The sequence below is a fragment of the Pseudoalteromonas luteoviolacea DSM 6061 genome, from assembly GCF_001625655.1.
In the GTDB taxonomy this organism is placed as follows: Bacteria; Pseudomonadota; Gammaproteobacteria; order Enterobacterales; family Alteromonadaceae; genus Pseudoalteromonas; species Pseudoalteromonas luteoviolacea.
Genome location: NZ_AUYB01000104.1, coordinates 57,672 through 115,342, shown reverse-complemented (window position 1 = coordinate 115,342; position 57,671 = coordinate 57,672). Strand labels below are relative to the sequence as shown.

The window sequence follows — 57,671 nt, the reverse complement described above, 5'->3', positions numbered from 1 at the left end:
TTGAAGGGCTCACTGGTGCACTAAGTATTAAAGAAGCCAATCAAATTCACAGAAAGCTTATTTGGGCGCAATATCATAAAAATAAAATTCGCCTAGTTAGCCTAGATGAGCGTCCACCGACGCCGTTATTTATGCAAAATACGGAGTAAGAATACAAACTAATGTAAGCGTAGTGCAATAGACAAGGACACTCAGATGTTAAAAGGATTTTTTAGTAATACGCGAGAAAAAGGACAGCACTTTGAAGTAATTGCGGAACAATATTTGGTTAAACAGGGTCTTAAGCCTGTAACTCGCAATTACTTATGCCGTTTTGGTGAAATTGATCTGATAATGAAAGATCTCAATACATGGGTATTTGTAGAGGTTAAATACCGTAAAGCAACAACTTATGGTGGTGCAATCAATGCACTGTCAGTTAAAAAGCAACAATGTCTAAGGCGTAGTATTTATCAATATACGCAAGATTTTGCCTTGCATAATCCCGCGCTACGCGTAGACTTTGTTGCAATACAGGGGAGTAGTCCCCACGCTATACAATGGATAAAGAACGTTTTTTAATATGCAAGAATCTATCAAAGCCATCTTTACCGAGAGTATACAGGCACAAATCGCTGCCGGAGAAGCCGTTGCAGAGCAATTAGAAGCTGCGGCCTATGTCATATCGCAAACACTCATTAATGGAAATAAATTAATTTGTTGCGGTGTGCCCAGCAGTCATATGCTTGCTGAGCATTTTGCCAGTTTACTTATCAACTTCTATGAAACAGAACGACCTTGCTTGCCAGCTTTGACGCTAAGCCAGTCTAATGTCAATTTAAGTGGTCAGGCACCTGGTACGCACCATGAGCTGTTTGCAAGACAAATTAGAGCTGTGGCGCAAGAGGGTGACTTACTATTTGCTATTGCGGTCAACGGCAACGAGAAAGAGGTTATAAGTGCGGTTGAGTCAGCCCTAACCAAAGACCTAAAGGTCATAGCCTTAACAGGCAATGATGGTGGAGAGTTAACCGGTTTGTTAGGCCCAAATGACGTTGAGATCCGTATGCCAAGTAAGCGTGCGAGTCGAATACTTGAGTCTCACCTATTTACAATACACTGCCTTAGTCAGCTTATTGATAATATTCTTTTCCCTCAGGATGATTAGTATGTACTTTAGAGCCATCTTGTTACTTTCAGCTATCTTATTTCTTCAAGGGTGTGCTGTTGCTGTAGTAGCTGGCACTGCCAGTGCTGTCTCTGCTGCAAATGATAGACGCTCCATCGGTTCTCAAATTGACGATAACAGCATAGAGATAAAAGCGACACTTGCGTTGAAACAGATTCCACGCCTCGCTAAACACGCAAACATTAATGTTGTCAGTGTCAACGGCACGGTGTTGCTTACAGGCCAAGTTGCCAATGCAGAAATGCGCTCAGAAGCGACCAGTGCAGTCAATAAAGTAATGGGTGTTAAGCGTTTACTCAATCAAATACGGATTGGAAGCAATATTGGTCTTTCGACACAAACTCACGATACTTGGCTAACATCAAAAGTGAAAACCCAGTTACTTGCCAACGATAATGTCAATGGCAGTAATATCAAAGTAATAACCGAAAACTCTGAAGTATTTCTAATGGGTATGGTCGACAAAGACGAGGCTGATAAAGCCGTTAATATTGCGCGTAACATTCATGGTGTTGAAAAGGTAATTAAAGCCTTTGAATACCTTTAAGAAAAAATAGCCAAAAAAGAAAAACCTGCATTTGCAGGTTTTTTATTACTTGATTACGCGTAAGTGAGCACCCTTTTTGGGCTTATCTTCACTTGAGCTCGGCTCTTGCTGCTGAGACGGTGACGTCTCTTCTTCAACAGTGGATTGAGCCTCAGACTCTTCAATGTCTTGAGTATACTCTTCTTCTATATTGGATTCAGAGAAGATTGTACCTTCGCCATTTTCCCTTGCATAAATAGCAAGTACAGCACCAACAGGTACAAATACCTGCATTGGTTGACCTGAAAAGCGAGCGTGAAAGCTTAATGCGTCGTTATCCATTGTGAAGTTATTAGCTGCACTAGGACTCACATTCAGTACAATTTGCCCATCTTGAACAAATTGTACTGGTACTTGGACCTGCGGATAATTTGCATTGACCACAATATGTGGCGTGCATTGATTATCCACAATCCAATCGTAAAACGCCCTAAGTAAATAAGGTCGGTTAGATGTCATTAGCTACGAATCTCGCGCTCAACATCAGTCAATGACGCTTGGAAAGATTCACGTTCAAATAAACGTAACATGTAATCTTTCAATTCGCTTGCACCACTGCCGTTTAGCTCAATACCAAGTTGAGGTAAACGCCATAATAGAGGCGCCATGAAACAATCAACCAAGCTGAACTCTTCACTCATGAAGTAAGGCGCTTCACCAAAGATAGGCGCTACAGCAAGCAATGCTTCAGTAAGCTCTTTTCGAGCACCCTCTGCATCATTTCCAGTCATAATTCTGTCTGCGAGGCTGTACCAGTCGCTTTCAATGCGGTGCATCATTAAGCGGCTACGGCCACGCATTACTGGGTATACTGGCATTAACGGTGGATGCGGGAAACGCTCATCCAAATACTCCATAATGATATTTGCCTGATACAAGCCTAATTCGCGGTCGATTAGGGTTGGTACAGTACCATATGGGTTAATTTCGTGCAGCGCTTCTGGCAAGTTGTCCTTTTCAGCCAGATGAATATCAACACTTACACCTTTTTCTGCTAAAACGATACGTACCTGATGGCTATACATACAGTTTGCACCAGAAAAAAGAGTCATAACTGGGCGCTTGTTGGCAGCTACGGCCATGCCTACCTCCATAAAATAATCACAAAGTAATCAAATCACTTTAAACAGCAATAGGGGCCTACGCCCCTATTGCCTATAATCACCATTGAGTGTTCAAATTAATGAACGTCTCTCCAGTACTCTTTCTTCAATAAGAAAGCTAAGATGAAGAAGATTACCAAGAATCCGAGCACTTTGATACCTATTGCCTCAGATTCTAACCGCGAAGGTTCACCCACATACGCTAAAAAGTTAGTGAGATCTCTTGCTGCTTGGTCATATTCGTCGTCACTCATCTCACCGGAGCCGTCAGTTTCGACACCCACAATTTTGGTTACAGTTTCACCATTTTCAACCACTTCTTCAGTGATCGGAGTCGGTAACCCCTGTAGTTCCTGAAGAACATGAGGCATCCCCACCAGTGGGAATACAACATTGTTTACGCCAAAAGGCCGAGACTCATCTTTATAAAATGACTTTAAGTAGGTGTAGATATAATCAGGTGACTTAACACGTGATATCAATGTAAGGTCAGGTGGCGCAGCACCAAACCACTTCGCAGCATCCTCTTCAGACATAGCATTAAGAATGTGCGAACCCACTTTAGAGTCATCAAAAATTAACGTTTCTTTGCCTATTTCAACAGGTATACCAATGTCACGAAAAGTACGCTCGTAACGCTGATACTGCATCTGGTGGCAGCCCAAGCAGTAATTCATAAACAACTTGGCGCCACGTTGCAAAGACGCATTATCCCTCAGGTCAATGTTAGCATCCATCAAAGGAACTGTTGGACCTGCTGCCATTGTTAAGGTTGGCAACAATGCGAATAAACCGATCAATAGCTTTTTCATCATTTCGTCAACCTCGTTGGTAGTGGCTTAGTTACTTCGTTCTTGGAGTATACATATAGCAATACGAAGAACATGAAATACGTCACAGTACAGATTTGAGACAGAATCGTCGAAAACACCGTTTGTGGTGTCGCACCTGCCCAACCCAAGATTAAGAAGGTCACAACAAACTGAGCAATGTTCAATTTGTGCCAAATACTGCGATAACGGATTGAGCGAACTTTACCTCTGTCTAGCCACGGTAACAGTGCCAGCACAACAATCGATGCGCCCATCGCCACTACACCAGCTAGTTTATCAGGAATAGCACGTAAAATCGCATAGAAAGGCGTAAAATACCACACAGGGAAAATATGCTCTGGCGTTTTAAGTGGATTTGCAGCTTCAAAGTTCGGTGCTTCTAAGAAGAAACCATTCATTTCGGGCATAAAGAACACAACCCAACAGAACAAAATTAAAAACCCAGCAACTCCCAAAATATCTTTAACCGTGTAATACGGGTGGAATGGGATTGCATCAACCACATCTTTCTTGTTGGTGTAATACTCATGGAATTTAAATTTAGGCTTATCTTCTTCTGCTACGGAGCCTTTCTTACGTTTAATCTCAATCCCATCAGGGTTATTTGAGCCCACTTCGTGTAGGGCAACAATGTGTAAGAAAACGAGAATAACCAACACTAAAGGAAGCGCAATCACGTGCAGCGCGAAAAATCGGTTTAACGTTGCACCAGAGATAACATAATCACCTCGGATCCAAAGCGTTAAGTCCTCACCAATAACAGGAATAGCACCAAACAATGAGATGATAACCTGTGCGCCCCAGAATGACATTTGCCCCCAAGGTAATAAGTAACCCATAAATGCTTCAGCCATCAACGCAAGGAAGATAAGCATTCCAAATAGCCACAGTAGCTCTCTGGGCTTTTGGTAGGAACCATAAATCATTCCGCGGAACATATGCAGATACACGACAACGAAAAAGGCCGATGCTCCTGTGGAGTGGAGATACCGCAGTAACCAGCCATATTCAACATCACGCATGATATACTCTACCGAGGCAAACGCACCTTCAGCAGAGGGCACAAAGTTCATCGTTAACCAAATACCCGTCACAATTTGATTAACTAACACCAAGATGGCCAAAGAACCAAATAGATACCAAAAATTAAAATTCTTAGGTGCAGGGTACTGTGCAATATGCATATTCCAGACGCGAGTCATTGGAATACGATCATCAATCCAATTAACCACTGAACTCACAATGCCACCTGATTTTGCAGCTGTATCTACAGCAACTGTTTGTTCTTCGATTTTATCAGCCATTACGCAACCTCCTCTTCTTCACCCACTAAAATAGTGGTGTCATCTAGGAAGGTGTATGGCGGTATTTCTAGATTCAAAGGTGCTGGCACGTTTTGGAAAACTCGACCAGCCATATCGAACTTAGAACCATGACACGGACAGAAGAAACCATCTGTAGTGCCCTCGACTTTTTCGCCAAATCCACCGTTCATAAATGTTGGAGAACAACCCAAGTGGGTACAGATCCCAACCGCAACGAATATCTCTTCTCGTTGAGAACGATAACTGTTCTTTGCCGAGTCAAGCTGTTGAGCTTCATCGGAATTTGGGTCACGAAGTTGACCTTCGTGTTGTTTCATTTGTTCTAGCATTTTTGGTGTGCGATAGATCACCCATACAGGTTTACCTCGCCACTCAACACGAATTAATTGTCCAGGCTCAAGTTTGCTAATGTCCACTTCTACAGGAGCCCCTGCAGATTTAGCACGCTCACTTGGATTCCAAGACGCAATAAAAGGAACAGCAGCTCCAGCCGCACCAACGCCACCTACGACAGAGGTAGCGATAGTTAAAAAGCGACGTCGGCTGTTGTCTACAGGCGCATTGCTCATCCACTTATCTCCACTATGATCCTCAACACTTGCTATATTGAGAACATCAGTTACAGCAGGTTAATTTTAAGATATTTCAAAATAGACGCGATCATAAGTAAAATCCCTATATGTAACAGGGTTATTACTATTCCACTTTAGGTGCTATTAAAGTGATAATTACTTCAAATAACAGCCAAAATTAGAAACGACAGGTTATGATATGACGTCTTGCTCTACGATTCTCTGACCAAGATCAACCTCTGCCTAAATCAACAGAAAATTAATTGGTTCAAATCGCGAATAATTTACTTGCCATGCAAGTGTAGCAAAAAATTTGATGGTTAAACGTTCAACAATATTAATTTTTAGAGTTTTTTGAAAGTTTATTAAGTAGCGGAGTGGAAATTAGCCATTGGTGTGGACAGCTCAAATGCAATCATAACCTTTCGGAAAACAAAAAACCCAGCACAAGGCTGGGTTTTTGCAAATTCTGAAACGTAATAAATTAACGTTTTGAGAACTGTGTCTTCTTACGTGCTTTCTTAAGACCAACTTTCTTACGTTCAACGCGACGAGCGTCACGAGTAACAAAGCCAGCTTTACGTAGAGTTGGACGTAGTGACTCGTCAAACTCCATTAGTGCACGAGTGATACCGTGGCGGATTGCGCCAGCTTGACCAGTCATACCACCACCTTCAACAGTGATGTAAAGGTCAAACTTCTCTGTCAGTTCAACTAGCTCAAGTGGCTGACGAACAACCATGCGAGAAGTTTCACGACCGAAGTACTCTTCGATAGAACGCTGATTAATTACGATGTTGCCAGTGCCTGGGCGTAAGAATACGCGAGCACTTGAACTTTTACGACGACCTGTACCGTAGTATTGATTTGCCATGATAGTGCTCCTTAAATGTCTAGAACCTGAGGCTGTTGTGCCGCATGGTTGTGCTCGTTACCAGCGTAAACTTTAAGTTTACGGAACATTTCACGACCTAGAGGACCGCGAGGTAACATGCCTTTAACTGCTTTTTCGATGATCATTTCAGGCTTTTTAGCTTGAAGTTTTTCAAAGTTAACAGACTTAAGACCACCTGGGTAACCAGAGTGAGCGTAATACATTTTGTCCTGAGCTTTGTTACCAGTTACAGTAACTTTCTCAGCGTTGATAACGATGATGTAATCACCAGTGTCAACATGTGGAGTGTACTCAGCCTTGTGCTTACCGCGAAGGCGAGAAGCGATTTCAGTAGCAATACGACCTAAAGTTTTACCTTCAGCGTCAACTACGTACCAGTCACGTTTTACAGTTTCTGGTTTAGCAACAAACGTTTTCATTTATAAAATCCAAAGTTTTCAGTTAAAACCACAGGTAGTCAGAGGACTACCGCTCTACTAATGGTGCTTCAACCCCTTCGAGTTTAAGACTTTTTTGCCGCTCAAGTCGGTGGCTAAGCCGACGAGGGCTATAGAACGCAACGTGGCAGGCCGCGGATTATAGCAAGGGTAGTTAGGAAAAACCAGCACGTGGCTGATTTTTCCGCCAGAAATATTAAGTGATTATGCCAGGTGTTCTCTGGAAAGGTATTCTAATGACTGCATCTCTTGTAATCGACTGATACAACGCTTAAATTCGAAGTTCAAAGTGCCCTCAGTATAAATCTCATCAATAGGTGCCTGTGAGGATATAATCAAGGTTACATTGCGCTCATAAAACTCATCCACTAGCGCAATAAAACGCCTTGCAGCATCATCATTCGACTGGCCCATCTGTTTCACATTAGAAAGGATAACAGTATTGTATAAGCGGCTTATCTCCATATAGTCTACCTGTGAGCGCGCCGTTTCACATAGCTGGGTAAAATCAAACATCGCAATGCAATCTGACACTTTACGGGTTTTAATCATCCGCCCTTCAATCTCTATTTCCGCATCAAGCACACCAGGCTCAGGTGACAATTTATCAAAATACTCAAATAAATTACTGTCAGCTTGTTCGTCCAATGGGCTGTGAAATATTTCTGCAGACTCCAACGTTCGCAAACGATAATCGATACCGGAGTCTACATTCACCACTTCTGTGTTTGCTTTCACTAAAGCAATGGCAGGCAGGAATCGAGCTCTTTGCAAGCCATTACGGTACAACTCGTCAGGTACAATATTTGACGTTGCAACTAGCACAATGCCACGCTCGAACAGTGCTTCCATGAGCCCACCTAACAACATGGCGTCCGTAATATCTTGCACAAAAAACTCATCAAAACAGATGATGTCTGTTTCAGATTTAAAAATATCTGCCACCACATTCAGTGGGTTTTTCACTTCATTTAGTTTTTTCAACTCATCATGGACTCGATGCATAAAGCGGTGAAAATGCACTCTCATCTTCCTATCGCTTGGTAATGCCTCGTAAAAAGTATCCACTAAATACGTCTTGCCTCGGCCTACTCCTCCCCAAAAATACAGGCCCTTTACCGGCTCAACATGCTTTTTACCAAATAATTTTGCAAAAAAGCCCGTTGGCTGCTCTGGCTGAGCAATCAAGTCTTCATACAATCTTTGCAAATGCTTTACCGCATTCTCTTGCGCACTGTCGTATTGAAAGTCATCTCTTTTAAGGTCTTGTTGGTATTTTTCCCAAGGCGTCATCATATTTTTTATTGAACTGAGCAGTTTTCTTTGTCGAGTATATTAACACGCATCCATTCTCAGCGTATATTTAAGCTATCGATAGATGTGGTATTTTTAGCAAAGAACATAGGTGGCTTTCACCTTATACAGGAGTATGTATGACAACAATCGCATGGTTGGGTTTATTGATCATCGTAGCGATCTGCGCATTTTTCTTAGGTTCACAGTTCACTAAGAAACAGTTTAAACACGAAGAAATAGAGCAACAAGCCAAACAGGCAGAACAGAATTTGGAGCAGTATCGCCAAGATGTTGCGGATCATTTAGCCAATACCAAAAAGCTGGTTGGCAAAATGCAAGACAACTACAGTCAATTGCTTCAGCATGTAGAAGAGACAAATCAGTTGTTGATCGAAGAAAAGCGAAAAGCGCCAAGCGAACCATTTTTCTCAAAAGAAACAACGGAACAGCTACAAGCATCACTGCGTGCAAGACCCGAGAAACGCCGCAGTGAAGAGTATGCTCAAAATAATCCACCGATGGATTATGCAGAAGGCGAAAGTGGTTTATTTACCGGAGATCGTTCAAAAACCGAGCAAATAAATACGCCTTGATGAACTTTTTTTTGACCCCATAGTCTGTAGAAATAATTACCGAAAAAATTGAGCAGGGTTCACCCTGCTCATGGACTTAATCAGCTTAGTGCGCTCCAGAGAAGGCTATAGCTATACATTTTATGGCTAATTTGTGCATTAAAGTTGAACCATCGCTGTAATATAGGAGAATTTCCAGACTATGAAATTAAAATTAACTTTATTATCCGCAGCGCTTTTATCTTCTAGCTTGCTTTTAATCCCCACTTCCTCTGAAGCAAAGCTACCCGTTGCGGTTGATGGACAACAACTTCCGACCTTAGCACCAATGTTAGAACGCGTAACACCCGGTGTTGTAAGTATTCAAGTTTCAGGCGCAAAAGAAGTACGCCGTCGTGTAGACCCCTTCGATTTCTTTTTCGGCAACCCGGCACCAAGAACACAAAAGCGCCCATTTAGCGGATTGGGTTCTGGTGTAATTATTGACGCAGATGAAGGGTATGTAGTCACAAACAATCACGTTATTGACGAAGCCGACAACATCGTTGTGACTCTGAAAGATGGACGCGAGTTTAAAGCTAAATTAATAGGTGCAGATAAAGAGTCGGACGTTGCCTTGTTACAAATCGACAATGATGACTTAACTGAAGTTAAACTCGCCAATTCTGACAAACTGCGTGTGGGTGACTTTTCAGTAGCCATAGGTAACCCATTTGGTCTGAGCCATACTGTAACCTCCGGCATTGTCAGTGCATTAGGTCGAAGCGGGCTAAACATCGAGGGCTACGAAGACTTTATTCAAACCGATGCAGCCATAAATCAGGGTAACTCAGGTGGTGCACTGGTAAACCTAAACGGAGAGTTAATCGGTATTAATACCGCCATATTGGGCGCATCAGGTGGCAACGTAGGTATCGGTTTCGCTATCCCATCCAATATGATGAAAAACCTCGTTGACCAAATCATCGAATATGGACAAGTCCGCCGAGGTTCGCTTGGCATTGTTGGCCGTACCCTCAACGCTGGCCTCGCAGAGGCTCAGGGCTTTGATGTCAAACAAGGCGTTTTTGTACAAGAAGTCACGCCTGATTCAGCCGCTGCTGAAGCAGGTATCAAAGCAAACGATGTAATTACACGTATTGATGGTGACAAAATTGAAAGTTTCGAAGAGCTTCGTGGCAAAATAGCCACATTAGGTGAAGGGCGTGAAATTGAAATTAGCATTCACCGAGATGGCAGAAATCGTACTTTAGATGTCAAACTGCAGGGTCAAAATGAGCGTCAAGCGCAAGCCGACCGCATTCATCCAAGCTTAAGAGGCGCCGTTTTAGAAAGCAGCGAGCGCAATGGCAACCAAGGTATCGTGGTAGTCAGTGTTGAAGAACGCTCACCTGCTGCCCGAGTTGGCCTACAAGAAGGTGATGTGATCATGCAAGTGAATAGACAAAGAGTGACCACGGTTAGAGATATGAAGCGTCTTATTGATGATATTCAAGGTAACATCGTACTTGGGATCAAACGCGGTAGAGACTCTGTATTCTACTTAATTCAGTAATCCACCCAAAAAATTTTCAAGATTTTCGCAGCGGCACTTGTCGCTGCGTTGTTTTATGTCATCATATCTTTTATAGCAAACAAACGTGAATAATAATAAACCGTGCTTCAAATTATCAAAACTGTGTTGCCTCCAATTACGGCAGGACTGGGAATTGCCCTCCTCATCCTATGGTTGATCCCAGAGTTTAGAACCAAAGCGGGTAATCTCAATGTGCCTTACACTGTGCAGCAGATGAGCTTTGCCAATGGTGTAAGTAAAGCGGCGCCTGCCGTCGTCACAATTTTTTCAGAAAGCTTTAGCCAAGTACCTAGGTTTAAACGACAAAACCGCATACAAGAGTTGGGTTCTGGCGTCATTATGACCGCTGATGGCTACATTCTCACCAACTACCACGTAATTAATAATGCGGATCAAATTATGGTATTGTTGCCTGACGGCAGGCAATATTATGGGGTGCTTATTGGCTTCGATACCATTACTGATCTGGCTGTACTGAAAGTTAACGAAGAGCATTTACCTGTTATCCCTGTCAATGATAACGTCGCGCCTAGAGTTGGAGACGTCGTGCTTGCAATCGGTAACCCCCTTAACCTCGGTCAAACCATCACTCAAGGTATCATCAGTGCAACAGGTAAACAGTCTTTGACCGATAGCCAATACAACAGCTTGCTACAAACCGACGCTGCTGTAAATGTTGGTAATTCAGGCGGCGCATTGGTCAATTCCAATGGGGTCTTAGTTGGTATCACTTCTGCTCAGTTCACTACCCGTTATAATATCGATATTGAAGGCATTTCTTTCGCAGTCCCATACAGTTTGGCGAAAGACGTCATGACAAAAATTATTGAAGATGGAAGAGTTATTCGAGGTTATTTAGGCTTTGTAGGTTCAGCTGTTGGCAATGATGGACAGCTGATAACTGACGTGTATACACCGATAATGGGCCTTAGGATAAGCGAACTAGACCCACTAGGGCCAGCCTGGCAAGCAGGAATGAAAGATGGTGATATCGTCACCAAAGTAGCAGGCAAAGGGATCACAAACCCGCAACAGACCTTGCGCACGATTGGCAATACTGAACCGGGAACGGCTTTGGAGTTTGAAGTTAATCGCAATGGTGAAGTATTGATTTTCATGGTGGAAGTCGCTGAACTAGAAACTCCCCTCTATTAAAAAAAGCGAGCTTAGCTCGCTTTTTTTAATTATGTTTACGTTTAATATTAGCGCCCAAACGACTCAGCTTATCTTCAATTTTTTGATAGCCTCGATCCACGTGATAAATACGGTCAACGATCGTTTCACCCTCAGCCACAATACCTGTCAGGATAAGGCTCGCTGAAGCGCGCAGATCCGTAGCCATCACCTGAGCACCAGATAAGTGCTTAGTCTCATCACATATTGCAGTGTTGCCCTCTAAACGAATGTTTGCACCCATACGCTGTAATTCAGGTACGTGCATAAACCGATTCTCGAATATCGTTTCAGTGATAGTTGCACTGCCATTGGCAACAACATTCAATGCCGTAAATTGAGCTTGCATGTCTGTTGGGAAGCCAGGATGAGGCATAGTTTTGATGTTTACCGCTTTAAGCTCTCTGTCTTTCATGCTTACAAAGATGCTATCGTCACTCACTTCAACCATGGCATTGGCTTGGCGGAGCTTTTCCAAAACAGGCTCCAAGCTTGAGTGATCCGTGTTGCGACATAAAACCTCGCCCTTACTCATTGCAGCGGCAACTAAGAAAGTCCCAGTTTCAATACGGTCAGGGAGGATTTTATGCTCACACCCAGCAAGTGATTCAACCCCTTGAATCTCTATACGACTTGAACCTGCACCACTTATTTTTGCGCCCATAGCAATAAGGCACTCTGCCAAATTGATTATCTCTGGCTCTCGTGCCGCATTTTCTAGGACAGTCGTGCCATCTGCTAATGTAGCGGCCATTAACAAGTTTTCAGTTGCACCTACAGACACCGTCTCCATAATGATTTCGGCACCTTGTAACCTTCTTCCTGTTGGTGTTTGCGCATTAATATAACCATTTTCAACGCTAATTTGAGCACCCATTTTTTCTAGGCCAGAGATGTGCAGGTCAACTGGTCTTGCCCCTATTGCACAACCACCAGGTAACGATACTTGTGCCTGACCAAATCGGGCTAAAAGAGGTCCTAATGCAAGTACCGAAGCACGCATTTGCTTAACTAATTCATAAGGCGCTAAGACTTTATCTACAGTAGAGCCATCAACTTCTAACAGCTCTCCTCGCCATGAAACATCTGCGCCTAGAGTTCTTAATAGCGCTTCTGTTGTCACAATATCGCGAAGTTGTGGCACGTTGCTAAAAGTACTTTTGCCATCAGCAAGTAAAGCTGCAAATAAGATAGGTAGAGCCGCATTCTTGGCTCCAGAAATAGTGACTTCACCGTTTAAAGTGGTGCCACCTTGGATAACAAACTGATCCATTGTGGCTCCTACTTATTGTGGCAAAATGAATTTTTGTTCGCGCTGCCACTCGCTGGGAGTAAATGCTTTTATACTGACCGCATGCATGGTGCCGTCTTTGATAACTTCCATCAAAGGTGCGTAGACCATTTGCTCTCTTTTAACACGTCTTAATCCATCAAAACACGCTCCAACCGCAATCACTTCATAATGACTACCATTGGCTTTCACTTTTACCTCATCTAAGGTCAAAGATTGTTGTAATACCGTTTCGACTTGACTAGTTTCCATTGGACTCACTCAAATAAGTTCGTGACCTGCCCCAATTCCATTAAATTTTGTAATTGTTCAGGTCTGTTCTTTAACTCAAGGCGAACGCCTTGTCGTTTCAATTTGCCTAAAGAGTGAATTAACCAAGCTAAACCCGCGGTGTCAACCCTTGAGACCTCACAAAGGTCAAAATAGAGCTCTGACTGCGCATTTTCTAACAATTGATTAAGAAGTGATTCATTTACCAGCGTGTCACGGGTCAATTCACCCGTGACAGAAATCGTATCCTCAGTTACTTTTTTAAACTGCAGATTAGGCATTACCATCGTCCCCTCTAAACTGCACTGGCAACTTACTTTTCTTGTCTAAAAGCGTGATTACGTGTTCAATGCCTTGTTGGCGTAAAATACCATGAAGCTCGCTTTGTTTTGCATCCAGTAAACTGATCCCTTCAGCCATCATATCGAAAGCACGCCACTCACCATTTTTGTTTTTGCGCACTTTAAAATCAATTTTTATATCAGGCTTTCCGTCTTCCACAATCTTAGTTTTAACTGTAGCAACAGATTGAGAACCTATCGCACGTGGGGCCTCAAATTCAACTTTCTGATCTGTATATTGTGTAAATACTCCTGCATATGTCGCTACCAAGTATGCTTTAAACACCTCTATGAACGCTTTGATATTCTGAACGGCTTGTGCCTTTTCCTTTTTGTCTTTAATCGTGCGAACTTTTTGAATGTAGCTTCCGAGAACACGGTAAGCGGCATATTTATAATCAATGTACGGCAATAACTCTTGCTCGACGATCAATCTCAAATGCTCTTTGTCTTTTGTGATAATTGCTTGATCACGCGCTACGCGCTTAAACGTATTATCAGCGACTTGTTGAACCATTTTGTATGGGTCACTCAAATCAACGCTCTCAGCTTGTGCGGAGTGTGTCCAAATTGACAGCGTCAATAGCGAGAAAATAAAGAAAACATAGTTTTTTAACATGATGGTTTACTCGCTACCTTGATTAAACAAGAATTGTCCAATTAGCTCTTCCAAAACCAAAGCCGACTTTGTATCTGTAATTAAATCACCATTTTTCAGTGCTTTACTTTCTACACCAAACAGGTCATCTAAATCCATCTCATCTTGATTGACGACTTCATTGCCCAAACAAGATTGTTTGGCTGAGTCGGATGCGATGACGGGTGAAATACCCAAATATTGCTCACCGAGTATGCCTGACGTAAGGATAGAAACTGACGTTGTATCAGAAAACTGACATTCGTATGTTTTATCAATGCTCATACTCACTACTGGTACAAATTCTTCAGGGTGGATCTGTATGCCGTCAACTCTGCCTATTACTACACCACCCACTTTGATCGGAGCGCGAGTTTTCAACGAACCGATGTTGTCAAACTTAGCCTGTAGGGTATACGTTTCGCCATTTCCACTAATGCCCGCATTAGCAACCTTCATTGCAAGCATAACAAACGCTGCAACACCTAGAGCTACAAATAAGCCCACTAATATTTCTATTTTCCGTGTATTCATTTCCAAAAACCCTTAACTAGAAAACATCACTGCTGTTAGAACAAAGTCGAAACCTAAAACAGCCAGCGAAGAGTGCACAACGGTTTCCGTTGTTGCTTTGCTGATCCCTTCAGAAGTTGGAATACAGTCATACCCTTTGTAAAGTGCAATCCACGTCACAATCAACGCAAATACAAAACTTTTAATTAGACCATTCATTATATCTTGTTGCAGAGAGACCTGAGATTGCATGATCGACCAAAAGCTACCAGAGTCTACGCCCAACCAATCTACGCCGACCAAATGAGCACCTAAAATAGCAACCGCCGAGAAAATAAGCGCTAAAAGCGGCATACTGATAAAACCAGCCCAGAACCTTGGCGCGACAACTCGTTTAAGAGGATCAACAGCCATCATTTCAAGGCTCGAAAGCTGCTCGGTGGCTTTCATTAGTCCAATCTCCGCAGTTAAAGCACTACCAGCGCGGCCAGCAAAGAGCAATGCAGTTACCACAGGGCCTAGCTCTCTTAATAAACTCAAAGCAACCAAAGGACCTAAACTGTCTTCTGCACCATAACCGACAAGCACCGTATACCCTTGCAGAGCTAGCACCATACCGATGAACAGGCCAGACACCATGATAATCAGCAAAGACTGATGCCCTACCATATATAATTGCTTGATTAATAGCGGCGTGCCCTTGCGCAAATTTGGCACATTCAATAATGCACCCAATAACATTTGAGTTGCTCGACCAATAGAAGCAAAGCGACTTAGCGTCTTGTGACCTAGTTTTTGAAGCAAATCTATCACTGTGTGCCTCCGCTCAATAATTCTTCCTCGTAAGGTGCGGCATTGAAGTGGAAAGGCACAGGACCATCCGCGAGCCCCTGCAAAAATTGTTGCACAAGCGGGGAGCTATGAGCCAACATTTGTTCTGGCGTGCCGCTGCCTATCACGCCTTGTTCGGCAATGATCACCACGTGATCAGCGATACTCAGTACCTCTGTCACATCATGCGTAACAATCAGTGAAGATAGCCCAAGTACTTCATTCAATGATTTAATCATGCGCACGAGTACACCCATAGAAATTGGGTCTTGCCCAGCAAATGGCTCGTCATACATAATTAATTCTGGGTCCAAAGCAATTGCGCGTGCAAGCGCCGCTCGTCTGGCCATACCACCTGACAACTCAGATGGCATTAAATCACGAGCCCCTCTAAGGCCTACAGCCTGCAACTTCATAAGTACTACGAGTCGAATCAAGTCTTCACTCAATTGTGTATGTTCACGAAGAGGGAATGCGACATTATCAAACACTGACATATCGGTAAAAAGTGCACCACTTTGAAATAGCATACTCATTTGCTTACGCGCGTGATATAGATCTGCACGTGACATTGCAGGTACACTGGTACCTTGGAATGTGATATCTCCACTGTCGGGGCGTAGCTGCCCACCTATCAGACGCAACATGGTGGTTTTACCAATACCACTTGGTCCCATGATGGCTGTAATTTTACCTCTCGGTACGGAAAAGCTCATATTTTTATATATGACCCGATTACCCCGAGAAAAGGTTACGTCCTTGACTTCAACGATTGACTGCGACAAGTCGCTCTCCATATATCGATTTCACCAATTGATGAATGATACTTTTTTTTGTCACAAGATGGAAAATGCAAATTGGTAAAATTTTGTAATTGAATTTGTTAAAGCTCTTCACAAACCCGAACAACACACAGTTACATGAGTACTTACACGTTTCAGATACGAGATTATTTATACATTTGATATTGCATTTGATAATATTTGTCGCACTTTAATTAAGTTACTCGGCATAGGCTTCATGGTTTTATCTTTTGTCATTCTTATCTTGGGTTTTGTAGCGCTAGTTTGGAGCGCGGACCGATTCGTTTTTGGAGCAGCGGCATTGGCTAAAAATCTCGGTGTCCCCACCTTGATTGTAGGTCTTACAATCGTTGCTATGGGATCTTCTGCACCGGAAATGATGGTAGCCGCACAAGCTGCATTGTCAGATAAAACAGACACAGCTGTGGGTAATGCCATAGGTTCAAACATTGCGAATATTTTTTTAGTACTTGGTATCACCGCTCTACTACGCCCCTTGGCAGTGGGCTCAGGCATTTTGAGAAGAGAAATGCCATTATTGGTGATCGTATCTTTTGGGGCTTGGTACATTGTAAGCGACAATTACTTTAGCTTTGTAGAAGGTGCCGCTCTGCTAGTCGGCTTTGCCGCTTTCATATTAAGTCTGATTTACATTACAAAGAAAAGTAGCAGTGCCGCCGATGATGACCCACTGGTCGCGGAGGCTTGTGATGAAGTACCCAATGATGTCCCAACTGGAAAAGCTGTATTCTGGTTAATCGTTGGGATGATAATACTGCCTATTAGCGCAGATATCCTAGTAGACTCAGCTGTAGACATCGCCAAACTTTTTGGTATGAGCGATTTGCTGATCGGCTTGACCATCATCGCTATTGGTACGAGCTTGCCTGAACTGGCAGCTTGTATTGCAGGTGTGCTGAAAAATGAGGATGACCTTGCGTTAGGTAATATCATCGGTTCAAACATCTTTAATATTCTTGCAGTGCTATCTATTGCAGGCCTGTTAAACCCAGCACAACTAGACCTGAATATTTCAGGCCGAGATATATTTGTCATGTTAGGTGCTACTGCAGCGCTTATTTTAATGAGCCTCAATTTTAAGGGCAAAAGACAAATCAACCGCTTTGAAGGGGGCTTACTATTGGCAGCTTTCATTGGCTATATGTATGTGATCATTTAGGTGTAAAAAATGAATAAGCCGTCATTTGTCGAAACCGCAAAACGCGTATTAGAAATAGAACAACAAGCGTTGAAAGAACTTGAGCAATTTATCAATGATAATTTTGTTGCTGCGTGCAATTTAATGCTCAGCTGCGAAGGCAGAGTCATTGTTATTGGCATGGGTAAATCGGGGCATGTGGGCAATAAAATTGCGGCAACTCTCGCAAGTACAGGTACACCTTCTTTTTTTGTACACCCAGGTGAAGCCAGTCATGGCGATTTGGGAATGATTACGTCTGAAGACGTAGTACTGATGTTATCTAATTCAGGAGAAACAGGGGAAGTCGTCGGCATAATCCCAGTTATTAAGCGGATTGGCGCAAAGGTTATTAGTATGACTGGTAACGAACAGTCTACGATGGCTCAACTTGCAGATATTCACCTGTGTATCAAAGTGTCTCAAGAAGCCTGCCCTCTTGGCCTTGCACCAACGGCCAGTACTACCGCAACACTCGCTATGGGAGATGCGCTAGCTGTCGCCTTACTTGAAGCGAGAGGCTTCACCGCGGATGATTTTGCATTATCTCACCCCGGCGGCAGTTTAGGCAAAAAGCTATTGTTGACTCTAAACGACATTATGCATACAGACAAAGATGTGCCAATTACACTTGCCGGTAGCTCAATTAAAGACGCGTTGTTCGAAATGTCCGCAAAAGGGTTAGGCATGACTGCAATCGTTGACCAACAAGGCAAACTATGCGGTTTATTCACAGATGGCGATCTACGCCGTGTGATAGAGCAAAAAATCGACTTGCACAATGACACCATTGATTCAGTCATGACTATCTGCTGTACTACTGCTATGCCAGACATGTTAGCCGCAGAAGCGCTTAACATCATGGAAAAGAAAAGAATTAATGGCCTGATAGTGATAGATATAAACAACCACCCCATCGGTGCCCTAAATACTCAAGACTTACTACGCGCAGGGGTTTTATAACATGCACTTTAGTGAATTATATCAACCGATAACACAGCAAACGAGCGACAAATCAAAAAACATTAAATTGCTCATTTGTGATATTGATGGTGTTTTTTCAGATGGTCGTATTTATCTAGGTAATCAGGGTGAAGAGTTAAAGGCGTTTAACACCAAAGATGGCTTTGGCATTAAAGCGCTCATTGCCTCTGGTGTTGATGTGGCTGTTATTACTGGGCGACATTCAGAGATAGTTAAGCAACGCATGACTAGCTTAAATGTTAAACATATTTATCAAGGTCAAGAGAATAAAGTCGCCGCTTATGAGGAGCTCAAAGCAACACTAGGCTTAGAGGATGCACAAATTGCATACATCGGCGATGATGGTCCTGATATTCCAGTTATGAAGCTGGTTGGCTTTGCTGTTGCAGTAGCTGATGCTCACCCGCTGGTAAAACAATTGGCAGATTACACGACCATGTTACCCGGTGGATTTGGGGCAGTTAGAGAACTCACAGACTTGCTCATGCTTAGTCAGGGCAAAGAACTTATCACACAAGGCAGCAGCACATGACCAACTTGCGGGTCATTTTACTCATAGTATTTGGCGTCATCATGCTATGGCTATGGTACCCATATCTTACACAACAGGACAAACTCGCTACACCAAATGAAGAAGCAATAGCGAAGCCCGATTACGTTGCTGTCGATTTGAAACAAACGTCTTTTGCCGAAAATGGGCAATTGAGTTATCAAATCACAGCTCAAAGAATGGAGCTCTATCAAGAGCTTGGCTTCAGCCATTTTGAAGAGCCGATTTTTGTATTACATAATGGACAGCACAATTGGCAACTGGCAGCTAAAGAAGCCACGCTATATGAAAACGATACTCTCATATTAGAAGGCAGTGTAACCGCCACTAATCTTATGCCAGCGGCAATGATCACCCATATCAACGCAGATAATTTACGCCTTGAAATTGCCAACAGAATTATGCGTTCTGAGCAACCAGTGGTGATCACAGGACCTAATGTAACTATTACAGGCAAAGGCCTGATAGCCGACCTCAATACAGAGGTCATTGAATTAATTAACCATACTGAAACGATTTATGATAAGCAATAAACTGAGCGCCACACTATTATTTGCATGTTCTTTAGGCCTTCTGTCACAAGCAGTCGCTGCCAATACATCTCCTGAGCAGGTTATCATCAGTTCAGGCAAGCAACAGGCGCAACTACAAACCAACATTGGCGTTTTTGAAGACAACGTAGAAATTATTCACGGCAAGCGTAAAATCACCGCTGATAGATTAGAAGTACATCGCCGAGAAGAGTTAGGTGAGAATAAGCAACTGTTAGTTGCTACAGGTAACCCCGCAATATTTCAGGAACAACAAGCCGATGGCAGCATTCTCAAGGCCAGTGCTAAAGAAGTGCGCTACGATGTTGCGAACAGAATGCTAACCATCAAAGGAAGTGCGGAAATCAGCCAAGCAGGGCAAAAAATCTCGGCTCAAGAAATCCTCTATGATATGGATAAACAATTGATCAGCGCACAGCGTTCAGATCAAGAAGGCAAACGTGTAAGAACCGTTTTGTTACCTGTCGACGATAAAACTGAGTCAAATAAGGAACAACCGTGAGCACACTCAAAGCGATAGCCTTAGCAAAAAGCTACAAAGGTAGGCAAGTAGTAAAAAATGTCGAGCTGAGTGTCAAAGCTGGCAGTATTGTGGGTCTATTAGGCCCCAATGGAGCAGGGAAAACCACAACCTTTTACATGATAGTTGGTTTGGTTCCTAGCGATAAAGGCAGTATTCAGATAGATGACCAAGACATTACCTTACTGCCTATGCATAGCCGAGCAAGATTGGGAATCGGTTACCTTCCTCAAGAGTCATCTATTTTCAGAAAGCTCACTGTATATCAAAATCTAATGGCCATTTTAGAAACGCGCAAGGAACTGAATAAGGCCCAGCGAGAAGAAACATTAAATGAGCTTTTAGATGAATTTAATATTCAACATATACGCACTAGCCTAGGAATGGCTTTATCGGGTGGAGAGCGCAGACGAGTAGAAATTGCACGCGCTTTAGCCGCAAATCCAAAATTTATTCTATTAGATGAGCCTTTTGCTGGTGTTGATCCAATTTCAGTGATAGATATAAAGAAAATTATCGAGCATTTAAAAAATCGTGGCATTGGCGTACTGATAACTGACCACAATGTAAGAGAAACTTTGGATGTCTGTGAAAAGGCATATATTGTTTCACACGGTGAATTAATTGCATCAGGTAGCCCTGAACATGTTTTAGCGGATCAAACTGTCCGAGATGTCTACTTAGGCGAACAATTCAGGCTATAGTTAAGAATAAGCGTAACAACAAAAAGGATTGTTAGAGATACATGAGGCAATCGCTACAGCTGCGCATGGGGCAGCAATTAACAATGACACCACAACTGCAACAGGCCATTCGTCTGTTACAGTTGAGTACGCTAGATCTCCAACAAGAGATACAAGAAGCGTTGGACAGCAATCCTTTATTGGAAGTAGAAGAAAACGAAGCTGAGTCTTTTGAAAACAGTCTGAATAAAACAGCCGAACAACAAAGTACCGAAAAAACAGACTCGAACTCGGATGATAGCCTCGATACTCCATCGAGCGAATACGAACAAGATACTGACACAGCACTAAATAAAGAAACCTTAAGTGATGAAATGGCAATGGATGTCACTTGGGATGAATATATTAGCGCAGCACCTGTAAGCTCATCAGGGCCGATGCCTGAAGATGAAAGTGTATATCAAGGTAAAACAACGGAAAGTCTTCAAGAATACCTAATGTGGCAACTTGAATTGACTCCGTTTAGTGCCACAGACAGATTAATCGCACTTTCGATTGTTGAAGCAGTTGACGACTCTGGCATATTAACAGTTCCCTGTGAAGATATAGTTGAAAGCTTAAACGTAGACAATGATCAGGAACCAATTGAATTGGACGAAGTAGAAGCCGTCCTCAAGCGAATCCAGCTTTTCGATCCTGTTGGCATTGCGGCTCGTAGTCTACAAGAATGCCTACTAGTGCAATTGAATCAATTTAGTGCAGATACACCTTGGCTAACTGAAACCAAGCACGTCATAGAAGAATACATCGACCTCTTAGCAAATCGTGATTACCGTACTATCATGAAGAAGACTAAACTCAAAGAGCCAGAGCTCAAAGAGGTTATGACGCTTATTCATAGCTTAAATCCGAAACCTGCCGCGAGTATTGTGCAGGAAGAAGCAGACTATGTGATCCCAGATGTTTCTGTAAAAAAAGTAAAAGGTCGCTGGGTTGTGGAACTGAACCCAGACTCGATGCCCAAAATTCGCGTCAATGATCATTACGCTGCCATGTCTCGCTCAGTTAAATCGAGTAGCGACAGTCAATTTATACGGTCACATTTACAAGAAGCAAAATGGTTCATTAAAAGCTTAGAAAGTAGAAATGAAACATTATTGAAAGTAACTAATTGCATTGTGCAGCAACAACAGGCATTCTTTGAACATGGCCCTGAGGCGATGAGACCAATGGTTCTCAATGATGTTGCTGAAATGGTTGATATGCACGAATCGACAATCTCTCGTGTAACGACACAAAAATATATGCACACGCCTCGCGGCATATATGAATTGAAATACTTCTTCTCGAGCCACGTAAGTACTGAGAATGGTGGTGAATGCTCATCCACAGCGATAAGAGCACTCATCAAAAAGCTAATCGCTGCTGAAAACGCTGCTAAGCCTCTGAGTGACAGCAAAATAGCAGATGTATTAGCTGATCAAGGTATTAAGGTGGCAAGACGTACTATTGCCAAATACCGAGAGTCTTTGGCTATTCCACCGTCTAATCAACGTAAGAGCTTGATTTAGACGTAACAAAAGAAGGAAAAATGCTTATGCAACTAAATTTAACTGGTCGCCATGTAGAAATTACCGATTCATTAAGAGACTACGTAACGAGTAAGTTTGCGAAGCTAGAAAGGCATTTTGATCACATAAATAATGTACATGTTATTTTAGATGTCGAGAAACTCATACAAAAAGCAGAAGCGACACTTCACGTCAATGGTGGTGAGCTATTTGCCTCTACTGAGCATAAAGATATGTATGCTGCAATAGATGGCCTAATTGATAAGCTTGATCGCCAGGTTATCAAACACAAAGAGAAGCTAACTCGACACTAATCATGAAACTTAGCGCACTTATTTCCGAGGACTGCAGCAAAGCTGCAGTCCTTTTTAATAGCAAAAAAAGAATTCTCCAATATATTAGCGAATTGGCACATCAAAAAATCCCTGACTTCAACCAACATGATATTTTAGACGCGCTATTAAACCGCGAAAAATTAGGTAGCACAGGGATAGGTAAAGGCATCGCAATTCCACATGGCCGATTAGCCGGCCTTGAAAAAGTCCTAGCTATCATCCTCGTTAATCAACAAGCAATTCCATTTGATGCCTATGACGATAGAAACGTGGATATATTTGTCGCACTCATCGTACCAGATGGTGAAAATAAGCAACATTTAGAGACCTTAGCCACCATCGCTGATAAACTAAAAAACAAGGTATTTTGTAAACGTATTCGACAAGCAACAAATGATAAAGAGCTATATCAAGTCCTTGTTGAATTTGACAATTAATAGGAATTAATCGTGGAACTCATTATTATCAGTGGTCGCTCTGGTTCGGGTAAATCAGTTGCATTGAGAGTCTTGGAAGACTTAGGCTATTACTGTGCTGATAATATTCCTGTTAACCTACTTCCAGCTTTGGTTCGCAGTGTCTCTGATGGCTATGACAAAATTGCTGTCAGCATTGATGTGCGTAACCTTCCTAAGGAACAACAAGAATTTCACGATATTTTAGGGTACTTGCCAGGGTTTGCGAATCCAAGCGTATTTTACCTTGATTGTGACGACCAAACACTCATCAAACGATTTTCTGAGACTCGGCGTTTACACCCATTGTCACTCAACGATTTACCTCTGGACTTGGCAATTAAACAAGAACGTAATTTGCTGGATGTCGTTATTCGCCGTGCTGATGTGACCATAGATACTACAGAGCTTAGCGTTCACCAACTTGCAGAAAGTGTCAGAGAGAAAATTCTTGGCCAAAAAGACAAACAACTTATCATCACATTCGAGTCTTTTGGGTTCAAACATGGTATTCCTAAAGAAGCAGACTACGTGTTTGATGCGAGGTTTTTACCCAACCCGCATTGGGAGCCTGAGTTAAAGCCACTTACAGGCTTAGATCAACCCGTTAAAGATTACTTGTCTAGCCACAGCATTGTGCAAAAGTTTATATGGCAAATTCAGACATTTATGCAGACATGGTTGCCACATTTAGAGCGTAACAACCGTAGCTACCTCACTGTGGCAATTGGTTGTACTGGTGGCCAGCACCGCTCAGTTTATTTAGCTCAAACACTTGGTGAGCGTTTCAATCGCACTCATGCGAATGTAAAAATTCGCCATCGAGAGCAAGAATAATGGCTAAAAAATGGGAAGATACATTTCTTATCCGCAACAAACTGGGTCTGCATGCTCGTGCCGCCACTATCCTAGCGCAGTTATCGACCCAATTCGACGCTGATATTACTCTATATCAAGGAGATAAGAGCGCACCAGGTGACAGCGTGCTCGCTCTTTTACTATTGGAAAGTAGTCAGGGAAAAACAGTGCGAGTCGAGTGCACAGGACCCGATGCACAAGGTGCATTACATGCTATTGGCAATTTAATCGAAGAAAAATTTCATGAAGCTGAGTAAAGTGTATTTTGCTCTATAGTTCACTCATTCGTAAAACGACGCAAATAAGATAGAGCGTTAGTTTTCACTCGTATAGAATAAATGTTATTTAAACAGCTATAATCTCTGTATAAAATAAGTTATATGTAGCTTGGGGTTAAGTAACTTTGGTGCGATGTTAAATTGCGCAACCAGCGTAAACAGCAAAGTGTTCAGCAATACGCTTCTGCTTATGCGAACACTGCACGGCAAAATAAATGCGGCTGATACCAGAGCATCAGAGTTTAAAACTCATTTTAATAGCACACTGAAATATACTTTACTGTCCACCAATTGAATTTAGGAAGCCTATGCCAGACGTCGTTGAACAAGACTATACACTGGAGCAATTGCAACAAGTCACTAAAGCTATAAACAGTGGACAGTTTGTTCAAGTTAGGCAGACCCTAGCAGAGATCCCTCCTTGCGATACCGCATTACTCCTTGAATCTTCACCTCTTAAGATTAGATCTACACTTTGGAAGTTAGTTGATCCAGATATTCAAGGGGATGTTTTAGAAGAGCTCTCGGAGGATGTAAGACTTAGCATTATTGCTAAGATGGAGCCGGAGCTAATCGCTGCAGCGACTGAAGATATGGATGACGACGATTTAGGTGAAGTTTTAAGAAGCTTACCTGATCCAGTTTATCAAGATGTTATCAGCGCGATGGATAGCCAGGATAGAGCCCGTGCCACGTTAGCTCTTTCCTATGCAGAAGACTCTGCCGGGGCACTCATGAATGGTGATACTATCACCATCAGACCGGATGTTTCACTCGATGTGGTGCTGCGATACTTGCGTTTAAAAGAAGAGCTGCCACAAGGTACCGACGATTTGTACGTCGTTGACAAAGAGAATCGCTTTTTAGGCTCATTACCTTTGGGAGTTTTGCTTACCAATCCGCCCGATAGATTAGTAGAAGAGTTAATGAATGAGGAACGGGAGACCATTCCTGTTTCAATGAAAGAAAGCGACGTTGCACAACTTTTTGAACGTCATAATTGGATCTCTGCGCCTGTTGTTGATGATCAGAGCCAATTACTTGGCCGTATTACCATCGATGATATTGTTGATGTCATCCGGGAAGATGCAGAGCATAGCTTGCTAAGTATGGCCGGCTTAGAAGATGAAGAAGATACCTTTGCGCCCGTGTTAAAAAGTAGCCAAAGGCGTTCTATCTGGCTTGGAATCAATTTGCTTACAGCACTGCTTGCAGCCTTTGTGGCGAGCTTTTTCGAAAGTACACTAGATATCTTACCAATACTTGCAGTACTCAATGGCATTGTACCTAGTATGGGTGGAGTCGCTGGTAGTCAAACACTGACCCTCGTTATTCGTGGTATTGCTTTGGGGCATGTGAATCAAACCAACCAACGCTTTTTGCTTGGTAAAGAGTTCGCGATTGGCGCTTTGAATGGTATTTTGTGGTCTCTACTTATTGCCGGTGTTGTCGCATTATGGCAATGGGACTTTAAGCTCGGTGCAGTTATCGCCTTCGCAATGTTCATGAATTTAGTTGCGGCAGGTATCGCAGGAGCGAGTATCCCACTCATTCTGAAAAGAATGAAAATAGACCCTGCCTTAGCTGGCAGCGTGGTGCTTACTACTGTCACTGATATTGTTGGAATTTTTGCATTCCTGGGTACTGCAACTTGGTTTTTACTCTGAATATGAGCCAGAGTAAAAACCACTAACTAGCCTATTCTCCAGCTATTTGCATGCTTTCTATCAAAATAGAGCCGGTTTGCACTGCTCCTCGCAATTCTACATCAGCTCCGATAGCTTGAATATTGTGGAACATTTCTTTCAGGTTTCCTGCAATGGTGATCTCACTTACTGGATATTGAATTTCTCCATTTTCAACCCAAAAGCCTGCCGCACCACGCGAGTAATCACCAGTTACAGTATTTACGCCTTGTCCCATTAATTCCGTCACTAATAAGCCAGTCCCCATTTCTTTTAATATTGATTTCAAGTCTTCATGGGTGTGTTGAACTAACCAGTTGTGTATACCTCCAGCATGCCCAGTTGATTTCATCCCCAGCTTTCTCGCTGCGTAGCTGGCTAACAAATAGGTTTGTAGTTCGCCACCAGTGATGATCTCTCGGTCTTGTGTAAAAACACCTTCACTATCGAAAGGGCTAGAAGCGAGCCCTTGCAGCAAATGTGGGCGCTCTTGAATATTCACACATGAGTTAAAAATTTGTTTACCCAGTGAGTCTAGTAAAAAGCTTGATTTTCTATATAACGCACCGCCACCAATGGCAGAGACTAAATGGCCAAATAAGCTGTTCGCGATGTCAGCGCGAAAGACCACAGGGACTTTCATCGTTGAAAGCTTTTGGCTATTTAACTTGGCTAAAGTAGATTCAGCAGCCTCAACGCCAATTGTTGCTGCACTTTTTAACTGGGAGTGCTCTCGAGCTATACTAAACGCTGAATCGCGTTGCATCATATCGCCCTCTTGGCCAATCACCATCGTACTAACGGTATGACGCGTACGTGGAAACCCAGCAAGAAATCCGTGGCTATTTCCGTAGACTCTCAAGCCTTGGTGAGATGCAATACTCGCCCCGTCAGAATTTACAATTCGCGTATCAAACTCTAACGCGGCTTTCTCAGCTTCCACACACCGTTGGATAGCATCTTGGGGGTTTAAATCCCATGGGTGGTATAGGTCAAGTTCTGGAATATCTTGCGCCATCAACTCTTTATCAGCTAAACCGTTACAAGCATCATCAGCAGTATACTTAGCAATCTCAACGGCCTTTGCAACAACCGACTGCAATGCTTGCTCACTTAAATCAGCAGTTGAAGCAGAGCCTTTGTGGTTACCAACGTAAACACAGATCCCTAAACTGCCATCTTGATTGAATTCAATAGTATCAACTTCACCCATCCGTGTGCTGACAGATAACCCAGAGGTGCGACTCATGGCGGCTTCAGCTGAGGTTGCGCCAAGCTGCTTGGCTAAAGTGAGCACCTCAGAGACTGCACTCTTCACTTCATCGATTTGCTGGAAGATAGACCCAACTTGGTTGTCATTCATGCTGCTATTCCAAATACTTGTATTCACTACAATCCTAACACATGAGGCATGATTTCGCTGGGTAAGATGACAGTTCCTTACACGCAAACCGATATTTTTTTCTGCTTCTTGGTATAATCAATATAATTGTAATATTCAGTGTCTAAAAAGTTATGGCAAAAAAATCAGATAACCACATTGAAGATGAAGAAATCATCTATGTATCAAAAAGCGAGCTTAAAAGAGATGCTCAGCAATATCAACAACTTGGTATCGACATTGCGGAGCTAGGTAAGAAGCAAAGAGACAAATTACCTTTAAGCAACGAACTGCTTGAAGCCATGGCACTAGCCGACAAGATCCGTGGCAAACACGACGCCTATCGCCGCCATATGAACTATATTGCTAAAGTCTTACGTACAACGGACAATGTTGAAGACTTACAGCGCGCATTGGACACCTTATTAAATAAAAATAATCAAGCCGAGGTGGTGTTAAATCAAGTCGAGCGAGTTCGAGAAGAGGTCATTTCCCAAGGTGATAGTAAAATCAATGAGCTACTTGATGCGTACCCAAGTATGGAGCGACAAAAATTACGTCAATTAGTACGCCAAGCGAATAAAGAGTTAAAAGCTGAAAAGCCCGCAAAGGGATACAAAGAATTGTTTCAATATTTAAAAGACGCAATTTTAGATTAAAAAAGGAGGGATACCCTCCTTTTTTATTTATGCTGTACCGCCAACCGTTAGTTGATCTATCTTCAAACTTGGCTGCCCTACTCCAACAGGAACACTTTGTCCATCTTTACCACAAATACCAACACCTCTATCGAGGGCTAAGTCATTGCCAACCATAGAAATATATTGCATTGCTTCTGGACCATTTCCAATCAAAGTTGCGCCCTTGATAGGCTGCGTCACTTTACCATTTTCAATTAAATAAGCTTCGGATGCTGAAAAAACAAATTTACCAGACGTTATATCAACTTGGCCACCACCAAAGTTACTGGCAAATATGCCTTTTTTCACCGAACTAATAATCTCTTCTTGAGTGCTTTTACCTGGTAGCATGTAGGTATTCGTCATACGTGGCATTGGTAAATGGGCAAAAGACTCACGACGAGCATTACCCGTTGAATGAGTTCCCATCAGACGCGCATTGGTCTTATCTTGCATATAACCCTTCAACACACCATTTTCAATCAATACATTGTAACCTGCTGGCGTCCCTTCATCATCAATATTGAGAGAGCCTCGGCGATTGGCCAATGTACCATCATCGACTACGGTACAAAGCTCAGACGCCACTTGCTCACCAACGCGGCCACTAAATGCAGATGCCCCCTTACGATTGAAATCGCCCTCTAGGCCATGCCCTACAGCTTCGTGTAACAGTACGCCCGGCCAACCTGCACCGAGTACAACTGGCATTGTGCCGGCCGGTGCATCAATGGCTTCTAGATTAACTCTCGCCATTCTCACCGCTTCATGAACATAGCTCAGCCACCTCGGCTTGCCGTCCACAAGCTCTTTAAAATACCCGTAATCTAATCGAGCTCCGCCTCCTGCACTGCCTCTTTCTCGTCGTCCATTTTGCTCAAGCAACACTGAACAATTCAAACGCACGAGCGGCCTGATATCAGTAGCGAAAGTGCCGTCGCTTGCTGCAATGAGGACTTCTTCATACACCGCCGCAATAGAGCACACTACTTGCTGTGCATCCGGCGCAATATCGCGAATAGCGGCATCTGCCTCTCTGAGCAAAGCAATTTTTTCCTCATCACTCATACTCAGCAAGGGCTGCACTGGCGCAAATTGAATTGGTGCGGTCCGTTCAGTAAACACTTCTACAGTTTGTGACTCTCCACGCGAGGCAATTGAGCGCGCCGCCTCTGCTGCTTGATTCATTGCCTCTAAATTGATTGCATCAGAATAGCTAAAGCCAGTCTGCTCGCCACTCACAGCTCGCACACCAACGCCTCGTTCAATGTTGTAACTACCTTCTTTAACTTGCCCATCTTCAAGGACCCAAGTTTCATGGTAGCTTGATTGAAAATACAGATCGGCATAGTCCACTTGATGTTGATGTATATAATTAAGCGTCTGCTCTAGCTGCTCTCGTGTTAACTCACTGTTAGTCAGCAAGTTCTTTTCAACTTGATTCATAAATAATTGCTCTTAAATCGGTTATGCATTGAGACTGGCATAGCAGCTCTGATCTTATCAATTTCGTTTAAATCGATACGTCGCTGTATTGGCTGCAAAGATAATTCGCTGTTTTCCAAAACTTCGCCCCATGGCGATATTATGACACTGTGGCCATAAGTTTCTCGCCCATTTTCATGTTTGCCCACCTGTGCTGCTGCAATAACAAAACACTGATTTTCAATTGCTCTCGCTTGCAGTAAAGGTAACCAGTGTGCACGCCCCGTTACCGTCGTGAATGCGCTCGGAACCAGTATAATATCAGCGCCTAACTCCCGCTGCATTTGATAAAGGCCAGGAAAGCGCACGTCGTAGCATACACTTAAGCCTAGTCTACCAAATGGACTATCTACAACTTGGATCTCACTTCCCGCCTGCGTAAACTCAGATTCGCGATAGTGCTTTGATGAATCAGCCACATCAGCATCGAATAAATGTATTTTATTGTACGTGGTAACCAACTCCCCCTGAGCATTAAATAGACAGCTTGCAGCGAAATAGCGCCCTGTACCAGAATCAATGGGCATTGTTCCAGCAGCTATCCATACCTGTTTCGCTTGGCACAAGCTAGAAAGCTCTGATACCCAATGTTTTGCTTGTTTAGATACCTCATGGGACTCTTGTCCATCTCGGCAAAAAGCTAACCAAGCCTCCGGTAGACAAATTAATGTGGGCTCTGAAATCGAAAGTCGATCAAGCTGCATGGTCAGATACTCAAAATTTTCTTCAGGTTGTCTTTTGGAGCACATCGGCACAACAACAATATTGACGTTTTTACGCATCGCTTTATTCCAAATATCTTTTATTTGTTTCACATTTTTTGAACGGCCAAGACAACCCTATTTAAAATGCGCCCTCCGGCGGTCCCTGCTCTTGTTTTGTTTCGTTCTTTGCCTGCTCAGCCTCTTGCTTTGTCGCTGACTTTGTATCGTCATGACTAATCTCTGAATTGATATCCTGCGCTTCAACAACAACCTCAGCGGCGCTTTTTTTAAAAGACTCAGTATTGCTAACTGCTTGCTCAGAAACGCCACTGGGATAAGAACTGGTTGCCGTCTTTTGATTTAGCTCTGACGGAGCGGGGCTCTTTTCTTCGGGATTAGATGTTCCCTCGACAGGCGGCTTTTTAGCTCCCGGCAAAGTCACTTCTCGGCTCTTACGATCTACTTCAGTTACCACAGGTTCTTTCATAGTCCCAGTCACTTTGAAGTTGATCTCCGAAATAACACGGGCAGAGTGGATCACTTTATCAATAGCCAGTGCAGCCAAGCCCGTTACGGGGTTAACCATCCAGCCAACAATAACTGGCAAACTTGAGGTAACTTGAGGCGCGATGGCTAAATCGTAGTTAATTTCCTGCGTTTTTAAATTTGCATAGCCAGAAATGCTTAAATCCGCTGGCACACCATCCATTTTGGTATCTTGGGTGTAGGCAATACCATTTTCTAATTGCAGGCTGCCTTCCATTTGGTTGTAAAAAAAGCCTTTGGCAAATACATCTCGAAAATCTAGTTTTAATTTACGTACTAATGAATCTAGGCTCAGCAAAGAAAATACACGTGCGCCTTGGTCACTAATATCGGTTAAGTGTCCTTCACCTAAACGCCATTGTATTTCACCTCCAAGACTCGTCCATTGAAAGTCATAAGGAGCAGACTGCCATTGTAAATCAAAATCTATATTTGCTTGAGAATCCTTAACGGTGGATGTGACGTCAAACTCTTCCATTAAATCACCAAAGTCAGCACTACTTAGATTTCCAGTAAATTGAGATGTTCCATTTTGCCAGCTTCCTTTCGCTGTCAAAGTATGGGTGCCTTTATCAACACTTAAATTGGTAATATTTAGTCGAGTACCATCGCCAAATAATGCTAGGTTAACTCTATCTAACTGATAACGATTCAATCGACAGTCATCACAACCAAATTCAATGGCAGGAATAGCCGCTAACCAAGTTTGATCTGGCTGTTCTGTGCTAATGTCAGCTGGACTCTCTTCCTCATCTGCTTTTTTGGAATTCAAACGTAAGTAGTCTGCTTGAATTTGAATTGGTTTTTTGGCGTCATCTGTTGGGATCAGTACTTGTGCCCTAAGTTCCTTGCCAGCTAAGCGCATTTTTAACGCTTGCTGCTCAGGTGTCATGCGCATTTCAAAGTCATTGAAGAGCAAGCCCCCCACATCAAGCTGCCCAAGATTAGCGCGGATCTCATTTAATTCAGGTAAAATGTTTGCACCCTCGGAGCTCGATTGAGTGCTTTTCTCAATAATTCGATCAATAAAATTAAACCAAGGTTCAAGCTCTAGTTCTGGGTGCTCTATCGTCACCACAAAGCCCGATTTATCTAAACCGCGGTTTTGCTCACTCACAACCAAATGTGCTTTATCTAATTGCCCACTCTGATTGTCAAGGATCCCATTAAAGTAAAGAATATCACCATAATTTGCGGTAATGAGGTTAGAGATATCATCCCCCCTTACTTCCCCCGACAATAAACGAGTGTCTTCCTGTGCTTTTTGATAAGGGGCAGGTAATTCAATCGCAGTTCCGTTTAAGTTAGATTGGAAACTCGCCAAATAATTAAACCCAGCATCTTCAAAATTCAGCGTAACATTGGTATCTAGTTTGGTTTCACCTTCAATAAAATCATCCATAATGCCATGCCCATACGGGAGTAACTTCTCACTTGAAATCATCATGGATGTATCAACGCTAACCAAATACCCGTGTTGATCTCCATCTCCTTTTACCGAGAAAGACATAGGCATAGCTAACCACGATGCCACCCCCTCTGAAAAAGATATCTCATCATCATTAAATTGAAGTATTCCAGAAACCTTTTCTAATTGCATACCCGGCTGACTGAGGTGAATGGTGTTATCATCGAAAAGTACACGCCCGCGAGCTATAACATCCAAACTTTCTAAATCTATTTCTAGCCCGACAGCACCTGATACCTGCCCCTGCCCTTGCACTACGTCTAACACGTTCACCAAAGGATCTGCGATAGGCGTTTGTGCAAAAAATGGCAGTAATGAAGCTGCTTCTATCGTCTGATTAATATCCACCGTTAAGATATCTGCTTGCTCTAAATCGGCTAGCCGCACAGCCACATCACCTTGAATAGTTTGATTCGCCAGCTGCCCAGACTGTGTGGTAATGTCCATACGTTCATTGATGAAATGCAATAACACATCGGCGCTATGAATGCTTGGCCAATCTGGTGCAAATAGAAATTCGGCGCTTTGGATCTCCGCCAACACTTCAAATTGACCATGAGTACCGCGGTATGGAAAGTCTTTCAAAGGACCTGAAACAAGCACCTGTGTGCCTTTGTTTTGACCAGCTAAGATCCCTTTATTCAAATAACTGACAAGGTTAGTATGCATTAACTCCAGTGGGAAATAGCGCCCAGCAATCCGAGCGTCGCCACCATATGCTTCAGCATATAAGTCCAGTTCAGGCTCTTCAAACAAACGCGTATGAAACTCTAAAGCAACACTTAAATCTGAATTACTCACCCACATATTGTCAGATTGGACATGCCAGAACTGCTGCTCATCCGCCCAAAAATAAATGTCGCCATTTAGCTCATCAACTGCAATAGGCTCAATAAAACGAGGACCAGTGACAAGCTGCTGCCGATGTGCATTGACACTCACCACGCCACGGTCGGCTAACCAGTGAAATTCAACGCCTAAACCTGCAAACCCAGGAGCCAACTCAGTCTCTTGCCAGCTGAGTTCTTCCATAATTCCCCAGATATTTAAACCGCTAGACTTATCCCATGCTAACTTTGCCTGTGACACTTGGCCTTTAACATCACTTTTGACCAATTTATTAGCCCACTCGTACCGAGTTAATGACAAGGCATCAATCACCAGATCCACATTAAATTGTTTGAGCCAAAACTGACTTTTTTCATCGCGCCACTCACCTTGCAATAGCACAGGGTCGTATACATGCGCACCATGACTGAAGTAAATCTCAGAGCTGTTTAAACGCCAATTAGAACCTTCTCGATGCAATTTAATTTTGCCGCCATCAAGCCCTAACTTATTGTCCTGACTATCACCTTGCCATTTCAAATAACTTGGCTCAAATTGGAGCAAAATGTCATCCAATTGCCCCTGTTTAAGCTGTGCCCAAAGCTGCCCATTTATACTTGCGCTTATCACATCGTTTGATTTATCTAAATGTTCATCAATTAACTTCAGTACATCAAGCTCTCTTGCTTGAAGAAAGATCTCACCGCCAATTCCCTCCAGCGTTTTACCTTCTAAACGAACTAAAGTATCGAGACTCCCTTGAGATAAATTAGGTAAAACCAGACGCCCCTCACCATGATGCGCATCTTCACTGTTTTGCCAAACCATATCTTGGATGAGCACAGAATGCTGTTTTTGCGCTTTAGTGTAGAGGTGTATTTCGCTATTTTGAACAGAGAAGTGACCAGTATCTCCAAGAAACAAGCCTTCTATTAGAGCTTGCTGCTCAAACTCCCCAGAGTTGCTATCAAGCTTCAACTTGTCGAGATAAACATGGGCTTTGAAGCCATCGAGCACAAAGTAGTTGGAGATCAATTGCCACTGGCGAATTGATTCAACCATATTCACTTGTAAGTTTGTACTTTCAATTTGTACAGAGATAGGAGAAGCTTGATTGTCTTCAAAACTAACATCTTTAAGCAGTAAAGCTGGGCCTGTCCCTTGCCAACTTGCACTGATTGAACCAATGCTTAATTCAACATTGAGTTGTTCGTAGATAAGAGACTCAATGCTGCTTTTATAATCATTTGCATAGGGTAACGTTAGCTTCAACAGCGATACAAGCACAGCAAGTGTTACCAAGGTCACGGCGAACACCTGCCAAACTTTTCTCACACAAAAGAAGCATATCGTTTTGGCTTGCATATTGCCCTACATCATTACTACATCAAACTGCTCTTGACTGTACAAGTTCTCAGTTTGAATACTGACCTGCTTGCCTATGAATAGCTCCAACTCTGCTAAGTTGTGATACTCATCATTAACCAGTGCTTCACTGACGGCTGCAGACGCATAAACCATAAATTTATCAGCATCATAGGCTCGATTGACTCGTACAATTTCACGGAGAATCTCGTAGCAGACCGTTTCAACAGTCTTTAACGATCCCCTGCCTGAACAAGATGGGCAAACATCACACAGTATATGCTCTAAGCTTTCTCTGGTGCGTTTACGCGTCATTTCAACCAAACCAAGGGCTGATAAGCCATTAATGTTTGCCTTAGCTCTGTCTTTCGCTAGTGCTGCTTCGAGTGAGTGCAGTACCCGCCTTTTGTGCTCATCTGAAATCATATCAATAAAGTCTATGATGATAATACCGCCTAGGTTCCTTAACCTAAGCTGACGAGCGATAGCTGAGGTCGCTTCCACATTAGTATTGAAAATAGTTTCTTCTAGGTTTCTGTGACCAACAAATGCGCCTGTATTTACATCAACGGTCGTCATTGCTTCGGTTTGATCGATGATTAAATAGCCGCCAGATTTTAGTTCCACTTTGCGGTGCAATGCTTTTTGAATTTCAGCTTCGACATCGAACAAATCGAAAATTGGCCTTTCACCCGGGTAATACTCGAGCGTGTTAGACAGCTGTGGAACGAACTCCTCGGTAAATGACTTCAGTTGTTGATAGGTCAATTTAGAGTCAACACGAATCCGTTCCATGTCTTCACCCACATAGTCACGTAATGTGCGAAAGGCGAGGGTTAAATCTTCATGTAAAATGCTTGCTTTACTGGTTTTACGTCGCTTACTAACAATCTTTTGCCACAGTTTTTTTAGGAATTCAGCATCATGTTTTAATTCTGCCTCAGCGGCGCCTTCGGCAGCAGTTCTTACAATAAACCCGCCGTTTTCATCATTGTACTCAGCAACAATGCTCTTCAATCGACTGCGTTCTTCTTCTGTTTCGATTCTTTGACTAACACCTACATGGGTTGCGTCTGGCATAAAAACTAAATAACGCGAGGGAATTGTAATATCCGTTGTCAGGCGAGCCCCTTTGGTGCCAATAGGGTCTTTAACAACCTGCACCATAATAAACTGACCTTGCTTTACTAGCTCTCTAATATCCTGAACTTTTTTTACTGGTTGTTCATCAACATCTTCTTCGATAGAAGCACTGCTTACGATATCTGAAGCATGTAAAAAAGCGGCTTTTTCTAAGCCTATATCTACAAAAGCAGCCTGCATTCCAGGTAATACTCGACTCACTTTGCCAAGGTAGATGTTGCCAACGATACCGAGATTCCCGACACGTTCTACCTGAACTTCTTGTAAAACCCCATTTTCAATTAAGGCTACGCGACTTTCACTTGGCGTCACATTGATCAATAATTCGCTACTCATCTTGGCCTGCCATAAATGCTTGAATTAGTTCATCTGTTTCATATAAAGGTAGTCCGACTACTGCGAAATAACTACCTTTTAGCTGACTGACAAATCGTCCTCCTAAACCTTGGATACCATATCCACCGGCTTTATCATGGGGCTCTCCACTTTGCCAATATGCTGTTATTTCTTGTTCTGATAACGTTTTAAATGTTACCTCAGTGTTTACGGTAGTACTCATTACTCTCTCACCATCTGCTAACGCTACAGCAGTCATTACTTGGTGTGTATTGCCAGATAGTAGAGTCATCATCGCTTTGAAGTCCGCCAAATCTTTCGGCTTGCCAAGCGTTTGACCATCAGCTACAACAATTGTGTCACTGCCTAATACCGGCCTATCTTGATAGCCTAACTTCACACCACTTTGTGCTTTCAAGCGTGCTAAGCGCTCTACATAAGTACTTGGAGTTTCATTTGAAAATTTTGTTTCATCTGCATCGATAGAAAATTGTTCAAAATCGTAACCAAGTTGGGTGAGTAGTTCCTTACGACGTGGAGAAGCGGAAGCCAAATATAATTTTATAGTCATTAACGGATCCTAAAATGCCTTCGATACTTTCTTAGCAATAAGAAAATCCAAGGCCAACAACACATACCTATCAATGCCGGCCACAGGTAGGCTGGATCAAAGTAAATATCTAATAAAAAGTGATTCAACCAAAACTGCAGTAAATGATAAAGGGCTAGAAACAAACCAATTAACATAGCTTGTTGCCACAGTGAAAAGTTACGTAACTTTTGAAAGTTGCTCACTGTAATATAAATACATACAGAGTAAGTTAAAGAATTTATACCCAAAGGCGAGCCAACAGCCAAATCCATGATCAAACCTGTGCACCAAGCCCAACCGATATTGACTCGGTGTGGAATAGCAATAGACCAATACATTAGCACCAACAGAACCCAGTCAGGCCTAAATGGTTCCAATGAAAATGGCAAAGGCATGAGTGCCATAATCAAGGCTAAAAAAACACTGAATGCGACAAGGGAAAAGCTACGACTCATTGACTGCTCCTTGCTCACCTTCGCCTAAAATAACAAGCAGGCGAATGCGGTCCAGCTGTGCAATCGGTTCTGCATATACTTTAGCAAACGGCAGCCCCTCATCTCGATCAATTTCAGTGACAACTGCCACAGGATACCCTTCAGGGAATCTCCCACCTAAACCAGAAGTAACTAAGATATCGCCAATCCGAATATCCAGGCTATGAGATACATGCGCCAACTGTACTAAGTTAATTTTACCAATTCCTTCAATTACCATACTGACATCATTGCGCAAAATACGCACAGGCGTGGCATGGGTGGTATCTGTCATTAAAAGTACGCGTGATGTGGTTGTCCCAACTTGGGTAAGTTGGCCAACTAGTCCGAGCTCGTCAATAACAGCTTGTCCTTCTTCAACACCGTCTATCGTCCCCTTATTTATTACAACCTGATGGCTGTAACGATTTGAACGCACTGACAAGACTTGGGCAATTTGACGGGCATTAGATTGACGAGATGACGCACCTAATAACGCCCTCAGTTCGACATTTTCTTTCAGTAGAAATTGATATTGCTGCAGTTGCTCACTTTGTAGTAGCTGTTTAGAGCGCAATGCTTGGTTTTCTTGTAGTAGCTGCTCTCGAGTATTTAAGCTTTCAGCCCCTACATTGAAGAGCTCATAAGGTACATTGGCCGCATACAACACAGGGCTTACTAGCGTATTGAGCGTGGTGCGCACAAACGTACCGCCAGATGTGTACCGGTCCCCAATAATTAGCATGATACTAAGCACAACTGCGACGGTAAGTCGCAGTTGTAGAGATACACTTCGGCCAAACAGTAAATTCATCAGTCGTAACTAAAGACGTCGCCACCGTGCATATCTATCATCTCTAGGGCTTTACCACCACCTCGAGCTACACAGGTTAGCGGATCGTCAGCAACGACAACTGGAATACCAGTCTCTTCCATAAGTAGACGATCTAAATCTTTTAATAATGCACCACCACCTGTCAAAACCATACCATGAGCAGATATATCCGACGCGAGCTCAGGTGGAGACTGCTCAAGTGCAACCATAACTGCACTCACAATACCCATTAGTGGCTCTTGCAAAGCTTCTAAAATCTCATGAGAGTTTAATGTAAATGAACGTGGTACACCTTCCGCTAAGTTACGGCCACGCACCTCAATTTCAATCGGGGTTTCACTCTTAAATGCAGAACCAATTTCGTGTTTTATATGTTCAGCCGTTGCTTCACCGATCAAACTACCAAAGTTACGTCTAACGTAGTTGATAATAGCTTCGTCAAACTTGTCACCGCCAATGCGAACAGAAGATGAATATACAACACCATTTAGAGAGATAATTGCTACTTCTGTAGTACCACCACCAATATCAACGACCATAGAACCCGTCGCTTCTGATACTGGCAAACCTGCACCAATTGCCGCAGCCATAGGTTCTTCAATTAGATATACCCCGCGCGCACCAGCTCCCATAGCTGACTCACGAATTGCTCGCTTTTCAACCTGAGTTGCACCACAGGGAACACAGATCAACACTCGCGGACTCGGGCGCATGAAGTTGTTGTTATGAACCTGCTTAATAAAGTGCTGAAGCATTTTTTCTGTTACATAAAAGTCGGCAATAACCCCATCTTTCATAGGACGAATCGCTTTGATATTGCCGGGTGTTCTACCTAACATCTGCTTTGCAGCAGTACCAACAGAAGCAACACTCTTCGGCCCACCGGCCCTTTCTTGACGAATCGCGACCACTGAAGGTTCATTCAAAACAATACCTTCTTCTTTTACGTAAATTAGGGTATTCGCCGTGCCTAAATCAATAGACAGGTCATTAGAAAATAATCCGCGTAGCTTTTTAAACATGAGGCTGGGTAACCTTAAAGAATTCTTTTAACAAAGCCGTGTCGAATTGCGCCACGGCTGAAATATTTAAGTCTACAAAGTGCAAACTGCACTTTAACTGAATACACTCACTTCGAGTGTATTAATTTATCTTTCTCGAACCAATCTAAAACCAATATAATTAGCTCTAAAGTCTGGTGCTAAAGCCAAACGAGTTGAAACCCTCGCTAAGCTCGGAGCAAAGTTCCACGCTCCACCCCTAACTGTCACATCCTCTTGTGAAGCACGCTTTTGCGTCCATTCCCATACGTTACCAACGGTATCGTATAAACCATAATTATTCGGTGAAAACTCACCAACTGGTGCAGGGCTTTTATTCGACCAATCGCTACCACACCAGCCACAATTTGCTAGCCCGCGGCCAATTTCATTTCCCCATGGGTACTCTGAACTTGTACCTGCACGGGCAGCATATTCCCACTCAACTTCATTGGGAAGTCTGTATTGAATGCCTTTTTCACCAGATAGCCAATTGGCGTATGCTTTGGCATCTTCATACGTGACACATACAACGGGAAAGTTGTCAGCTTGTTCAAACCCTGGTTTGTCCCAGTTGTATTCACTTTCCCAAATAGGCTCACCATTTTTATAGTGTGCACAGCCAGCGCCTTTTTCAGCTTCTGTTTGATAACCTGTACTTAAAATAAACTGTCTAAACTCAGCAACGGTGACTTCTTTGCTTTGCATTGCATAAGAGTGGCTCAGCACTTTTTCTACAACAGGGCGCTCATTTGCCAGTCCATTTCCAGTTAAATCACCCATCTGGAAAGTGCCGGCTGGGATAATCACCACTTTGTTTTCAACAAGGTTTGGCGTGACTTTTTGCTTTGTCGCAATAGGAGTGCTCTGTTGCTCGCTTTTTGGCGTCGGTGCAGCAATCGACTCAGGCTTTTTTATCAGCTTAGCATTGATCGTTCGTGCTCTGCGCACGTCAATCTTCGCTTTGTATGACTCATAACCTAATTTACGGATCTCAATATCATAAGAGCCTAATGGGACACTAACGACTAATTTAGTAGAGCCGTAACTGACACCATCAATAAACACTTCATCGTCGTAAACGTTTGAGCGTAGAGTTAAATCAACTTGCCTATCTTTTGGAGATTGTTGCAATACTTGTGACTTTATTTCTGGCTTTGGCTGCAACGTCGTAATACTTGGTACACTGCGCTCTGCACTTTCAACGTCATCATTAAAAGTTAGCTGACTGTCACTAAAAGTTGTTGGATAGCTTGCTTGATACCCTACTGCTAATGGCGTGCCATACTCACTACAGAAACGATTGTCCAACGACAATAAGCCGCATAAACGGCTATTATTAACGTCACCACGCATTGTGACGCTTAAATTCACGCTGTAATTACCCTGACCACTAAATGCACTACCCACCACATGACTGCTCACAACCTGAACCTGTGCACCCGCCATATGACGTTTCGGTTCAACAATTCTTTGTTCGGTTAAATTAGCAAAAATTTGGTCAATGAAACGCTTAGTCGCTTTTTGTAAACCAAGCTGCTGGCCTCGCTGCTCACATGCAGCTAAGGTCTCTGTGCGCTTACAGTTAATGGTATGCTCAACCTCTAACGTACCTTCTCTTGTGAACTCATTGCGAAGACGCTCAACTCGTGCGGTACTCAGCTGATCTCTCAAACTTGCAATCGTATTGACAAGCGTGTGTTTGCTGACGCGAATTTGCTCAATATCCTTGCGGTGCGATGCTATGGCCGCTAACTGCATCGCGATGTCTTCTTTATTCGATTTATGGTCGGATACTGATTGCTGATATCTCAGTTGAGCAGAAGAAATGTCAATTGACGGATCATCGATTAAACGACGATATAAATCATTCATTGCATCTAAAGCTTGGTTCTTTTCTTTATCAAGCTCACTGGAATTTTGTCTTAATAATTCTAGCTGAGCCTGTAAACGGGCTTCTTCAGCAACATGCTTATCTAAAATCTGAGTATATCTGTCTAACTCAGCTTGTTTTTCAGAGCGCTCTGACTCGATAGCTGTCACAGTCGCAGTATCTTGTGCCCAAACACTTACAGACAATAAGGCGGCAGAGACAAAAAGAGATAAAGGAGCAATTCGCATATATTCCATTCCCAACAGCGGCAGTTGTTTTGGTCTTTGTTATTTTTGATGTTTTAATGCTTAATGCTATGTACTTACGGAGTAAAACACAAGCTTTGCACAATTAATATCTGAGTTTACAACTATTAGTCACGTCGTTACCAGTGTTCTCTGCACATTTTCATGAAATAATAACCTCAAAGCGCTTATTTATAGAGAAATCTAAAATCTGATGTTCAATTCCAAGCACCTAGAGTCACCAATTCAACGTATTCACCACCCAATGCTAACTGCTAAAAAAGTGGAACTTCTTGTTAAAAGGGATGACCTTTTACACCCCACTGTACAGGGGAATAAATGGCGCAAATTAAAATACAACTTGATTGAACTCAAGCAGCAAAATTACCGCTCTTTACTAACATTTGGCGGACCTTTTTCAAATCACTTATACGCGACCGCCATGGCATGTAAACTATTCAACATCCCTGCACATATCATAGTACGAGGACCCCATTTAGATGAGCAAAACCCAACTCTGCGTCTTGCAAAAGCTTGTGGTGTAAATTTACATGCAGTCACAAGGTTAGAATACCGACAGAGATCTGACAATGCTTACTTGCAAGACTTAGCAAAACAATATCCCAATACCCACATAATACCCGAGGGTGGGAGCAACAAATTTGCTTTATTAGGTTGCCAAGAACTGGCCCAATCCCTTCCTGATAGCGACTATGTTTGTTGTGCAGTCGGCAGTGGAGGAACACTCGCAGGACTATTAAATGGTTTGCCTAAAATAACTCAAATACTAGGTTTTTGTGTCCTAAAAGGCGCTGAGTATCTTACTGAGGAAGTTTGTCGCCTAAACCCTGCTGCTGCCTTGCAAAAAAACTGGCAGTTACTGCATCAATTTCATGGTGGAGGTTACGGCAAGTTTAGTAAGGAGCTTTGGACATTCTGCCAGAGTATGAGACAAAGCCATAAACTCCCTTTAGAACCAATATATACGGGTAAAATGATGCATGGTATCTGGCAGCTTATTGAGCACGATTACTTCCCTAAGCATAGTAGAATAGTAGCGGTTCATACTGGCGGGTTGCAGGGCCTAGATGGTCTTCGATATCGTAAATTAATTTAAGCTATTCTCAAGCTCAAGTAGAGGGGCACTGAAGTAATACCCTTGCGCGCCATCAACCCCTAACCGCTTGATACAATTGAGCTCATCTTGCGTTTCAACACCCACAGCATACACAGGTACTTGTAATTTTTTAGCTTGATTCACTATTTGTTTAACGACTGCCCGTCGTTTAGCACTTGACTGAATATCATGAATTAATTCAAACGCAAGCTTTACCCCAACAATATTATGCACCTTTTGCAGCGGTACTACGTCCAAAGGCCCGTTTACATGGTCGAGCACAATGCTTGCCCCTAGGGGAGACAAGGCATCAAAAAACTGCTCAAAATAACTACGATGTTGATAGTAGTCACAAATCATAAGTTCTAAAGTCACATCTTTAGCTCTACCAGACGCCCTTAAAATAGCGATAAGCCAACTCAAAAACTCACTGTTTGACCAGTTCACAACATGCAAATTTACACTCACAGTGAACCCTTTTGGTTCCTTACTGAGCACTTTTAACGCTTGCTGTACAATCGATTTATCTAGCTCAATTAAATGTTCACTGCGATGAATTTTGTGAATAAACTGACCTGCTGTTATTAGCCCAAGCGTCTTATGTCTCACCCTCAGTAATGCCTCACTTTGAATAACGTCTTGAGTCTTAAAATCAAACAGCGGCTGAAAAAACAGTACAAACCGCCCTGCTTTTATATCATCAATGACGTTCGACTCCGCATCCAACAAACTCTCCGCTAAGGTGCGATTTAAAGGCAGCATATGAATGTGTTGCCAAACATGGTTTTGCGCCACACTTAATGAGGAACGAGCGATTTGATAAACCTGAGTTTGATCAGCCCCCTCACTATAAAAGCATGCTCCACACTTGACTGCGCTTCTCGACAAATCCCCACGAAATGCGAGTAGCGCTTGGTAAACTACTTCGTGTAAGCGTTTAACCGTTTGCTCTACTTCATCTTTACTCAAAGAAGATAAAGTCACGGCCAACGCACCTGATGATAAGTACTTAGCTGAACAGTAGCGATATTTATTGAAGCACTTGGCCAAGGTCACGCTAAAGTGACTCTGCGGTTCAATATGTTTTGGTAACTCACAGCGCCACTTAAACATCGCAAACATATTGACTTGTTGACCGGTGCTAACAGGTAAAATTAGCTCTTGTGCGCTCGGGGGAATAGATTTATGCCCGATGTTTTCAGCCTTGAGCCCTGCGGTACTATTTTTCGATCTAAACCTAAGGTTGCTCTTCAATGTAATCATTAACCCAGCCAAAAATAACGCAATATTGAGCCAAACACTGATAGTAAGCCCCTTCAAAACGGCCTTATTCGGATAGAGCACTAATTGCTGCTGGCTCAAATCTATACGGTACTGACTCGAAAACCAAGTTAGCGGGAATTGGCTAGGCGGCTCTGGAGTAAACCCAAATTTCAACGCTTCTTCGTGCACATCAAAACTGTCGACAGGTTCAACGTAGTTTGACAATTGAGTCGTCAAGCCCTTTGCATCGTCTGATATCCAAGAGTTTGTCATGTGTATGACACTCAAATTCCCAAGCAGCGCTATTACACACCACGCAACCAAGAGTATGTACCCTCGTTTATACGTGTTATCTATCAGCGCGAAGTGAAGCATAATTTCAGACTATCATTGATGATTCTGTCTAAAGTTTTGTTCAATCCATTGCAAAACTCAAGGCAGAGCGGCTAAGAATCAGCAAAACTGCTGATATAGCGTGTAATATAGTTGAGTAGACCCAAGCGTACTCGAAATATCAGCTTACAAATCACCTTCCTTACTCTGCATGCTCAGGCCATCAATAGCTAAAACAATAAATTTTACAACTATTTTTTAAATGCTAGATACCGACTAATAACGAGCGCTATTCCCGTATATTTTATTTTCGCCACAACCGTTTTTTGCCTATCTTGAAGCGCGATAAACTCACCCTGTTCACATTCAATCTTTAATGACTGTAAACATCAATGCCTCTTTGCAATACTTCTTTCCCGTCAATAAACTTCATTACCAGACTTTGCTCGAACAATTCACCGCCTTTTACTGGGGAGGTTTGAATATACACAATTGTTTGCAACCGTTTCAAAGCTTGAAATCATCTCTTCACAACAAATTAAGCCAAACTCCAGCATCGCTAGATTTGCAAAAGCATCAGACCTCTTTTATATCTCCAAGCCGCGTATGGCTCGACGCACTTGAGCTCCTCAGGGAGATATTCTGAAACAAAAAAGCCCCCAACAACTGGAGGCTTTTCAAGCTCAATAATGATAGACGACTAAATCAGAATGGAATGTCGTCATCAAAGTCAATTGGTGGCTCCATCGGATTTGAAGCACTGCCACTGCCCTGCTGTGGAGCGAAACCACCTTGTGCTTGTCCACCTTGTGGTTGGGCATTTTGAGCCTGACCACTAAAATTATTGCTTGTCTGCTGTGGCGCACTTTGTTGCGGAGCTTGCTGCTGAGGAGCAAAACCGCCCTGTTGCGCTGCAGGCTGGCCATATTGCTGTTGGTTGTTTTGCTGAGGTGCAAAACCACCTTGTTGCTGACCGTATCCGCCTTGGTTGCCACCTGACTGGTATTGACCACCTTGCTCATTGCGACCGCCAAGCATCTGCATCTGACCGCCCATATCAACCACAATTTCAGTAGTATATTTATCTTGACCGCTTTGATCAGTCCATTTGCGAGTCTGTAAACGGCCTTCAATATATACTTGAGAGCCTTTACGTAAGTATTCACCAGCAACTTCAGCTAGTTTGCCAAATAACACCACTCGGTGCCATTCAGTACGCTCTTGAAGTTGGCCAGTGTTTTTATCTTTCCAACTGTCTGTTGTTGCGATACTGATATTTGCCACACCGTTTCCGTTTGGCATATAACGTACTTCTGGATCTTGGCCTAAGTTACCAACCAAGATTACTTTGTTCACACCGCGTGCCATGGCACCCTCTCCTCACACAATTACAAACGTTTCCAAGTTTCATCAATCTACGAAAATGCATTTTCATTCGCACATATACGAACAAAAACACTATTTTTACAGTTTTAAGAAGATAAAACTTGTTTCGCTTGGTTTAAATCAAATTTACTTTCATCCACTTTTAGATAAGCGCGATTTTCTTCACTGACCACAGTCGCCTCTAGCACGCCTGGTAATGTAACCAGTTTATCAGCAAGTGCCTGTGCATGCTGAGATTTATTGAGTTCCGTTACAAAGCTCAGTGCTTTACTACGTGGAGGGACTTGCATGCGCCATGCAATAAACAGCCATATTACCCCAATTCCTGCCGCCGCAGCAAATACAGAATTCACCTCGTAGTTTTGCGCTAGGTAGCCGCCTAAGACCCCACCTAAGAACGCCCCCAAAAACTGACCTGAAGAAAACACACCCATCGCAGAGCCTTTTTGTGTTGCCGGCGATATTCGAGAAACCAGCGCTGGCATTGTCGCTTCTAAGAAGTTGAATGCGATGAAGTAGACCGTCATAGCAGCAGCAATACCAATCAGGGAGTTTGATAGCCAAACCAGCATCAAAGCACTCACACTGAGGGCAGCAATCGCGGCCAAGAAAACTTGTTTCTCTTTTTGCTTTTTAATCGCCACAATCATCATAGGCGCCATCAATACAAAAGCCAGTATTAAAACAGGGATATATATCTGCCAATGATCGGGGGCTGCTAAGCCTTCTTCAATTAGCTTCGCAGGCAACACAACAAACAACGTAGTCAAAGTTAAATGCAACATTAACACGCCTAAATCTAGCCGCAATAGTTGAGGGTGCTTGATTAAATTTTTAATATCCGCGATAGACGCAACAGTGTCACCTTTTGGCGCTTTATGGATCGCGTTTGGCACAATAAACAACACAATAGCGATACCAAGTAAAGCGAGCATTGCAGTCAGCCAAAATACACCTGAAATACCAAATGCAGCTGCAACCATAGGACCTAGCAACATGGCAACCGCAAAACTTAAGCCAATACACATACCAATCACAGCCATAACTTTAGGCCGCTGCTCGTCGCGACTTAAATCGGAAGCTAGCGCAAGTAATGCACTCGCAATCGCCCCCATTCCCTGAAGGGCTCGACCAAACGTGACCCAATAAATCGAATCTGCTAGGGCCGCAATTACAGAGCCAAGGGCAAACACGACTAACCCGACAATGATAATTGGCTTTCGACCAAACTTATCAGATAGCCACCCCATAGGGATCTGCAACAACGCTTGCGTTAGACCATATGCGCCAATAGCCAAACCTATCCACAGCGGTGACACATCTTCTAATGATGTACCATACACCGCTAATACTGGCATCAGCATAAAAAGGCCTAGCATTCTAAATGCAAATACACCGGCCAGAGAAAATGCAGCACGTTTTTCAATTTGGTTCAAAGATTGATTGGACATAGAGCATGTTAGTCAAACAGTAAAAAATCGCGGCTAGTTTAACAAAAACTCACTGCAACTGATATTTTTTTAATATTCCTTTGAACCGACCTGTTTTTTGCAGATTTTGATAAGCTTGATTCAATCGTTCAAGTCGCTCTGTTGAGGTACGTCTCTTGCTAAATGCAAAATAGACTGGCGATTCATTGATGACAAGTGGTGCGACTTCGATAGTCATAAAGTCGGGGTGATTGTCGGACTGAAATACGATATTAAACTTTTCTTCTAAAAAGCCAGCAATGCGACCATGTTTGAGCAAGCTCAATTTAGTTTGGTTATCAGGTACAAAGATAAACTGGGTCTCGTTTTTTTTCAGCTGTTTATAGCGATCAGTAAATTGCGTTCCATAAAACGCTCCTTGCTGAATTGCAACAGGAACAGGAAGTGAGAAAAGATCTTCCATTGTCTCAACCTCATATCGCCGCTGGGCGTTCATTGCAAAAACAATCGTTTCCATACGTTGTGGACCAATGAAGTAAGCGTAGTCTTGCCTTTCTAGCGTTTTTGTCACGCTTAAAACCAGATCGATATCCCCAGTCTCAAGCATTTTAAGGGAGCGCCCCCAAGGTATACTCACAAACTTATACTCACAGCCGGCTTCGTCAAGTAACGCTTTGGCAAAGTCCACATCCATACCATGCCAGCCTTTTTCTTCATCTAGCCTAGATTGTGCTGCATAATTCTCAAATCGCACGACCATCTCACAGCCCCAAGCGGGGGAGAGAAATAAAATACCTAACAGCAAAAAGCGCACATAAACAGCTCTACAACCCATCATTAAGGTAAGTCTAGTTGGTCACATTGCTTTTTTCACTTGTGCCCCCTAAACCAGTCCATCCTGTTCAACCAAAAGTGAGCTAGTTCGTAATATGACTCGTAACAAGGGTAGAATAACAGCAACTTTGATGTATACTGTATGAGTATACAGCTACCCATAGCTTAGTTTGTACATCAATTATTATATAAAAAATGTATCATTCAGACTTTTAATCAGGGCTGTATCGGCAAGACATAATCGCAAGCCGATGCAAAGATACCCGAGCAATTGTTACAAGCACACAAGATTCATAAAAAGGCCACTATGGATAAAATAGAAGTAAGAGGCGCGCGCACGCACAACCTCAAAGACATCTCTTTGACAATTCCAAGAGACAAGCTGATTGTGATCACCGGACTCTCTGGCTCGGGTAAATCGTCGTTAGCATTCGATACATTGTACGCTGAAGGTCAGAGACGTTATGTCGAGTCATTGTCTGCTTATGCCAGACAATTTTTATCTTTGATGGAAAAGCCGGATGTTGATCACATCGAAGGGCTTTCACCTGCAATATCTATAGAGCAAAAATCGACATCGCATAACCCACGCTCGACAGTGGGCACCATCACCGAAATATACGATTACTTACGACTCCTATTTGCGCGGGTAGGCGAGCCTCGTTGCCCTACTCATGACTTACCGTTAAAGGCACAAACTATCAGCCAAATGGTAGATACAGCGTTAGCGCAACCTGAAGGTAGCAAGCTTATGCTGCTTGCCCCGGTGGTAAAAAACCGCAAGGGTGAACATGTAAAACTGCTTGAGCAATTGGCTAGTCAGGGCTTTATCCGAGCTCGCATCGATGGTGAAGTTTGTGATTTATCAGATCCGCCAGCCCTAGAGTTACACAAGAAACATACCATTGAGGTAGTTGTAGATCGTTTCAAAGTCAAAGAAGGGCTACAACAACGATTAGCCGAATCATTTGAAACAGCACTGGAACTTGCTGATGGCATTGCACAAATCGCCAGTATGGATGACCCAGATGCTGAAGAGCTCATTTTTTCTGCCAACTTTGCCTGCCCAACATGTGGCTATGCAATGACTGAACTCGAACCCCGAATGTTTTCATTCAACAACCCCGCAGGTGCTTGTCAAAGCTGTGATGGTCTGGGAGTACGTCAGTATTTCGATCCTAATCGCGTGGTACAAAACCCTGAGCTCAGTCTAGCTGGCGGCGCTATCAAAGGGTGGGATAAACGCAGTTTTTATTATTTTCAGATGCTTAGCTCCGTAGCAGAGCACTATGGCTTTGACCTAGAAATCCCATTTGCTGATCTGCCGAAGTCTGCACAAAAAGTGGTATTAGAAGGCTCTGGTAAAACTAAAATTGCATTTAATTACCGCAATGATCGCGGTGACTTAATCACTCGTAATCATGAGTTTGAGGGCGTGTTAAACAACATGAACCGCCGCTACCACGAGACAGAATCAACCTCTGTACGTGAAGAGCTAGCTAAATACCAGACCAGTCAAGCTTGCCCTAGCTGTCATGGTTCAAGATTACGAGAAGAAGCTAGGCACGTTTTTATTGGCTCAACCAACTTGCCAGCCGTTACCACTATGAGCATTGGTGAAGCCAGCCAGTTTTTCCATGATTTAACTTTGACAGGACAAAAAGCACAAATCGCTGAAAAAATCCTCAAAGAGATCAGAGATCGCTTATCTTTTTTAATTAACGTAGGGCTCAATTACCTCTCACTGGAGCGCAGTGCAGATACGCTATCAGGGGGTGAAGCTCAACGGATAAGACTTGCAAGTCAAATTGGGGCCGGCCTAGTAGGCGTTATGTACGTCCTGGATGAACCTTCAATCGGGTTACATCAAAGAGATAACGATAGATTGCTGAGTACATTAACTCATCTTAGAGATTTGGGTAATACCGTAATTGTGGTAGAGCACGATGAAGATGCAATCCGCGCAGCTGACCATATCATCGACATCGGTCCAGGGGCAGGCGTTCACGGCGGCAGTGTTGTTGCTGAAGGAACCAGAGAAGACATTGTCGCAAATCCTGATTCATTAACTGGACAATATTTGTGTGGCACCAAAGAAATTGTAGTGCCACCAGAGCGCCATCAACCATCTGACAAATGGCTAGAGCTATTTGGGGCTACAGGTAACAACCTCAAAAATGTTGACTTAAAGATCCCATTTGGCTTGATGACCTGTGTTACTGGAGTATCGGGTTCTGGAAAATCAACGCTTATCAACGATACTTTATATAAGCTAGCACACCGTGCTCTAAACGGTGCGACGGTGTCAGAGCCTGCGCCACACAAAGACATTCAAGGTTTAGAACATTTTGATAAAGTTATCGATATAGATCAAAGCCCAATCGGTAGAACGCCTCGATCTAACCCCGCAACCTACACCGGCATTTTTACTGCAATTCGAGAATTATTTGCAGGGACACAAGAAGCCCGTTCAAGGGGTTACAAAGTCGGTCGATTTAGCTTTAACGTAAAAGGCGGTCGTTGTGAGGCGTGTCAGGGTGATGGCGTATTGAAAGTGGAGATGCACTTTTTACCAGATGTATACGTACCTTGTGATGTTTGTCATGGTAAACGCTACAATCGCGAGACTTTAGAGGTGCTTTACAAAGGTAAGAATATTCATGAAGTGTTAGAGATGACTGTCGAAGATGCCAGAGAGTTCTTTGATAAAATCCCAGCTATCAAGCGCAAGCTACAAACCCTCATGGACGTTGGTTTGTCATACATTCGTTTAGGGCAAGCAGCGACAACGTTATCTGGCGGTGAAGCACAACGAGTGAAACTAGCCAGAGAGTTATCCAAACGAGATACTGGCAAAACACTTTATATCCTAGACGAACCCACCACTGGTTTGCACTTCCATGATATTCAACAGCTTTTAGTTGTACTTCACCGTTTACGCGATCACGGCAATACCGTAGTGGTTATCGAACATAATTTGGATGTGATTAAAACGGCAGACTGGATTGTAGATCTGGGACCTGAAGGAGGCTCAGGAGGAGGGCAAATATTAGTCTCAGGTACACCTGAAGAAGTCGCTGAACACACTCAGTCTCATACTGGTCGATACCTTAAGCCTATGTTATAACTAGTAAGCTATGGCAGTAAGCGATACGTTTACTGCCAAGCACTACTTAAACATCAGGGACTAAAACAACAATGATTCAAGCCGCCTTGGTCACGTTTAAAGACACGACAAATAAACTAAGCGCCCCTTTTGAACGTTTTTGGCATAGCCTTAATACTCCTCAAAGACTCTACTTCTCTGCATTGTTCATCAGTATTGCAGTTATTCTCTTTACTAATGACGATAATCATTCATGGTTTCATTTGGTCGCAGTACTTGCACTTGTTGCCATGTTATTAGAGTTTTGGCCAAAGTTTTTAGTGTTTTGGGAAAGCTTACCAGGAAAAGCGGTGATCTTGCTTTTTTATGCCTTTATTGCAAACTATGCATTGGTCCAAGCAGCGGGGATGATCAATGATATAACCGGCGTGAGCTCCGACCCATTACCTTATAGTCACAACCTTAGTGTATTACTTTCTCTACCCACTTGGTTTTTCATTACCACCATCGTTTTATTAGTTTTGCTACAGCTCGCCCAGCCACTTTACTTATTGGTATTGGTACTACTTCGTCCATTTGGTCTGCACCGCATGTGGCAACCCACCGACTACAAATACCCAGTTACGACAGGTATTTTACGTCTTGTTTTTAGTATGCTTATTTTAGTGCAAGTAGCGACACTTATTTCTCATACCGGTTTGTCCGGCGGTGTGAACCAATTTCTCAAAGGTTGGTTTGAGATCATCGTGCGTCCATCTGATTTTGAAAAATACTTATCTAATGAACAGAGCAAACCCGATGGCACGAAATTAACAGAAGCAGAGCAAGCAGAATTACAGCAAGCACTCGATGACCGTGAAAAAGAACTCAACAAGCTCAAAGCTGAAATCTCCGTCACCAGTGACAACACAGCGCAGTATGAAGCACAGCTACAACGCATTCTAAGGCACTTTATTTATGAATACGAAGCAGACTCACGCTCGCGGTGTGAGCATGCTCAAGGGACACGCATTATAGAACTGAATGACTATGAAATACTGCAAATCACCAAGCTAAATGATGATAACAGCGAATCTAGTTACCTTTACGAAGTTGTTCCTTGTATTTCTGCAGCCCTTGGGCATCAGTTTAAACCTGCAAACTGATAGAGTTCACATGAGTACACGCTTGTGTACTCGCCTCAAGCTAAAGTAAATGACCTTCCAGTGCTTCACGCTCAACCAGACTTAGAGCTTGTGATGATTTAGTTTCAAAGTCATATCGCACCATGATGGTACGCCCTTCTGCGCAACACTCATTGTGTTGCCATGCTTGTTGCAAAATTACAAAGGAGCTGTTTCCAATCTTTTCTATGGCCGTTTTTATTTGCACTTCCTGACCATAAAAAAGTTCACCTTTAAAGGTAACTTCAACCTTCGCGACAATCAATTTCCAGTTATGTGGATTTAAATCAGGTGTAAAAATTTTGAAAATAGGTGCTCTGGCAGCTTCAAACCATACCGGTAGTACGGTATTGTTTATGTGGCCAAGTACATCTGTTTCGCTAAAGCGTGGCATGATTTTTTCTGCAAGCATAATAACTCTAACAACCTTTGAGGAATGAAATGACTGATTTTATCCGCGTATACGACAATGCACTGAGTGCAGAGTTTTGTGACCAATTTATGCAAACCTTTGATAAAAGTCCACATTTAGCTCAAGGCCAAACATCAGGTGGTGTTGATTTAAATAAAAAAATCAGTCAGGACTTATATCTCAACAATCACCCTGAATATCAACAACAATTGCGCGAAATTGAACAAGCGACTTCTAAGCATTTATTTCAGTATGTTGAAGAGCACTTTTTTATGATGTTAGGAGCATTTGGCCTAAACGTCTATCACCCAACCACGGGTAAGCCTGTTAACTTGACTGTCGATAACTTTGAAGAAGTGGGCAAACCTCAATTACCAGTGCTCACTCAGCAGCTATTTAGATTAGGGCCCATTCAAGCTCAAAAGTACCCAGTAAACAAAGGCGGATATCCTTATTGGCATAGTGAAGTTTATCCCCAGCTGCATCACAATGAAGCATTGCACCGTGTATTGCTCTTTATGTTTTACCTCAATGATGTTGAAGAAGGCGGAGAAACTGAGTTTTTCTATCAAAATAGAAAGCTGGCCCCCAAAAAAGGCAGCATGGTTATTGCGCCTAGTTATTTCACGCACACACACAGAGGTAACATGCCGCTGTCTAACGATAAATATATCTTAACTTCTTGGGTATTGTTTCAAAGGGCTGAGCAGTTATATGGCGCACCGCCTCAACATGCAACAGCATAAACTATCGTCGTAACTTTCGGCTCTGAATAAATCCATACCAGTCTTGCATCAGAGCCTCAAAGTCTTCGAAACCGCACCCAGCGCTCAAGCCATCTTCATCAAGCTCAAGAAAATCATCTTCATAGCGTGATAAATCAACATCATTTTGAAAAAGAGAATGTGCTTCAAATAATGCTTCATCTTTCGATAAAGTTAACCTCACCTCTTTACCTTCTAATTTCAGTTCTTCGGTACTGTGTTTAACACCCTGTAACTGTTCAAGAAAACTCGCGACCTCTGTTAAAGGCAACTCTTCATTGAGCCAACGCCCGACCAATGCATGCTCTTGAGACATACGCACCTTAAAACCCGCGATTGGGTCTTTAATAAACTGATATTCCATACAACTGACAAATAATTAAAGACAATTGTAAAGTATACCTCAAACCCTGTTTTAAAGTGCACCGTCAATCTCAAAAGCAACCAACAATGCAAATATTTCTCCAATTCGTATAATGCACGTTCAACTCACTAAAAAGTAACTCCATGACGCCAATCGAAATTTTATTTCCACTGATATTCCTTGTACTAACCGGTTATATCTGCGGAAAAACTGGATTTATAGCGACCAGTCAACTAGAAGGGCTTCGTAGGTTTATCTTTTACATCGCCATACCTGTATTTTTATTTCTCAACATGTACCAAGCTGATCTAGATAAAGTTGCTTCTTCTCTGCTACTTATCGCGTTCTATACGCCTGTGGTGCTGTGCTACCTATTGGTGTTTGGATTAAAGTGGCTCATCCACAAACACGCAAAAGCAGAAGCTGCAATGTGGGGGCTTAGCGGTACTTATTCGAATACTGTGCTCGTTGGTTTACCTGTGATCATTGCAGCTCTGGGGGCTGAAGCGGGTTCTTTGGTATTTATGATCATCACATTTCACAGTGCTCTTTTATTCGCATTGAGCTTCATTCTGTCTAGCAATAGTAAAGGGTCGTTTTTCAGTGTACTCAAACCACTATTTATCAATCCCATTGTGTTGAGTATCACAGCAGGTTTGTTGTTTAACGCGCTCAGCGTAGCTTTGCCGGAGTTATTTATTTCAGGGCTAGAATGGTTGGCTAAGCCCGCCATCGCAGGCGCTCTATTCGTACTGGGAGTGAGCTTAGTGCAATATTCTCTTATCCAAGCTTGGAAGAGTGCTTTACTACTGAGTATCACCAAACTTGTAATGCTCCCTTTGATGGTATTTGGTTTTGCAACTTGGTTTGGCTTATCAGATACGCACACAGCAGTTTTAACCTTAATGGCAGCCTCGCCACTAGGCGTCAATGCTTATTTAGTCGCTAGACAACAGCAGTGTGCACAAGCCACACTTGCAGCAAGTGTTGTAATGTCCACACTACTTAGCCCATTAAGTATGAGCGCATGGTTATACGTACTTATCTAAAAAGTCGTGAATAACCAAATAACATTATTTGAAGAGGGATGCAGGCTTAAGATCCGAATTAAGCCTGCGCTAGAAACACTTACTCTAATATAAGCGTAAATTCGCCCTCGACTTCCTCTTCAGATCCAGTCGTTTTAGTGACTGTAAAGTAGAATTCACCGTTAATATGTGACGTCGTGTTTTGCAAGTCCAGCGTCAACATCCCACTCTCAGAAGATGCATTTAATTCAGGATAAGCTGCCGAAAGGATAGCAGCCGTGTTGTTTTCATCGAAAAAGCGGTTTAAGGAAACCAATAACCCATTTGTTGTATCATTAAAAGCAAATCGCAACTCGAAGTCACTGCCCTCCTGTTGCGAGAGTAAACGAATGGCGGTTGAGTCAGTACTTGTAAGTTCTTGATTGCTTGCAGAGTATGCCTTAACGTGCGTAGTGGCAATAACACCACACACTTCTTTGGTTTGTATATCGCTATAGTTTTGAAAACTTAAATTTAATGATCCAAAGCTTGAAACTTGTTCTGAGCTTTTCTTTTTAAATGTACTCAAGCCAACAATATCGCCATCACATTTTTGTACTATCGAAAAGCGACTCTCTTGTTGAAATAGCTGAGTTGTACGCACACCTGTTGGGCATTCAGTTTCCAAAACACTTTCATTTAATTTGATGCTTTGTAGATCATTAAACCCACAGTAATCAGTACTAACTGTCTGCAAGTTTTGCTCTGCACCATTTACAACGAAAGATCGGATAAGAGTCAAATCGACCATGTTATAACTATTATCCGCTTGATTTATTCTAAAGTTACTCTGATGAGTTTCTATCCATGTACTGCCAGCGATCAGCACAGAAGTATCAATTTGAGATACTTCTTCACCCAGCTCTTGCGCTGGTATAGTAGGCACCACTGATGTATTTAAGTCCTTAATATTCAAAGACGCATATTGATTTTGGAAACCAAATGTTTGTTTTGATTGTCCAGCTTCTAAATCAACGCTCACTTGAACGGTACCTTGTGAGTCTACACCTGGCGCAATGAATGAGATGGTGTCCGTCCCCTGCCCTGAAAATGAAATATCTTGATTTAAATACCTGACAGTCCATTTAAACTTTAGTTCGCTCGCGCCACTTCCTTTGGTATTTAAAGATAAACGAACCACCTCACCTTCATTGACCGTTAAGAAATTTGGTAACGCTTCATACGTAATATTTTGTACTGTTGGCGTACTTGGTGTATCACCAGATCCACCTGAGCCACAAGCGCTAAGAGAAAGCGCTACCACAGTACTTAATACTAACCTACTGATCACAGATCTGCGTTTACCTATTTTATATTTCATCGAGAAGTCCCAAGCAAAAGCGTGGCATATTATTCCAACATACCTACATTCTCAATATAGAAATGTGAATTATTGTAAAAAGCAGGATTATAGAGATACCGAGAAAAAAGGAAGGAATGGCGACAGGACTAGGCGGTATGCTCGTTTCATACCACCTACCTTTAAGGACTAACATGTTGAGTATAAAACTCGTTAATCATGTGATGAATACTTAGCCGCATCAATGATAGCCCATAGGTGCGCAACCGCAGCAATCACAGGGGGTATAACCAAAAACCATAATGCGTACCCCCCGACTGTAATGATTGCAAATATAATGGCCGCCAATAAGCGACCTTGCACCAACTGACCTAAACCCGGAAAAAAAACGCTACATATCGCTGCAATTACATTACCACCAGAACCTTGTCCTGCCATAGATACCTCTCTTAGTTGTATTTCTATCACTGCCGACATCCTTATGTCAGTAATGTGGTAGATTTTCTACTTAAACAATATATCTAATACTGCAAACACATTGTGTGCCAAAGTCATTAAGCTAATAAAATCAAAAACTTAAAAACAAACCTTCATATAAGCATTTCAGTTTTTTGGTGTAAAACACTAACTTTTAGTGTTTTTCTTAGTTATATTACTTGAAATAACTAACTGCACTGTCGCGCAAGACTACCGTCTTTGCATTGAATATTTTGTGCTGTAGTCTTTCCCGAGCAAACCAGATAATTCAAATAACAATAACAGGATTTTAGCATGTTAAACAAATTAACTAGGCCGCTAAGTCGCCTCGTTGAGCATTATTTGCCTGACCCGTTTGTCTTTGTCACCCTACTCACTTTGTTTGTAATGGCAATGGCGGTCGTTTTTACACCATCGACCCCAGTTGAAACCGTACAAATTTGGGGGCAAGGTTTATGGAACCTGCTGACTTTTGCAATGCAAATGCTCTTTGTGCTGATTGCGGGTTTTATGCTCGCAAACACACGGCTGTGTGGCAAATTATTAGATATCTTAGCCAGCTGTGCAAAAACTCCAACCCAAGCCATTATCTTGGTGACATTAGTTTCAATGATTGCTAGTTGGTTAAACTGGGGCTTTGGCTTGGTTGTAGGCGCCTTGTTCGCAAAAGCACTAGCCAGAAATATGGCTGTTGACTATCGAGTACTGGTTGCCAGCGCATACTCAGGATTCATCGTCTGGCATGGAGGTTTAGCAGGCTCAGTGCCTCTCACTATCGCATCAAGTGGACATTTTGCCCAAGAGCAAATAGGAATCTTACCTACCAGTGAGACCATATTTTCTTATTTCAATTTGATTCTATTAGCTTCGATGTTGATTGTTTTGCCGCTTCTAAATCGCGCTATGCTTCCTCCTAAACATGAACAAGTTTTGGTAGATAAAGAAAAACTAGCGGAGGTACCAAAACCAACGCCTAACACACAACTGACACCGGCCGAGAAGCTAGAAAATAGTCGCTTACTCGGTGGGCTGATCGGATTACTTGGGTGTGGTTATTTAGTCCATTACTTCTTGATACAGAATGGGGGGCTTAATCTGAATATTATCATTGCGACCTTTATGTTTTTGGCAATTTTACTGCACGGTTCTGCCGCCAATATTCTGCACAGCCTACAACAAGCCATTAAAGGTGGAGCAGGTATTGTCATTCAGTTCCCATTCTATGCAGGCATCATGGCTATAATGGTAAAAACGGGGCTGGCGGAGCAAATTTCTGCGGGATTTGTATCAGTGAGCAGCGCTCAGACCTTACCCTTTTGGAGTTTTTTAAGCGCCGGGCTAGTCAATATTTTTGTGCCCTCTGGTGGAGGACAATGGGCAGTACAAGCCCCCATTGTTATTCCCGCTGCACAAGCACTAGAAGCAGATATTGCGCGCGTGGCTATGGCTGTAGCATGGGGTGATGCATGGACAAACCTAATTCAACCATTTTGGGCTTTGCCAGTGTTGGCTATTGCGGGGCTGAAAGCACGAGATATCATGGGATTTTGCCTGCTCCAACTCGTTGTCACAGGCATTATTATTGCCGTTGTATTGAGTTTTGTTTAACTCGACAACACTTTTACTGGCAGGCTCAAGATGACATTCTCGGAGTCAGCGAAATGCCACATAACGGCAATATGACCAACAGCCACCAGCACATATAAAGCAGCAGAGACCACTTGACCATACCGGTCAAGTGGTAACAAGTGCGTTTGATGACGCATTCGCC

Annotated in this window: 60 protein-coding genes (2 of these 60 cut by a window edge); 26 read left to right on the top strand and 34 right to left on the bottom strand. The window is 42.8% G+C overall.

From position 1 onward, the window contains the following. The 4 genes in view from N475_RS14000 to dolP are tightly spaced (at most 46 nt apart) and all read left to right on the top strand, a layout consistent with a single transcriptional unit that may run on beyond the window. Positions 1-149: the 3' portion of a penicillin-binding protein activator gene (locus tag N475_RS14000; RefSeq protein WP_063355637.1), read on the top strand. 1,726 nt of this gene lie to the left of the window's left edge; the window shows 149 of its 1,875 coding nt (coding positions 1,727-1,875); its start codon lies beyond the left edge, outside the window; the stop codon is at positions 147-149. A gap of 46 nt (positions 150-195) precedes the next feature. Continuing rightward, positions 196-561, top strand: coding sequence for a YraN family protein (locus N475_RS13995; protein ID WP_063355535.1), 366 nt, complete (start codon positions 196-198; stop codon positions 559-561). 1 nt (position 562) lies between these two features. Continuing rightward, a complete protein-coding gene (locus N475_RS13990) occupies positions 563-1,147 on the top strand; it encodes an SIS domain-containing protein (protein ID WP_063355536.1) in 585 nt (194 codons plus the stop codon). Between the two features lies 1 nt (position 1,148). Then, positions 1,149-1,715 (top strand): division/outer membrane stress-associated lipid-binding lipoprotein, encoded by a 567-nt coding sequence (dolP, locus tag N475_RS13985; protein ID WP_063355537.1) that lies wholly within the window; start codon positions 1,149-1,151, stop codon positions 1,713-1,715. 45 nt (positions 1,716-1,760) lie between these two features. On the opposite strand, the gene N475_RS13980 is transcribed toward dolP, so the two are convergent. The 8 genes from N475_RS13980 to zapE all read right to left on the bottom strand — a co-directional run bounded on the left by N475_RS13980 (position 1,761) and on the right by zapE (position 8,212). Next, positions 1,761-2,213, bottom strand: coding sequence for a ClpXP protease specificity-enhancing factor (locus N475_RS13980; protein ID WP_063365451.1), 453 nt, complete (start codon positions 2,211-2,213; stop codon positions 1,761-1,763). After that, positions 2,213-2,836: a stringent starvation protein SspA gene (gene sspA, locus N475_RS13975; protein WP_063355539.1), complete on the bottom strand. Its 624-nt coding sequence runs from the start codon at positions 2,834-2,836 to the stop codon at positions 2,213-2,215. The genes N475_RS13980 and sspA overlap by 1 nt, the downstream gene beginning before the upstream one ends. 98 nt (positions 2,837-2,934) lie before the next feature. Beyond that, on the bottom strand, positions 2,935-3,672 hold the full coding sequence (locus N475_RS13970) for a cytochrome c1 (RefSeq protein ID WP_063355540.1): 738 nt from the start codon (positions 3,670-3,672) through the stop codon (positions 2,935-2,937). Then, positions 3,669-4,892 (bottom strand): cytochrome b, encoded by a 1,224-nt coding sequence (locus N475_RS13965; protein WP_063355638.1) that lies wholly within the window; start codon positions 4,890-4,892, stop codon positions 3,669-3,671. The genes N475_RS13970 and N475_RS13965 overlap by 4 nt, the downstream gene beginning before the upstream one ends. A 101-nt stretch (positions 4,893-4,993) precedes the next feature. Then, complete coding sequence (petA, locus tag N475_RS13960) at positions 4,994-5,584, bottom strand: ubiquinol-cytochrome c reductase iron-sulfur subunit (RefSeq protein WP_063355541.1); 591 nt, start codon at positions 5,582-5,584, stop codon at positions 4,994-4,996. A gap of 487 nt (positions 5,585-6,071) precedes the next feature. Further along, complete coding sequence (rpsI, locus tag N475_RS13955; RefSeq protein WP_141685394.1) at positions 6,072-6,464, bottom strand: 30S ribosomal protein S9; 393 nt, start codon at positions 6,462-6,464, stop codon at positions 6,072-6,074. Between the two features lie 8 nt (positions 6,465-6,472). Then, on the bottom strand, positions 6,473-6,901 hold the full coding sequence (gene rplM / locus N475_RS13950) for a 50S ribosomal protein L13 (protein WP_010386604.1): 429 nt from the start codon (positions 6,899-6,901) through the stop codon (positions 6,473-6,475). Between the two features lie 222 nt (positions 6,902-7,123). Further along, positions 7,124-8,212, bottom strand: coding sequence for a cell division protein ZapE (gene zapE, locus N475_RS13945; protein WP_063355639.1), 1,089 nt, complete (start codon positions 8,210-8,212; stop codon positions 7,124-7,126). Positions 8,213-8,352: 140 nt separating this feature from the next. Here zapE and N475_RS13940 point away from each other — a divergent pair, with 140 nt between their 5' ends. The 3 genes from N475_RS13940 to N475_RS13930 all read left to right on the top strand — a co-directional run bounded on the left by N475_RS13940 (position 8,353) and on the right by N475_RS13930 (position 11,518). Continuing rightward, the gene (locus N475_RS13940) at positions 8,353-8,808 is read left to right on the top strand and encodes a Z-ring associated ZapG family protein (RefSeq protein WP_063355543.1); all 456 of its coding nucleotides are present in this window, start codon (positions 8,353-8,355) and stop codon (positions 8,806-8,808) included. Between the two features lie 181 nt (positions 8,809-8,989). Beyond that, positions 8,990-10,342 (top strand): DegQ family serine endoprotease, encoded by a 1,353-nt coding sequence (locus N475_RS13935; protein WP_063355544.1) that lies wholly within the window; start codon positions 8,990-8,992, stop codon positions 10,340-10,342. A 234-nt stretch (positions 10,343-10,576) separates the two neighbouring features. After that, positions 10,577-11,518: a trypsin-like peptidase domain-containing protein gene (locus N475_RS13930; RefSeq protein WP_405127430.1), complete on the top strand. Its 942-nt coding sequence runs from the start codon at positions 10,577-10,579 to the stop codon at positions 11,516-11,518. 25 nt (positions 11,519-11,543) lie between these two features. Here the strand turns inward: N475_RS13930 and murA are convergent, their stop codons facing one another. From murA to N475_RS13895, 7 genes are read right to left on the bottom strand one after another with little or no spacing between them, the layout of a single operon-like run. After that, the gene (gene murA, locus N475_RS13925) at positions 11,544-12,809 is read right to left on the bottom strand and encodes a UDP-N-acetylglucosamine 1-carboxyvinyltransferase (protein ID WP_063355546.1); all 1,266 of its coding nucleotides are present in this window, start codon (positions 12,807-12,809) and stop codon (positions 11,544-11,546) included. Positions 12,810-12,821: 12 nt separating this feature from the next. Then, positions 12,822-13,079: a BolA family protein gene (locus N475_RS13920; protein ID WP_063355547.1), complete on the bottom strand. Its 258-nt coding sequence runs from the start codon at positions 13,077-13,079 to the stop codon at positions 12,822-12,824. A 5-nt stretch (positions 13,080-13,084) separates the two neighbouring features. Then, positions 13,085-13,378 carry an STAS domain-containing protein gene (locus tag N475_RS13915; protein WP_405127425.1) on the bottom strand — a complete coding sequence of 98 codons (294 nt, stop codon included), beginning with the start codon at positions 13,376-13,378 and terminating at the stop codon, positions 13,085-13,087. Then, complete coding sequence (locus tag N475_RS13910) at positions 13,371-14,057, bottom strand: MlaC/ttg2D family ABC transporter substrate-binding protein (protein WP_063355549.1); 687 nt, start codon at positions 14,055-14,057, stop codon at positions 13,371-13,373. The genes N475_RS13915 and N475_RS13910 overlap by 8 nt, the downstream gene beginning before the upstream one ends. A gap of 6 nt (positions 14,058-14,063) precedes the next feature. Further along, positions 14,064-14,609 carry an outer membrane lipid asymmetry maintenance protein MlaD gene (mlaD, locus tag N475_RS13905; protein WP_063355550.1) on the bottom strand — a complete coding sequence of 182 codons (546 nt, stop codon included), beginning with the start codon at positions 14,607-14,609 and terminating at the stop codon, positions 14,064-14,066. A gap of 12 nt (positions 14,610-14,621) precedes the next feature. Next, positions 14,622-15,401, bottom strand: a complete 780-nt coding sequence (gene mlaE, locus N475_RS13900) for a lipid asymmetry maintenance ABC transporter permease subunit MlaE (protein ID WP_063355551.1) — start codon at positions 15,399-15,401, stop codon at positions 14,622-14,624. Next, entirely contained in the window at positions 15,398-16,216 is an 819-nt protein-coding gene (locus N475_RS13895; RefSeq protein WP_063355552.1) for an ATP-binding cassette domain-containing protein, read from the bottom strand. Before N475_RS13895 ends, mlaE begins: the two co-directional genes overlap by 4 nt. Before the next feature lie 223 nt (positions 16,217-16,439). Between N475_RS13895 and N475_RS13890 the strand changes: the two genes are divergently transcribed. The 12 genes from N475_RS13890 to mgtE all read left to right on the top strand — a co-directional run bounded on the left by N475_RS13890 (position 16,440) and on the right by mgtE (position 25,872). After that, positions 16,440-17,402 carry a calcium/sodium antiporter gene (locus N475_RS13890; RefSeq protein ID WP_063365450.1) on the top strand — a complete coding sequence of 321 codons (963 nt, stop codon included), beginning with the start codon at positions 16,440-16,442 and terminating at the stop codon, positions 17,400-17,402. Positions 17,403-17,411: 9 nt separating this feature from the next. Beyond that, positions 17,412-18,383 carry a KpsF/GutQ family sugar-phosphate isomerase gene (locus tag N475_RS13885; RefSeq protein WP_063365449.1) on the top strand — a complete coding sequence of 324 codons (972 nt, stop codon included), beginning with the start codon at positions 17,412-17,414 and terminating at the stop codon, positions 18,381-18,383. A gap of 1 nt (position 18,384) precedes the next feature. Next, on the top strand, positions 18,385-18,936 hold the full coding sequence (kdsC, locus tag N475_RS13880; RefSeq protein ID WP_063355555.1) for a 3-deoxy-manno-octulosonate-8-phosphatase KdsC: 552 nt from the start codon (positions 18,385-18,387) through the stop codon (positions 18,934-18,936). Then, complete coding sequence (gene lptC / locus N475_RS13875; protein ID WP_063355556.1) at positions 18,933-19,487, top strand: LPS export ABC transporter periplasmic protein LptC; 555 nt, start codon at positions 18,933-18,935, stop codon at positions 19,485-19,487. Before kdsC ends, lptC begins: the two co-directional genes overlap by 4 nt. Beyond that, a complete protein-coding gene (gene lptA / locus N475_RS13870) occupies positions 19,477-20,007 on the top strand; it encodes a lipopolysaccharide transport periplasmic protein LptA (protein ID WP_063355640.1) in 531 nt (176 codons plus the stop codon). Before lptC ends, lptA begins: the two co-directional genes overlap by 11 nt. Then, a complete protein-coding gene (gene lptB / locus N475_RS13865; protein ID WP_063355557.1) occupies positions 20,004-20,729 on the top strand; it encodes an LPS export ABC transporter ATP-binding protein in 726 nt (241 codons plus the stop codon). The genes lptA and lptB overlap by 4 nt, the downstream gene beginning before the upstream one ends. A gap of 41 nt (positions 20,730-20,770) precedes the next feature. Continuing rightward, positions 20,771-22,279: an RNA polymerase factor sigma-54 gene (locus tag N475_RS13860; RefSeq protein ID WP_063355558.1), complete on the top strand. Its 1,509-nt coding sequence runs from the start codon at positions 20,771-20,773 to the stop codon at positions 22,277-22,279. A 26-nt stretch (positions 22,280-22,305) separates the two neighbouring features. Beyond that, on the top strand, positions 22,306-22,593 hold the full coding sequence (hpf, locus tag N475_RS13855) for a ribosome hibernation promoting factor (protein ID WP_023397244.1): 288 nt from the start codon (positions 22,306-22,308) through the stop codon (positions 22,591-22,593). Between the two features lie 2 nt (positions 22,594-22,595). Beyond that, positions 22,596-23,051: a PTS IIA-like nitrogen regulatory protein PtsN gene (gene ptsN, locus N475_RS13850; RefSeq protein ID WP_063355559.1), complete on the top strand. Its 456-nt coding sequence runs from the start codon at positions 22,596-22,598 to the stop codon at positions 23,049-23,051. A gap of 12 nt (positions 23,052-23,063) precedes the next feature. Further along, positions 23,064-23,906 carry an RNase adapter RapZ gene (rapZ, locus tag N475_RS13845; RefSeq protein WP_063355560.1) on the top strand — a complete coding sequence of 281 codons (843 nt, stop codon included), beginning with the start codon at positions 23,064-23,066 and terminating at the stop codon, positions 23,904-23,906. Then, positions 23,906-24,184: an HPr family phosphocarrier protein gene (locus N475_RS13840; protein ID WP_063355561.1), complete on the top strand. Its 279-nt coding sequence runs from the start codon at positions 23,906-23,908 to the stop codon at positions 24,182-24,184. The genes rapZ and N475_RS13840 overlap by 1 nt, the downstream gene beginning before the upstream one ends. Positions 24,185-24,513: 329 nt before the next feature. After that, positions 24,514-25,872 (top strand): magnesium transporter, encoded by a 1,359-nt coding sequence (gene mgtE, locus N475_RS13835; protein ID WP_063355562.1) that lies wholly within the window; start codon positions 24,514-24,516, stop codon positions 25,870-25,872. Positions 25,873-25,903: 31 nt separating this feature from the next. Here mgtE and pmbA read toward each other — a convergent pair whose 3' ends face one another. After that, complete coding sequence (gene pmbA / locus N475_RS13830; protein WP_063355563.1) at positions 25,904-27,253, bottom strand: metalloprotease PmbA; 1,350 nt, start codon at positions 27,251-27,253, stop codon at positions 25,904-25,906. A 152-nt stretch (positions 27,254-27,405) separates the two neighbouring features. Here pmbA and yjgA point away from each other — a divergent pair, with 152 nt between their 5' ends. Further along, entirely contained in the window at positions 27,406-27,930 is a 525-nt protein-coding gene (gene yjgA, locus N475_RS13825; protein ID WP_063355564.1) for a ribosome biogenesis factor YjgA, read from the top strand. A 27-nt stretch (positions 27,931-27,957) separates the two neighbouring features. Here the strand turns inward: yjgA and tldD are convergent, their stop codons facing one another. The 9 genes from tldD to N475_RS13780 all read right to left on the bottom strand — a co-directional run bounded on the left by tldD (position 27,958) and on the right by N475_RS13780 (position 40,887). Continuing rightward, positions 27,958-29,397, bottom strand: a complete 1,440-nt coding sequence (gene tldD / locus N475_RS13820) for a metalloprotease TldD (RefSeq protein WP_063355565.1) — start codon at positions 29,395-29,397, stop codon at positions 27,958-27,960. Then, positions 29,394-30,218, bottom strand: a complete 825-nt coding sequence (locus N475_RS13815; protein ID WP_063355566.1) for a carbon-nitrogen hydrolase family protein — start codon at positions 30,216-30,218, stop codon at positions 29,394-29,396. Before N475_RS13815 ends, tldD begins: the two co-directional genes overlap by 4 nt. Positions 30,219-30,279: 61 nt before the next feature. Beyond that, the gene (locus N475_RS13810) at positions 30,280-34,347 is read right to left on the bottom strand and encodes a YhdP family protein (RefSeq protein WP_063355567.1); all 4,068 of its coding nucleotides are present in this window, start codon (positions 34,345-34,347) and stop codon (positions 30,280-30,282) included. 6 nt (positions 34,348-34,353) lie between these two features. Further along, positions 34,354-35,826 (bottom strand): ribonuclease G, encoded by a 1,473-nt coding sequence (gene rng, locus N475_RS13805; protein WP_063355568.1) that lies wholly within the window; start codon positions 35,824-35,826, stop codon positions 34,354-34,356. Next, positions 35,819-36,397 carry a Maf family protein gene (locus tag N475_RS13800; RefSeq protein ID WP_063365448.1) on the bottom strand — a complete coding sequence of 193 codons (579 nt, stop codon included), beginning with the start codon at positions 36,395-36,397 and terminating at the stop codon, positions 35,819-35,821. The genes rng and N475_RS13800 overlap by 8 nt, the downstream gene beginning before the upstream one ends. Next, on the bottom strand, positions 36,397-36,873 hold the full coding sequence (gene mreD / locus N475_RS13795) for a rod shape-determining protein MreD (RefSeq protein WP_063355570.1): 477 nt from the start codon (positions 36,871-36,873) through the stop codon (positions 36,397-36,399). Before mreD ends, N475_RS13800 begins: the two co-directional genes overlap by 1 nt. Next, complete coding sequence (gene mreC / locus N475_RS13790) at positions 36,863-37,705, bottom strand: rod shape-determining protein MreC (protein WP_063355571.1); 843 nt, start codon at positions 37,703-37,705, stop codon at positions 36,863-36,865. Before mreC ends, mreD begins: the two co-directional genes overlap by 11 nt. Beyond that, positions 37,705-38,748 (bottom strand): rod shape-determining protein, encoded by a 1,044-nt coding sequence (locus tag N475_RS13785; protein WP_063365447.1) that lies wholly within the window; start codon positions 38,746-38,748, stop codon positions 37,705-37,707. Before N475_RS13785 ends, mreC begins: the two co-directional genes overlap by 1 nt. A 126-nt stretch (positions 38,749-38,874) precedes the next feature. Then, the gene (locus tag N475_RS13780) at positions 38,875-40,887 is read right to left on the bottom strand and encodes an SUMF1/EgtB/PvdO family nonheme iron enzyme (protein ID WP_063365446.1); all 2,013 of its coding nucleotides are present in this window, start codon (positions 40,885-40,887) and stop codon (positions 38,875-38,877) included. A gap of 211 nt (positions 40,888-41,098) precedes the next feature. Between N475_RS13780 and N475_RS13775 the strand changes: the two genes are divergently transcribed. After that, entirely contained in the window at positions 41,099-42,001 is a 903-nt protein-coding gene (locus tag N475_RS13775) for a 1-aminocyclopropane-1-carboxylate deaminase/D-cysteine desulfhydrase (RefSeq protein WP_063355573.1), read from the top strand. On the opposite strand, the gene N475_RS13770 is transcribed toward N475_RS13775, so the two are convergent. The 4 genes from N475_RS13770 to N475_RS13755 all read right to left on the bottom strand — a co-directional run bounded on the left by N475_RS13770 (position 41,993) and on the right by N475_RS13755 (position 47,251). Then, the gene (locus N475_RS13770) at positions 41,993-43,537 is read right to left on the bottom strand and encodes an EAL domain-containing protein (RefSeq protein WP_063365445.1); all 1,545 of its coding nucleotides are present in this window, start codon (positions 43,535-43,537) and stop codon (positions 41,993-41,995) included. The genes N475_RS13775 and N475_RS13770 overlap by 9 nt on opposite strands. A gap of 765 nt (positions 43,538-44,302) precedes the next feature. Further along, positions 44,303-44,965, bottom strand: a complete 663-nt coding sequence (gene ssb, locus N475_RS13765; RefSeq protein ID WP_063365444.1) for a single-stranded DNA-binding protein — start codon at positions 44,963-44,965, stop codon at positions 44,303-44,305. A 104-nt stretch (positions 44,966-45,069) separates the two neighbouring features. Then, positions 45,070-46,434 carry an MFS transporter gene (locus N475_RS13760; protein ID WP_063355576.1) on the bottom strand — a complete coding sequence of 455 codons (1,365 nt, stop codon included), beginning with the start codon at positions 46,432-46,434 and terminating at the stop codon, positions 45,070-45,072. 49 nt (positions 46,435-46,483) lie between these two features. Next, positions 46,484-47,251: a substrate-binding periplasmic protein gene (locus N475_RS13755; protein ID WP_227008455.1), complete on the bottom strand. Its 768-nt coding sequence runs from the start codon at positions 47,249-47,251 to the stop codon at positions 46,484-46,486. Positions 47,252-47,554: 303 nt separating this feature from the next. Between N475_RS13755 and uvrA the strand changes: the two genes are divergently transcribed. Next, positions 47,555-50,374 carry an excinuclease ABC subunit UvrA gene (gene uvrA / locus N475_RS13750; protein ID WP_063365442.1) on the top strand — a complete coding sequence of 940 codons (2,820 nt, stop codon included), beginning with the start codon at positions 47,555-47,557 and terminating at the stop codon, positions 50,372-50,374. A 71-nt stretch (positions 50,375-50,445) separates the two neighbouring features. Next, positions 50,446-51,498 (top strand): hypothetical protein, encoded by a 1,053-nt coding sequence (locus N475_RS13745; protein WP_063355579.1) that lies wholly within the window; start codon positions 50,446-50,448, stop codon positions 51,496-51,498. Between the two features lie 40 nt (positions 51,499-51,538). Here N475_RS13745 and N475_RS13740 read toward each other — a convergent pair whose 3' ends face one another. Next, a complete protein-coding gene (locus N475_RS13740) occupies positions 51,539-51,928 on the bottom strand; it encodes an acyl-CoA thioesterase (protein WP_063355580.1) in 390 nt (129 codons plus the stop codon). Between the two features lie 29 nt (positions 51,929-51,957). On the opposite strand from N475_RS13740, the gene N475_RS13735 reads away from it, so the two are divergent. Then, positions 51,958-52,674 (top strand): 2OG-Fe(II) oxygenase, encoded by a 717-nt coding sequence (locus tag N475_RS13735; protein ID WP_063355581.1) that lies wholly within the window; start codon positions 51,958-51,960, stop codon positions 52,672-52,674. Position 52,675: 1 nt separating this feature from the next. On the opposite strand, the gene N475_RS13730 is transcribed toward N475_RS13735, so the two are convergent. After that, a complete protein-coding gene (locus N475_RS13730) occupies positions 52,676-53,056 on the bottom strand; it encodes a YacL family protein (RefSeq protein ID WP_063365441.1) in 381 nt (126 codons plus the stop codon). Between the two features lie 143 nt (positions 53,057-53,199). Between N475_RS13730 and N475_RS13725 the strand changes: the two genes are divergently transcribed. Then, the gene (locus N475_RS13725) at positions 53,200-54,105 is read left to right on the top strand and encodes an AEC family transporter (RefSeq protein WP_063365440.1); all 906 of its coding nucleotides are present in this window, start codon (positions 53,200-53,202) and stop codon (positions 54,103-54,105) included. A 79-nt stretch (positions 54,106-54,184) separates the two neighbouring features. On the opposite strand, the gene N475_RS13720 is transcribed toward N475_RS13725, so the two are convergent. Continuing rightward, the gene (locus N475_RS13720; RefSeq protein WP_063355584.1) at positions 54,185-55,444 is read right to left on the bottom strand and encodes a hypothetical protein; all 1,260 of its coding nucleotides are present in this window, start codon (positions 55,442-55,444) and stop codon (positions 54,185-54,187) included. Between the two features lie 192 nt (positions 55,445-55,636). Continuing rightward, the gene (locus N475_RS13715) at positions 55,637-55,861 is read right to left on the bottom strand and encodes a hypothetical protein (RefSeq protein ID WP_063355585.1); all 225 of its coding nucleotides are present in this window, start codon (positions 55,859-55,861) and stop codon (positions 55,637-55,639) included. Positions 55,862-56,194: 333 nt separating this feature from the next. Here N475_RS13715 and N475_RS13710 point away from each other — a divergent pair, with 333 nt between their 5' ends. Next, entirely contained in the window at positions 56,195-57,508 is a 1,314-nt protein-coding gene (locus N475_RS13710; protein WP_063365439.1) for a short-chain fatty acid transporter, read from the top strand. Here N475_RS13710 and N475_RS13705 read toward each other — a convergent pair. After that, on the bottom strand, positions 57,505-57,671 hold the end of the coding sequence (locus tag N475_RS13705) for a site-2 protease family protein (RefSeq protein ID WP_063365438.1). Its footprint extends 847 nt past the window's final position; only the last 167 of its 1,014 coding nucleotides appear in the window; its start codon lies beyond the right edge, outside the window; its stop codon occupies positions 57,505-57,507. The two genes, N475_RS13710 and N475_RS13705, sit on opposite strands and share 4 nt — an antisense overlap.

Excerpts from the sequence above, each read along its gene's own strand:
- N475_RS13995 (WP_063355535.1), top strand. The coding sequence starts at position 196 with ATGTTAAAAGGATTTTTTAGTAATACGCGAGAAAAAGGACAGCACTTT.
- N475_RS13990 (WP_063355536.1), top strand. The coding sequence starts at position 563 with ATGCAAGAATCTATCAAAGCCATCTTTACCGAGAGTATACAGGCACAA.
- dolP (WP_063355537.1), top strand. The coding sequence starts at position 1,149 with ATGTACTTTAGAGCCATCTTGTTACTTTCAGCTATCTTATTTCTTCAA.
- N475_RS13980 (WP_063365451.1), bottom strand. The coding sequence starts at position 2,213 with ATGACATCTAACCGACCTTATTTACTTAGGGCGTTTTACGATTGGATT.
- sspA (WP_063355539.1), bottom strand. The coding sequence starts at position 2,836 with ATGGCCGTAGCTGCCAACAAGCGCCCAGTTATGACTCTTTTTTCTGGT.
- N475_RS13970 (WP_063355540.1), bottom strand. The coding sequence starts at position 3,672 with ATGATGAAAAAGCTATTGATCGGTTTATTCGCATTGTTGCCAACCTTA.
- N475_RS13965 (WP_063355638.1), bottom strand. The coding sequence starts at position 4,892 with ATGACTCGCGTCTGGAATATGCATATTGCACAGTACCCTGCACCTAAG.
- petA (WP_063355541.1), bottom strand. The coding sequence starts at position 5,584 with ATGAGCAATGCGCCTGTAGACAACAGCCGACGTCGCTTTTTAACTATC.
- rplM (WP_010386604.1), bottom strand. The coding sequence starts at position 6,901 with ATGAAAACGTTTGTTGCTAAACCAGAAACTGTAAAACGTGACTGGTAC.
- zapE (WP_063355639.1), bottom strand. The coding sequence starts at position 8,212 with ATGACGCCTTGGGAAAAATACCAACAAGACCTTAAAAGAGATGACTTT.
- N475_RS13940 (WP_063355543.1), top strand. The coding sequence starts at position 8,353 with ATGACAACAATCGCATGGTTGGGTTTATTGATCATCGTAGCGATCTGC.
- N475_RS13935 (WP_063355544.1), top strand. The coding sequence starts at position 8,990 with ATGAAATTAAAATTAACTTTATTATCCGCAGCGCTTTTATCTTCTAGC.
- N475_RS13930 (WP_405127430.1), top strand. The coding sequence starts at position 10,577 with ATGAGCTTTGCCAATGGTGTAAGTAAAGCGGCGCCTGCCGTCGTCACA.
- murA (WP_063355546.1), bottom strand. The coding sequence starts at position 12,809 with ATGGATCAGTTTGTTATCCAAGGTGGCACCACTTTAAACGGTGAAGTC.
- N475_RS13920 (WP_063355547.1), bottom strand. The coding sequence starts at position 13,079 with ATGGAAACTAGTCAAGTCGAAACGGTATTACAACAATCTTTGACCTTA.
- N475_RS13915 (WP_405127425.1), bottom strand. The coding sequence starts at position 13,378 with ATGCCTAATCTGCAGTTTAAAAAAGTAACTGAGGATACGATTTCTGTC.
- N475_RS13910 (WP_063355549.1), bottom strand. The coding sequence starts at position 14,057 with ATGTTAAAAAACTATGTTTTCTTTATTTTCTCGCTATTGACGCTGTCA.
- mlaD (WP_063355550.1), bottom strand. The coding sequence starts at position 14,609 with ATGAATACACGGAAAATAGAAATATTAGTGGGCTTATTTGTAGCTCTA.
- N475_RS13895 (WP_063355552.1), bottom strand. The coding sequence starts at position 16,216 with ATGGAGAGCGACTTGTCGCAGTCAATCGTTGAAGTCAAGGACGTAACC.
- N475_RS13890 (WP_063365450.1), top strand. The coding sequence starts at position 16,440 with ATGGTTTTATCTTTTGTCATTCTTATCTTGGGTTTTGTAGCGCTAGTT.
- N475_RS13885 (WP_063365449.1), top strand. The coding sequence starts at position 17,412 with ATGAATAAGCCGTCATTTGTCGAAACCGCAAAACGCGTATTAGAAATA.
- kdsC (WP_063355555.1), top strand. The coding sequence starts at position 18,385 with ATGCACTTTAGTGAATTATATCAACCGATAACACAGCAAACGAGCGAC.
- lptC (WP_063355556.1), top strand. The coding sequence starts at position 18,933 with ATGACCAACTTGCGGGTCATTTTACTCATAGTATTTGGCGTCATCATG.
- N475_RS13860 (WP_063355558.1), top strand. The coding sequence starts at position 20,771 with ATGAGGCAATCGCTACAGCTGCGCATGGGGCAGCAATTAACAATGACA.
- hpf (WP_023397244.1), top strand. The coding sequence starts at position 22,306 with ATGCAACTAAATTTAACTGGTCGCCATGTAGAAATTACCGATTCATTA.
- ptsN (WP_063355559.1), top strand. The coding sequence starts at position 22,596 with ATGAAACTTAGCGCACTTATTTCCGAGGACTGCAGCAAAGCTGCAGTC.
- N475_RS13840 (WP_063355561.1), top strand. The coding sequence starts at position 23,906 with ATGGCTAAAAAATGGGAAGATACATTTCTTATCCGCAACAAACTGGGT.
- mgtE (WP_063355562.1), top strand. The coding sequence starts at position 24,514 with ATGCCAGACGTCGTTGAACAAGACTATACACTGGAGCAATTGCAACAA.
- pmbA (WP_063355563.1), bottom strand. The coding sequence starts at position 27,253 with ATGAATGACAACCAAGTTGGGTCTATCTTCCAGCAAATCGATGAAGTG.
- yjgA (WP_063355564.1), top strand. The coding sequence starts at position 27,406 with ATGGCAAAAAAATCAGATAACCACATTGAAGATGAAGAAATCATCTAT.
- tldD (WP_063355565.1), bottom strand. The coding sequence starts at position 29,397 with ATGAATCAAGTTGAAAAGAACTTGCTGACTAACAGTGAGTTAACACGA.
- N475_RS13815 (WP_063355566.1), bottom strand. The coding sequence starts at position 30,218 with ATGCGTAAAAACGTCAATATTGTTGTTGTGCCGATGTGCTCCAAAAGA.
- N475_RS13810 (WP_063355567.1), bottom strand. The coding sequence starts at position 34,347 with ATGCAAGCCAAAACGATATGCTTCTTTTGTGTGAGAAAAGTTTGGCAG.
- rng (WP_063355568.1), bottom strand. The coding sequence starts at position 35,826 with ATGAGTAGCGAATTATTGATCAATGTGACGCCAAGTGAAAGTCGCGTA.
- N475_RS13800 (WP_063365448.1), bottom strand. The coding sequence starts at position 36,397 with ATGACTATAAAATTATATTTGGCTTCCGCTTCTCCACGTCGTAAGGAA.
- mreD (WP_063355570.1), bottom strand. The coding sequence starts at position 36,873 with ATGAGTCGTAGCTTTTCCCTTGTCGCATTCAGTGTTTTTTTAGCCTTG.
- mreC (WP_063355571.1), bottom strand. The coding sequence starts at position 37,705 with ATGAATTTACTGTTTGGCCGAAGTGTATCTCTACAACTGCGACTTACC.
- N475_RS13785 (WP_063365447.1), bottom strand. The coding sequence starts at position 38,748 with ATGTTTAAAAAGCTACGCGGATTATTTTCTAATGACCTGTCTATTGAT.
- N475_RS13780 (WP_063365446.1), bottom strand. The coding sequence starts at position 40,887 with ATGCGAATTGCTCCTTTATCTCTTTTTGTCTCTGCCGCCTTATTGTCT.
- N475_RS13775 (WP_063355573.1), top strand. The coding sequence starts at position 41,099 with ATGTTCAATTCCAAGCACCTAGAGTCACCAATTCAACGTATTCACCAC.
- N475_RS13770 (WP_063365445.1), bottom strand. The coding sequence starts at position 43,537 with ATGACAAACTCTTGGATATCAGACGATGCAAAGGGCTTGACGACTCAA.
- ssb (WP_063365444.1), bottom strand. The coding sequence starts at position 44,965 with ATGGCACGCGGTGTGAACAAAGTAATCTTGGTTGGTAACTTAGGCCAA.
- N475_RS13760 (WP_063355576.1), bottom strand. The coding sequence starts at position 46,434 with ATGTCCAATCAATCTTTGAACCAAATTGAAAAACGTGCTGCATTTTCT.
- N475_RS13755 (WP_227008455.1), bottom strand. The coding sequence starts at position 47,251 with ATGATGGGTTGTAGAGCTGTTTATGTGCGCTTTTTGCTGTTAGGTATT.
- uvrA (WP_063365442.1), top strand. The coding sequence starts at position 47,555 with ATGGATAAAATAGAAGTAAGAGGCGCGCGCACGCACAACCTCAAAGAC.
- N475_RS13745 (WP_063355579.1), top strand. The coding sequence starts at position 50,446 with ATGATTCAAGCCGCCTTGGTCACGTTTAAAGACACGACAAATAAACTA.
- N475_RS13740 (WP_063355580.1), bottom strand. The coding sequence starts at position 51,928 with ATGCTTGCAGAAAAAATCATGCCACGCTTTAGCGAAACAGATGTACTT.
- N475_RS13735 (WP_063355581.1), top strand. The coding sequence starts at position 51,958 with ATGACTGATTTTATCCGCGTATACGACAATGCACTGAGTGCAGAGTTT.
- N475_RS13730 (WP_063365441.1), bottom strand. The coding sequence starts at position 53,056 with ATGGAATATCAGTTTATTAAAGACCCAATCGCGGGTTTTAAGGTGCGT.
- N475_RS13725 (WP_063365440.1), top strand. The coding sequence starts at position 53,200 with ATGACGCCAATCGAAATTTTATTTCCACTGATATTCCTTGTACTAACC.
- N475_RS13720 (WP_063355584.1), bottom strand. The coding sequence starts at position 55,444 with ATGAAATATAAAATAGGTAAACGCAGATCTGTGATCAGTAGGTTAGTA.
- N475_RS13715 (WP_063355585.1), bottom strand. The coding sequence starts at position 55,861 with ATGGCAGGACAAGGTTCTGGTGGTAATGTAATTGCAGCGATATGTAGC.
- N475_RS13710 (WP_063365439.1), top strand. The coding sequence starts at position 56,195 with ATGTTAAACAAATTAACTAGGCCGCTAAGTCGCCTCGTTGAGCATTAT.